Origin of the sequence: Geopseudomonas aromaticivorans, assembly GCF_019097855.1 — a bacterium.
GTDB lineage: Bacteria > Pseudomonadota > Gammaproteobacteria > Pseudomonadales > Pseudomonadaceae > Geopseudomonas > Geopseudomonas aromaticivorans.
The window spans coordinates 54,308-109,448 of sequence record NZ_JAHRGL010000040.1 but is presented as its reverse complement, the minus strand read 5'-3'; the positions used below and the strand labels follow the sequence as shown (position 1 = coordinate 109,448).

Below are 55,141 nucleotides of genomic sequence, written 5' to 3'. Positions count from 1 at the left end.
GGCAACGGCGTCGGGCTTGATGATGGAGAAGGTGCGTTGCAGGGCCATGGAATAACTCCGGGAGGCAGTGTGGGAAGTGAAACTCCTGCACGCCGCCTTCGACCAGCGAGGGCAGCGCGCAGGAATTCCGATAAATTAAACCCGCGGATTATACGCGGGTTCGGGTGAAATGCGTACCGGCGCGCCGGGCGGTCAGGCCGCCTGAAAGCCGTAGGGTGGAAAACGACCGCAGGTCTTTTCTACCGTCTGCGCAGGAGCCCTGGTGGAAAATCGCTGCGCGAGTCTTCCACCCTACCCGAGGGGGCGCTCGACGCTCAGTCAGCCTCTTCCATCCAGGCCAGCTGGATGGCTTCCAGCACCTTCTCGCCGCCGCGCTGCTGATCGTCGGCAAACTCCGGCAGGCTCACCACCCAGTTGTGCAGATCGACGAAGTTGACGTAGCGCGGATCCACTTCCGGATGGCGCTCGGCCAGCTGAATGGCGATTTCCAACACGTCGGTCCAGTGCAGACTCATGAGTGCAGCCTCCTCGGCCGATGGCTATCAGTGTTTTTCCGACACCTGGTTGATGGTGTAGCGCGGAATCTCCACCACCAGATCCTGGTCGGCAACCCGGGCCTGGCAGGACAGCCGCGACTCCGGCTCCAGACCCCAGGCCTTGTCGAGCATGTCGTCCTCCAGTTCGTCGGACGCCTCGAGGGAGTTGAAGCCCTCGCGCACGATCACGTGGCAGGTGGTGCAGGCGCAGGACATCTCGCAGGCATGCTCGATCTCGATGCCGTTGCGCAGCGCAGCCTCGATGATGGTTTCGCCGGCCTTGGCCTCGACGACCGCGCCCTCCGGGCAATGTTCCTCATTGGGCAGAAAGACAATCTGCGGCATGGCTTATTCCTCGATTTCGTTGAGCTGGCGACCGGCCAGGGCGGCCTTGACGCTGGCGTCCATGCGCCGCGCGGCGAAGGCGTCGGTGACCTGGCTGAGGCGACGGACCTGCTGCTCGATCGCCGCAGTGTCGCTGCCGGCAGCCTGCTCGCGCAGCACCTGCATCTCGTGATCGATGACCACGCGCTCGTCGGCATCCAGCAGGCGCTCGCCGTCGACCGCCAGCGCGGCCTGCACGGCCTCGAGCAGGCGCTGGGCCTCGACCTGCTGCTCGCGCAGGGCGCGGGCATACTTGTCGTCGCCGGCATGGGCGAAGGAGTCCTGCAGCATGCGCGCGATCTCCTCGTCGCTCAGGCCGTAGGACGGCTTGACCTGGATGCTCGCCTCGACGCCCGAGCCCAGCTCGCGGGCGGCGACGCTGAGCAGGCCGTCGGCGTCGACCTGGAAGGTCACGCGGATCTTCGCCGCACCGGCGACCATCGGCGGAATGCCACGCAGTTCGAAGCGCGCCAGCGAACGGCAGTCGCTGACCAGCTCGCGCTCGCCCTGCAGCACGTGGATCATCATGGCCGTCTGGCCGTCTTTGTAGGTGGTGAACTCCTGGCCGCGCGCTACCGGGATGGTGGTGTTGCGCGCAATGACCTTCTCCATCAGGCCGCCCATGGTTTCGAGACCGAGCGACAGCGGAATCACGTCGAGCAGCAGCAGCTCCTCGCCCTGCTTGTTGCCGGCCAGGGTGTCGGCCTGGATGGCGGCGCCGATGGCCACCACCTCGTCCGGATCGATGTCGGTCAGCGGAGTACGACCGAACAGCTCGCCGACCGCCGCGCGCACGCGCGGCACGCGAGTCGAACCGCCGACCATGACCACCGCCTCGACCTCGTCCAGCTCTATGCCGGCGTCACGTACGGCGCGGCGGCAGGCTTTCAGGCTGCGCGCCAGCAGTGGCTCGATCAGCGCATCGAACTGGGCACGGGAAAGCTCGCCGGACCAGTCAGCGTGGCTGATGGTCACGTGTTCGGCATCGGTCAGCGCTTCCTTGGCGGCGCAGGCGGTCTGCAGCAGCTGGCGCTGCGCGCCCGGATCGAGGTCGGCAGACATGCCGGCCTGCTCGATGATCCAGCCGGCGACGGCATGGTCGAAGTCGTCGCCGCCCAGCGCGCTGTCGCCGCCGGTGGCCATCACCTCGAACACCCCGCGCGACAGGCGCAGGATGGAAATGTCGAAGGTGCCGCCGCCCAGGTCGTAGATGGCGATCACGCCCTCGGCGCCCTTGTCCAGACCGTAGGCCACCGCCGCGGCGGTCGGCTCGTTGAGCAGGCGCAGCACGTTGAGGCCGGCCAGGCGCGCGGCGTCCTTGGTGGCCTGGCGCTGGGCGTCGTCGAAGTAGGCCGGCACGGTGATCACCGCACCGACCAGCTCGCCACCCAGGGTGGCTTCGGCGCGCTCGCGCAGGGTCCGCAGGATGTCGGCGGAAACTTCCACCGGGCTCTTCGCCCCCTGCACGGTCTCGATGAACGGCATCTGCGAGTCGCCGGCAGCGAAGCGGTAGGGCAGCTGCTGACCGAGCTGCTTGACGTCGGCCAGGCCGCGCCCCATCAGGCGCTTGACCGAGATGATGCTGTTCAGCGGATCGCTGGCCGCGGCGGCCACGGCGGAATGGCCGACTTCGATACCGTCGGCCAAGTAACGCACTGCGGAAGGCAGGATGACCCGCCCCTGCGCATCCGGCAGCGGCCCGGTGCGACCGCTGCGCACGGCAGCGACCAGGGAATTGGTGGTGCCGAGGTCGATCCCCACCGCCAGACGACGCTGGTGTGGCTGGGGGCTCTGCCCCGGTTCGGCAATCTGCAGTAGGGCCATGATCTTCGCGGTCCAGGGCGCCGCCTCGCGGGAAGGAGGAGGCAGCGCAGGTTAATCGTCGAGGCGCTCTTCCAGTTCGCGCACCTCAAGGGCCAGCTTGTCGAGGAACTGCATGCGGCGCATCAGGCGCTCGGCCTGCTCGCGTTCCGCAGACCGGTCCCAGCAGCCGGCAAAGCCCTGCTCCAGTTCGCCCTGCGCCGCCTTCAGGCGCCGCTTGAACGCCGCAACGCCGGCCAGGTCGGCGCTGTCCTGCAATTCTTCCAGCTCCTCGCGCAGCTCCATCTGCTGCAAGAGGAACTCGGGATCCTGCACCGTGGCTTCCAGCGGCAGACTTTCGCCACGCAGGCCGAGCAGGTACAGCGCCCTCCGGCTCGGGCTCTTCAGCGTCCGGTAGGCGTCGTTGAGCTGCGCGGCACGCTCCAGCGCCTGGCGCTGTTCACGCGCCGGCGCATCGGCGAAGCGGTCCGGATGGGTCTCGCGGGCCAGCTCGCGGTAGCGCGCGGCGAGCTGCTCGAGATCGAGATCGAAGGCCGGCTGCAGGTCGAACAGGGCGAAATGGCAGGTGCTCACGGCAGTCCTCAGACGTTGAAGCTTTCGCCGCAGCCGCACTCGCCACGCACGTTGGGGTTGTTGAACTTGAAGCCTTCGTTCAGCCCCTCGCGGGTGAAGTCCAGTTCGGTGCCGTCCAGATAGGTCAGGCTCTTCGGATCGATGATCACCTTGACCCCGAAGCTCTCGAACACCAGATCCTCGGGCGCCAGTTCGTCGACGAACTCCAGCACGTAAGCCAGACCGGAGCAGCCGGTGGTGCGTACGCCCAGTCGGATCCCCTCGCCCTTGCCCCGCCCTTCCAGCGAACGCCGTACGTGCTGCGCGGCAGCTTCGGTCATGCTGATGGCCATTGCCGACTCCTCAGATACTCAGAGCAAACCTTTCTTCTGCTTGTAGTCGCGCACGGCCGCCTTGATGGCGTCCTCGGCGAGCACCGAGCAGTGGATCTTCACCGGCGGCAGCGCCAGTTCCTCGGCCAGCTGGGTGTTCTTGATGGTCTCGGCCTCGTCCAGGGTCTTGCCCTTCATCCACTCGGTGGCGAGGGAGCTGGAGGCGATTGCCGAACCGCAGCCGTAGGTCTTGAACTTGGCGTCTTCGATCACGCCGGCCTCATTGACCTTGATCTGCAGGCGCATCACGTCGCCGCAGGCCGGCGCGCCGACCATGCCGGTGCCGACGTCCGGATCCTCGGCATCCATCTTGCCGACGTTGCGCGGGTTTTCGTAGTGGTCGATGACCTTGTCACTGTATGCCATGACGGTATTCCTCGCTGAATCGGTAGGGCGTCAGTGCGCCTGCCACTCGACCTTGGACAGGTCGACGCCTTCTTTGAACATGTCCCACAGCGGCGACAGTTCACGCAGTTTGGTTACGGCCTCGCGCACCTTGGCGGCGGCGTAGTCGACCTCCTCCTCGGTGGTGAAGCGACCGAAGGTGAAGCGGATCGAACTGTGCGCCAGCTCATCGTTGCGACCCAGGGCGCGCAGCACGTAGGACGGCTCCAGGGAGGCCGAGGTGCAGGCCGAGCCGGAGGAGACGGCGAGGTCCTTGAGCGCCATGATCAGCGACTCGCCCTCGACGTAGTTGAAACTGAGGTTGAGGTTGTGCGGCACGCGCGCGGTGGCGCTGCCGTTGAGGTACACCTCTTCCATGCCTTCCAGGCCCGCCTGGAAGCGATCGGCCAGCGCCTTGATGCGCACATTGTCGGCCGCCATCTCTTCCTTGGCGATGCGGAACGCCTCACCCATGCCGACGATCTGGTGGGTGGCCAGCGTACCGGAGCGCATGCCGCGCTCGTGACCGCCGCCATGCATCTGCGCCTCGATGCGCACGCGCGGCTTGCGCTGCACGTAGAGGGCGCCGATGCCCTTGGGGCCATAGGTCTTGTGCGCGGAGAAGGACATCAGGTCGACCTTCATCGCCTCGAGGTCGATCACCACCTTGCCGGTGGACTGCGCCGCGTCGACATGGAACAGGATGCCGCGGGCGCGGGTCACTTCGCCGATGGCGGCGATATCGTTGATGGTGCCGACTTCGTTGTTCACGTGCATGACCGAGACCAGGATGGTGTCGTCGCGCAGCGCCGCCTCGACCATCGCCGGGGTGATGATGCCGTCTTCACCGGGCTCGAGGTAGGTGACCTCGAAGCCTTCGCGCTCGAGCTGGCGGGTGGTGTCCAGCACCGCCTTGTGCTCGATCTTCGAGGTGATCAGGTGCTTGCCCTTGCCGCTATAGAAGTGCGCCGCACCCTTGATCGCCAGGTTGTTGGACTCGGTGGCACCGGAGGTCCAGACGATCTCGCGCGGGTCGGCGTTGACCAGCTCGGCTACCTGGCGGCGGGCGTTCTCCACCGCCTCCTCGGCCTTCCAGCCGAACAGGTGCGAGCGCGAAGCCGGATTGCCGAAGTTGCCGTCCATGGTCAGGCACTCGCACAGCTTCTGCGCCACGCGCGGGTCGGCCGGCGTAGTCGCGGAATAATCCAGGTAGATCGGCAATTTCATCAGGTCTCTCCTGTCAGACTGCGCCACGCTGCATCAATCGATGGCGGACGCTTGAATCTTTTCGAGCGGGCTGGGCGATACGCTCTGGCCGTTGTGGCGGCGCAGGTCCTGGCGCAGCGCCACGTCCTGCACGTCCTGGCGCCGGACCAGATCGGCCAGACTGATACCGCTGAGGAACTCGTGAATCCGGTCACTGAGGCCGCACCACAGATGGTGGGTCAGGCAGACGTCGCCTTCATGGCAGCCGCCAAGCCCCTGACAGCGGGTGGCATCGACCGATTCGTTGACCGCATCGATGACCTGCGCCACGTCGATCCCGGCCATGTCGCGCGACAGCTGGTAGCCCCCGCCCGGACCGCGCACGCTGGTCACCAGGCTGCCGCGACGGAGCTTGGCGAACAGCTGCTCGAGATAGGACAGGGAGATTCCCTGCCGCTCGGAAATGTCGGCGAGGGACACCGGCCCATTCTGCGCATGCAGCGCCAGATCGAGCATGGCGGTCACGGCGTAACGGCCTTTGGTGGTCAGTCGCATGGGCTTGCACCAGGTGATTCGGGAAGTGCCGGCAGTATGCTATTTCCGAGCGTGATGGTCAACTATAAGTCCGACCATTTCACTCGGAATAGCCTGACCCTGGCCTGGCGGGCGATCTTAGCAGATCCCCCTGCCCGGCACACTTCACTCGCCCGCACGCGGCGCTTCGACCCCGCCTTCCGGCTTGACGTCGGCGAAGTCCTCGTCGCGCAGCACCGGCAGGTCCTTGCCGCAGTAGTCGCTGCCCAGCGCGGTCAGCGCCTTGCACATGCCCTCGAGGCGGCCATCGACCGCCTGCAGGTGGTCGAGCAGCTGGCCGATGGCGCGCGCCACCGGGTCGGGCATGTCCTCGCTGACGCCATAGGCGTCGAAGCCGATCTTCTCAGCCATCGCCTTGCGTCGCGCCTCCTGCTCATCGTCGGGCTTGGCGATGATCCGCCCCGGGATACCCACCGCCGTGGCACCGGCCGGCACCGCCCGGGTGACCACCGCATTGGAGCCGATCTTGGCCCCGGCACCGACGGTGAACGGACCGAGGATCTTCGCCCCGGCGCCGACGATCACGCCATCCTCCAGGGTCGGGTGACGCTTGCCCTTGTTCCAGCTGGTGCCGCCCAGGGTCACGCCGTGATAGAGGGTGACGTCGTTGCCGATCTCGGCGGTCTCGCCGATGACGATCCCCATGCCATGGTCGATGAAGAAGCGCCGGCCAATCCTCGCCCCCGGATGGATCTCGATGCCGGTCAGCCAGCGACTGGCATGCGACACCACGCGCGCCAGCAGCTTCCAGTCGGCACCCCACAGCCAGTGGGCAAGGCGGTGCAGCCATACGGCGTGCAGGCCCGGGTAGCAGATCAGCACCTCGAGGGTATTGCGCGCTGCCGGATCGCGATGGAACACGCTCTGGATATCTTCCCGCATGCGCTCGAACATCAATCGTCTCTCCGCTTGTGCGACTCGCCGCGAGCCGCCTTCTGGGTTTCGGTGAGGATACCGCGCAGGATGTTCATTTCCAGCTTGCTGATGCCGCTACGCCCGTACAGGCGGCGCAGACGACTCATCAGGTGGCGCGGCTTCTCCGGATCGAGGAACCCGATGTCGATCAGGGTCTGCTCGAGATGGCCGTAGTACAGCTCGAGATCGTCGCTGGTGACCGGCACCGAATCGAGCATGGCGGTGGTTTCCAGCTTGGCCATCTTGGTCGGCCGCCCCTGCTGCGCCAGCCAGGCCATGCGCACCTCGTAGCTCAGCACCTGCACCGCGGTGGCCAGGTTCAGCGAGCTGAACTCGGGATCGGAGGGAATGTGCACGTGGAACTGGCAGCGCTGCAGCTCCTCGTTGGTCAGCCCGGCGTATTCGCGGCCGAACACCAGCGCCACCTCGCCGCCCAGCTCGACATGTTCGAGGCTGTGTTGGGCGCACTCGCGCGGATCGAGCAACGGCCAGGGGATGCGCCGGTCGCGGGCACTGGTGCCGAGCACCAGGCTGCAACCGACCAGCGCCTCTTCGAGGGTCTCGACCACCTGCGCGGCTTCGAGAATGTCGGTGGCGCCGGAGGCGCGCGCATTGGCTTCGCCGCTGGGAAACTCTTCCGGCTGGACCAGCACCAGACGCGACAGCCCCATGTTCTTCATGGCCCGCGCCGCGCCACCGATATTGCCCGGGTGACTGGTATTGACCAGCACCACGCGAATCCTGTCGAGCACGTGTGCTCTCCCGCCTGAGGAAAAGAGTCGAATCTTACCCAAGCGTCGGCGCCGACGTCACGCACGCCTTCATGGCGTGGACTTTTCTGTTAGAATTGCCGGCTTTCTTTAACAGCCCAGGTGACTCCTCCATGCAGCCCATGCTGAATATCGCGCTGCGCGCGGCCCGCAGCGCCGGTGAACTGATCTTCCGCTCGATCGAACGCCTGGATGCAATCTCGGTCAACGAGAAGGACGCCAAGGACTACGTCACCGAGGTGGACCGCGCCGCCGAACAGACCATCATCAACGTCCTGCGCAAGGCCTACCCCAACCACGGCATCCTCGCCGAGGAAAGCGGCCTGAGCGAAGGCAGCGGCGACGGCGCCGACTACCTGTGGATCATCGACCCGCTGGACGGCACTACCAACTTCATCCACGGCCTGCCGCACTTCGCCGTCAGCATCGCCTGCAAGTACCGCGGTCGCCTCGAGCACGCCGTGGTCCTCGATCCGGTCCGCCAGGAAGAGTTCACCGCCAGCCGCGGCCGCGGCGCTGCGGTCAACGGCAAGCGTATCCGCGTCAGCAACCGCAAGAGCCTGGAAGGCGCCCTGCTCGGCACCGGCTTCCCGTTCCGCGACAGCCAGCTCGACCATCTGGACAGCTACCTGGGCATGTTCCGCAGCCTGGTCGGCCAGACCGCCGGCATCCGCCGCGCCGGCGCCGCCAGCCTGGATCTGGCCTACGTCGCCGCCGGCCGCTTCGACGCCTTCTGGGAGTTCGGCCTGTCCGAGTGGGACATGGCGGCGGGCGCCCTGCTGGTCCAGGAAGCCGGCGGCCTGGCCAGCGACTTCGGCGGCGGTCACGAATTCCTCGAGAAGGGCCACATCGTCGCCGGCAACACCAAGTGCTTCAAGGCCGTGCTGACCGCCATCCAGCCGCACCTGCCGCCGGCGCTCAAGCGCTGATCGGCTGACTGCAGCACAAGAAACCCGGCAGCGATGCCGGGTTTTTTTATGCCTGACCAACAGCCAGGCATGAAAAAAGCGCCCGCAGGCGCTTTGTTCGTTCAGGCAAGCAACCTTACGGCCGCTCGTCCGCCGCATCCTCGACCACCGGCGGGATCAGGTCCTCACGGTCCAGCTTCAGCCAGATCAGCAGAATGCTGGCGATGTACACCGACGAATAGGTACCCGCACCGACACCGATGAACAGCGCCAGCGAGAAGCCCCACAGGCTTTCGCCAGCGAACAGCATCAGCGCCCAGATGGCCAGCAGCGTGGACAGCGAGGTGGCCATGGTGCGCAGCAGCGTCTGGGTGGTGGAGATGTTGATGTTGTCGATCAGCTCGGTCTTGCGCAGCAGGCGGAAGTTCTCGCGGATGCGGTCGAACACCACGATGGTGTCGTTCAGCGAGTAGCCGATGATCGCCAGCACCGCCGCCAGCACGGTCAGATCGAAGGGGATCTCGAAGAAGCTGAACACGCCGAGGGTGACGATCACGTCGTGGATCAGCGAGACGATCGCCCCCACACCGAACTTCCACTGGAAGCGGAAGGCCACGTACACCATGATGCCGCCGAGCGCCAGCAGCATGCCCAGACCGCCCTGGTCGCGCAGCTCCTCACCCACCTGCGGGCCGACGAACTCGACGCGCTTGAGGGTGAACGGGGTGTCGGCGCCGACCTTGCGCAGGCCTTCCGCCAGCTGGTTGCCCAGCTGCGGATCCTCGCCCTGCAGGCGCACCAGCACGTCGGTGCTGGCGCCGAAGCTCTGCACCACCGCCTCCGGATAGCCGGCCTGCTCCAACCGGGCACGTACCTTGTCGAGCTGCGCCGGCTGCTCGTAGGACAGCTCGATCAGTGTGCCGCCGGTAAAGTCGAGGCCGAAGTTCAGCCCCTTGATCGCCAGGCTTGCGAGCGAGGCAAGGGTCAGCAGCAGCGTCAGCGCGAAGGCGACGTGCCGGATACCCATGAAGTTGATCACGCGTTTCATTGTGCGCAGTCCTCAGATCCACAACTTTTTGACGTTGCGGCCGCCATAAATCAGGTTGACCATGCCGCGGGTCACGTAGATCGCGGTGAACATGGAGGTGGCGATACCCAACGACATGGTCACGGCGAAGCCCTTGATCGGGCCGGTGCCCATGGCGAACAGGATGGCGCCGACCAGCAGGGTGGTCAGGTTGCCGTCGAGGATCGCCGAGAAGGCACGGTCGAAACCTTCGTGGATGGCGCGCTGGATGGCCATGCCGTTGGCGATTTCCTCACGGATCCGCGAGAAGATCAGCACGTTGGCGTCCACCGCCATGCCCATGGTCAGCACGATGCCGGCGATGCCCGGCAGGGTCAGGGTGGCGCCGAGCAGCGACATCACCGCCACCAGCAACACCATGTTGAGGCCCAACGCGATGATCGCCAGGATGCCGAAGAACTTGTAGATCGCCAGAATGAACAGGCCGACGAACAGGAAGCCCCACAGCGAAGCCTGGATGCCCAGGTCGATGTTCTCGGCACCCAGGCTCGGACCGATGGTGCGCTCCTCGGCGAAATACATCGGCGCCGCCAGACCGCCGGCGCGCAGCAGCAGGGCCAGTTCGGAAGACTCGCCCGGACCGTCGAGGCCAGTGATGCGGAAGCTGTTGCCCAGCGGCGACTGGATGGTCGCCAGGCTGATCACGCGCTTCTCTTCCTTGAAGGCGGAAACCGCGACTTCCTTCTCCACGCCGTCGACCATCTGCTTGGTGTAGCGGGTTACCGGCTTCTGCTCGATGAACACCACCGCCATGCTGCGGCCGACGTTGTTGCGGGTAGCGCGGTTCATCAGCTCGCCGCCGTGGCCGTCGAGACGGATGTTGACCTGCGGCCGGGCGTTCTCGTCGAAGCTGGCCTGGGCGTCGGTCACCTGGTCGCCGGTGATGATCACCCCACGCTCCAGCGCCACCGGCGGACGGCCTTCCTCGCGGAACTCGAAGGATTCGGTGGTGGCGCGCGAGGCATCCGCCTCGGCGGCCAGGCGGAACTCGAGGTTGGCGGTCTTGCCGAGGATGCGTTTGGCTTCGGCGGTGTCCTGCACGCCCGGCAGCTCGACCACGATGCGGTTGGCACCCTGGCGCTGCACCAGCGGCTCGGCGACGCCCAGCTCGTTGACCCGGTTCCGCACGGTGGTCAGGTTCTGCTTGATCGAGTACTCGCGGATTTCCGCCAGCTTGGCCGGGGTCAGCGCCAGACGCAGCACCTGCAGGCCGTTACGCTCGCTGCGCTCCTGGGCGAAATCGGGGAAGTCCTTGCGGATCAGGCCCGCAACCTTGTCCAGCGACTCGGCGTCGCTGAAGCCGAGCTGGATGGCGCCGTCCTGCTGCGGCAGCGAGCGATAACGCAGGCGCTCCTTGCGCAGCAGACTCTTCACTTCGCCCTCGTAGACCTTCATGCGCGCACCGACGGCCTTGTCCATGTCCACTTCGAGGAGGAAGTGCACCCCCCCGGAGAGGTCCAGACCCAGTTTCATCGGGCTGGCGCCCAGGCTGCGCAGCCAGTCGGGCGTGGTCGGCGCCAGGTTCAGCGCCACCACGTAGTCGTCGCCGAGGGCGCGGCGTACCACGTCCTTGGCCGGCAGCTGATCTTCCTGACGGGTCAGGCGCAGCAGCGCGCTCTTCTCGCCGAGGCTCGCTCCCTTGACCGCGATGCCGGCATCCTTGAGCGCCTGACTGACGCGCTCGACATCGGCCTGCTCGACCTTCAGCGCGGTACTGGCACCGCTGAGCTGGATGGCCGGATCGTCGGGATAGAGGTTGGGCGCGGAATAGATGAAGCCGATCCCGAGTACCACGAGGATCAGCAGATATTTCCACAGGGGATATTTGTTGAGCATGATGCAGCCCGTTCAGAAATCAGGGCGCATTGCGCGCCCTGACGGTAGAGAAGTATGGGAACTCAGATCGCTTTCAGCGTGCCCTTGGGCAGCACGGCGGCGATGGCCATCTTCTGGATCTTCAGCTCGACGGTGTCGGACGCCTCGATCACCACGAAATCGTCGGTCACCTTGACCACCTTGCCGGCGATGCCGCCGGAGGTCACCACTTCGTCGCCCTTCTGCAGGCTGCCGAGCAGGTTCTTGTGCTCCTTGGCGCGCTTGGCCTGCGGACGCCAGATCATCAGATAGAACACGACCACGAAGCCGACGAGCATCAGAATGCTCATGATGTCGTTACCCGGAGCGGCAGCCGGGCCAGCGGCGTGGGCGGCGGGAATCAGAAAACTCATGTACTACTCCTGTTACAAGATCCTGGAAGAAGACCGGACTCAGTCCAGCGGCGGCACCGGCAGACCGCGCCGTGCGTAGAAGTCGGCGACAAAGGCGGGCAATGTACCCTGCCCGATGGCATCGCGTAAACCGGCCATCAGGCGCTGATAATGTCGCAAGTTGTGAATGGTATTGAGCATGCTGCCCAGCATTTCGCCGCACTTGTCCAGATGGTGCAGATAGGCGCGCGAGAAATTGCGACAGGTGTAGCAGTCGCAGGCCGGATCGAGCGGCGAATCGTCCTGCTTGTGCACCGCGTTGCGGATCTTGATCACCCCGCTGTCGGTGAACAGGTGGCCGTTGCGCGCATTGCGCGTCGGCATCACGCAGTCGAACATGTCGATGCCGCGGCGCACGCCCTCGACCAGGTCCTCCGGCTTGCCGACGCCCATCAGGTAGCGCGGCTTGTCCGCCGGCAGGTGCGGCGGCAGGAAGTCGAGGATGCGGATCATGTCCTCCTTGGGCTCGCCCACCGACAGGCCGCCGATGGCCAAACCATCGAAGCCGATCTCCAGCAGGCCTTCCAGCGAACGCAGGCGCAGCTCCTCGTGCATGCCGCCCTGGACGATGCCGAACAGCGCCGAGGGATTGCCTTCATGGGCGATCTTCGAGCGTTTGGCCCAGCGCTGCGACAGCTCCATCGAACGCCTGGCGGTGTCGAAGTCGGCCGGATACGGGGTGCACTCGTCGAAGATCATCACGATGTCCGAGCCGAGGTCGCGCTGCACCTGCATCGACTCCTCGGGGCCCATGAACACCTTGGCGCCGTCCACCGGCGAGGCGAAGTACACGCCCTCCTCCTTGATCTTGCGCATGGCGCCGAGGCTGAACACCTGGAAGCCGCCGGAGTCGGTGAGGATCGGCCCCTGCCACTGCATGAAGTCGTGCAGGTCGCCGTGCTTCTTGATCACCTCGGTACCCGGGCGCAGCCACAGGTGGAAGGTGTTGCCGAGGATGATCTGCGCACCGATGGCCTCGATGTCGCGCGGCAGCATGCCCTTGACCGTGCCGTAGGTGCCCACCGGCATGAACGCCGGGGTCTCGACCACACCGCGGGGGAAGGTCAGGCGGCCGCGACGGGCCTTGCCGTCGGTGGCCAGCAGCTCGAAGGACATGTGACTCATGGGGTTTCCTCGGGGCCGCGCGGGGCGGGATTGCGGGTGATGAACATGGCGTCGCCGTAGCTGAAGAAGCGATAGCTCTCGGCCACCGCGACGCGGTAGGCCGCCATCGTCTCCGGATAGCCGGCAAAGGCGGCGACCAGCATCAGCAGGGTGGACTCGGACAGGTGGAAGTTGGTGACCAGGGCATCGACCACGTGGAACGGCCGCCCCGGATAGAGAAAAATGTCGGTGTCGCCGGAAAAGGCCTTGAGCACGCCATCGCGCGCTGCGCTCTCCAGCGAGCGCACGCTGGTGGTGCCGACCGCGATCACCCGGCCGCCCGCCGCCTTGCAGGCCGCCACCGCATCGACCACGTCCTGGCCGACCTCCAGCCACTCGCTGTGCATGTGGTGGTCTTCGAGACGCTCGACGCGCACCGGCTGGAAGGTGCCGGCACCGACGTGCAGGGTGACGAAGGCGGTGTCCACGCCCTTGGCGCGAATCGCCGCCAGCAGCGCGTCGTCGAAGTGCAACCCGGCGGTGGGCGCCGCCACCGCGCCGGCCTTGTCGCGGTCGGAGTAGACGGTCTGGTAGCGCTCGCGGTCGGCGGCCTCGTCGGGGCGGTCGATGTACGGCGGCAGCGGCATGTGGCCGACGCGCTCAAGCAACGCCAGCACCGGTTCGCTGAAGCGCAGCTCGAACAGCGCGTCGTGGCGCGCCAGCATCTCGGCCGTACCGCCGCCGTCGATGAGGATCTGCGTACCCGGCTTGGGCGACTTGCTGGCGCGCACATGGGCCAGCACGCGCCGCTCGTCGAGCACCCGCTCGACGAGGATCTCCAGCTTGCCGCCGGAGGCCTTGTGGCCGAACAGCCGCGCCGGGATCACCCGGGTGTTGTTGAACACCATCAGGTCGCCGGGGCGCAGGTATTCCAGCAGGTCGGGGAACTGGCGATGGCTCAGTGCGCCCGTCGGACCGTCCAGCACCAGCAGGCGACTGGCACGCCGCGCGGCCAGGGGATGGCGGGCGATCAGCTGATCGGGAAGCTCGAATTGGAAGTCTGCAACACGCATGAACAGGGCTCTCGAAGGGCCGCACAGCTTACCGGAAAGCCGGCGCAGTCGCCACGCGGCGGCTCCCGGCGCGCCACAAGACCCTGCACTATCGAGGGCCTTGATTCGACTAAAGAAGAACGGCGTCCCCTCCATCCCGCGTGTCAGGATAGGTCCATCCCTGATTAGTCCATGTTCCACAAGAACGCCGGGCGCCACGACCACAAAAATTCATTTGAGGTGGCCATCGTGCGAGGTGGTCATTCTCGACGACAAGATTTCAGGAGCCCCAATGTCCGCCCGCAACATTCTGGTGATCAACTGCGGTAGCTCGTCCATCAAGTTCGCCCTGGTGAACGAAGCGCAGAGCAGCTTCCCCCTGCAAGGCCTGGCCGAGCGCCTCGGCAGCCCGGAAGCCGTCATCCACTTCGAGACCGCCTCCGGCAAGGAAAGCGTGCACGTTGCGGATGCCGACCACCAGGCGGCCCTCGCCCAGATCCTGCCGCGCGTCGAGGACGCCGCCGGCGGCCACCTGGACGGCATCGGCCACCGCGTGGTGCATGGCGGCGAGAACTTCTTCGCTTCCTCCCTGCTCAACGAAGAAACCCTGGCTGGCATCGAGGCCAACATCCAGCTCGCCCCGCTGCACAACCCGGCCAACCTGAGCGGCATCCACGCCGCGATGTCCCTGTTCCCGACCCTGCCGCAGGTCGGCGTCTTCGACACCGCCTTCCACCAGAGCATGCCGGATCGCGCCTACCGCTACGCCGTGCCGGACTTCCTGTACAAGGAACACGGCGTGCGCCGCTACGGCTTCCACGGCACCAGCCACCGCTATGTCAGCAAGCGCGCGGCCGAGATGGCCGGCGTGCCGGTCGAGAACAGCAGCTGGCTGGTCGCCCACCTGGGCAACGGCTGCTCCACCTGCGCCGTGGTCAACGGCGAAAGCCGCGACACCAGCATGGGCCTGACTCCGCTGGAAGGTCTGGTGATGGGCACCCGCAGCGGCGACGTCGACCCCAGCCTGCACAACTTCCTGCACAACAGCCTGGGCTGGGATCTGGCCAAGATCGACGCCATGCTCAACAAGGAAAGCGGCCTGAAGGGCCTGTCCGGCCTGTCCAACGACATGCGCACCCTGTCCGAAGCCCGCCTGGCCGGCCATCCGGGCGCCGTGCTGGCCTTCGAGGTGTTCTGCTACCGCCTGGCCAAGTCGCTGGCCGGCATGGCCTGCGCCCTCGAGCAACTTGACGGCCTGGTGTTCACCGGCGGCATCGGCGAGAACTCCGCCGCCGTGCGCGAGCGCACCCTGGACCACCTGAAGCTGTTCGGCTTCAAGCTCGACGGCGAAGCCAACGCCCGCTGCACCCGCGGCGTGGCCGGCGAAATCCAGAGCGCGGGCAGCCCGCGCGTGATGGTGGTACCGACCAACGAGGAGCGCCAGATCGCTCTGGACGTCCTCGCCCTGCTCGACGCCTGACCGAAACCCGCGCCGGCGGGGAGCGTCTGCGTACCGAAACCCGACCGCCTTGCCGGCGTCGGGTTTCGCCTTGTTCGCCCCCGACCTGCGGCCCACGCTTACTGCTGTCTGAGCCCCCCGCTCCTGAAGGAGACCTCATGCATACTCTGTTCCTCGCCCCCACCGGTTTCGGCGTCGGCCTCAACTCCGTCAGCCTCGGCCTGATTCGCGCCCTCGAGCAGGCTGGCCTGAAGGTCGGCTTCTTCAAGCCGATCGCCCAACCCTTCCCGGTCGATCAGGGCCGCGAGCGCTCCTGCCTGCTCGCCGAACGCGCCCTGGGCCAGCACACGCCCGAGCCGCTGTCGCTGCAGCAGGTGGAACGCCAGCTGGCCGACGGCGAAGTCGACCTGATGCTGGAAGACGTGGTCAGCCGCTACCAGCAGGCCGCCGCCGGCAAGGACGTGGTGATCGTCGAGGGCATGGTGCCGACCCGCGAGTCGGATTATGCCGCGCGCATCAACCCCCTGCTGTGCAAGAGCCTGGACGCCGAGATCATCCTGATCGCCGCCCAGGGCAGCGACAGCCTCAAGCAGATGGCCGAGCGCATCGAGATCCAGGCCCAGCTGTTCGGCGGCGCCAAGGACCCCAAAGTACTCGGCGCGGTCATCAACAAGATCAACAGCGAGGACGGCGCGCCGGCCTTCATCGAGCGCCTCAAGGCGCAGCTGCCGGTGCTGGGCAGCAGCGACTTCCAGCTGCTCGGCGCGATTCCCTTCGCCGCCGAACTCAACGCCCTGCGCACCCGCGACATCACCGAGCTGCTCGGCGCTCAGGTGATCAACGCCGGCGAAGCCGATCAGCGCCGGGTGAACAAGATCGTCCTCTGCGCCCGCACCGTGCCCAACACCGTGCAACTGCTGCAGCCAGGCGTGCTGGTGGTGACCCCGGGCGATCGCGACGACGTCATCCTCGCCGCCTGCCTGGCTTCGCTCAACGGCATCAAGCTGGCCGGCGTGCTGCTGACCGGCGAATTCGGTCCGGACCCGCGCATCATGGAACTGTGCAAGGCAGCCCTCGATGGCGGCCTGCCGGTGATGAGCGTGACCACCGGCTCCTACGACACCGCCACCAGCCTGTTCGGCCTGAACCGGGAAACCCCGGCGGACGACATCGAGCGTGCCAGCCGCGTCACCGACTTCATCGCCCAGCACCTGCACCCGGAATACCTGCACACCCGCTGCAGCGTACCGCGCGAGCTGCGCCTGTCGCCGCCGGCCTTCCGCTACCAGCTGGTCAAGCGCGCCCAGGAAGCCAACAAGCGCATCGTCCTGCCGGAAGGCAACGAACCGCGCACCATCCGCGCCGCCGCCATCTGCCAGGAGCGCGGCATTGCCCGCTGCGTGCTGCTGGCGCGACCTGACGAAGTGGCCGCCATCGCCAGCGAGCAGGGCATCACGCTGCCGGCCGGCCTGGAGATCCTCGATCCGGACAGCATCCGCGCGCAGTACGTCGGCCCGATGGTCGAGATGCGCAAGAGCAAGGGTCTCACCCCCGAGATGGCCGACGAGCAGCTCAAGGACACCGTGGTGCTCGGCACCATGATGCTGGCGCTCGACGAGGTCGACGGCCTGGTTTCCGGCGCCGTGCACACCACCGCCAACACCATCCGCCCGGCCCTGCAGCTGATCAAGACCGCACCGGGCTACAACCTGGTGTCCTCGGTGTTCTTCATGCTGCTGCCGGACCAGGTGCTGGTCTACGGCGACTGCGCGGTGAACCCCAACCCGAACGCCACCGAACTGGCCGAGATCGCCCTGCAGAGCGCCGAGTCCGCCGTGGCCCTCGGCGTGCACCCGCGCGTGGCGATGATCAGCTACTCCACCGGCGACTCCGGCAGTGGCGCGGAAGTGGACAAGGTGCGCGAGGCCACCCGCATCGCCCGCGAGCGCAGCCCGGGCCTGCCGATCGACGGCCCGCTGCAGTACGACGCGGCGTCCGTGCTCAGCGTCGGCAAGCAGAAGGCCCCGAACAGCCTCGTCGCCGGCCAGGCCACCGTGTTCGTGTTCCCCGACCTCAACACCGGCAACACCACCTACAAGGCGGTGCAGCGCAGCGCCTCGGTGATCAGCGTCGGCCCGATGCTGCAGGGCCTGGCCAAGCCGGTGAACGACCTGTCGCGCGGCGCCCTGGTGGACGACATCGTTTTCACCATCGCCCTCACCGCGCTGCAGGCCGCCAGCATGGCCGAGCAGAAGAAGAAGGAGCAGGGCCTGCTGATCGAGGCCTGATCCCCATTCGGCCGCCGTCGGCACAAAGTGACGGCGGCCGAAAGATGGCGCAACGGCCGATTGACCGCACCCGGCGCCATCCCTATACTCCGCGACCATTGCCTCGATGGCGGAATCGGTAGACGCAGCGGATTCAAAATCCGCCGCTGGTAACAGCGTAAGAGTTCGAGTCTCTTTCGAGGCACCAAGCAAGTGAACAAACCCGCTCAGGCGGGTTTTTTCATGCCTGTCACTTTTGCATCCGCACGAGCGAGCCCGCCATGTCCCAACACCAGCTGCGCCCGCAGGGCGACTTCCCCCCCGCCGGGCTGGTTCGCCGCCTGGCGGCGATGTTCTACGACTTCCTGCTGTGCATGGCGCTGATGATGGTAATCGCCCTGCTCTACCAGCAGGTCCTGCTGCGCCTGATCCATGGTGCCGAGCAGCTCAAGGCGCTGGCCGACGCCGGCGCCCTGGACCACGACCCGGTCCTCGCCAGCCTGCTGCTGATCGGCGTGTTCGCCTTCTTCGCCAAGTTCTGGACCCACAGCGGCCAGACGCTGGGCATGCAGGTGTGGGGGGTGCGCATCCAGAACCGGGATGGCAGCGCCATCGACCTGTGGCAGGCCCTGCTGCGCTTCTTCATCGCCATTGGCTCCTGGCTGTGCCTCGGCCTCGGCTTCCTGTGGATGCTGTGGGACAAGGACCAGCGCACCTGGCACGACCGCTACTCGGACAGCGTGGTGGTGCAGCTGCCCAAGAAGAGCAAGGGCTGAACCGCGCGGCTAGACTGCAAGCACAGGCGCCAAAGCGCCTGACATGACAACACCCGCTCATGCAGCCGAAGGCAGGCTGCCAGTCAGTCGAGAGGCGCCCGCATGCGCGCTCGCCGTCGAGGGAAGGTCCGCCCGCTGCTGGCCATGCTGGGGCTCGGCGCGCTGACCGCCTGCGCCCTGCGTGCACCGCCGCCGGCCTTCGATTGCACGACGTCGTTTGCCGCCTTCCACGCCGCCACGGCCACCACCCGCGACGCCCAATACCACCGCCTCGACGCCTTTCCCGGCCTGCGCAGCGATCGCCTGCTGGCGGCACTCGGCCCGCAGGCCACCTCGGCCACCGCGCGCCGGCTGTGGTTGCAGGAGCTGGCGGCACGCGACCGCGAAGCCAGCGCCATCGAGCGCGGCAACCTGCCCGCGGCGCGGCGCCGCGGGCTGCCCAGCGCCGAGCAGCTGGAAAGCTGCCGGCAGCAACAGGTCGAACGCCTGGCGCGGGATCCGCAGGCCCGGCGCCAGGCCATTGCCGCCGCCCGGGTGCCCTCGGACTACCGCCGCTGGGCGCGCCTGTTCGGGCTGTATCCGCTGGCCAGGCCCGCCTACCGGCGGGCCATCGCCGCCTGGCAACGCGAAGCCGCCGCGCAGCAGGCCCCCGCGGACAGCGCCCGCTGGCTGAGCTACCGCCCTCCCGTCAGCCACCACGCGCCCATCGCGCCGCTGCCGCATGACCCGCTCGGCCTGCCGCAGCCCGGACCGGCGCAGCTGGTCGCGCTGTTCGAGCACCACGCCCCCTGGCTACAGATTGCCCCGGACAGTGCGGCCGACCGCCTCGGCACGCCGTTCTTCGACCCCGCCGGCCAGCGCCGCTTCGACGACCGGAACGCCACGCTCTATCGCCAGCACGGCTGGAGCCGACTGGGACAGCGCTGGTACCTGCAGCTGATCTATCAGTTCTGGTTTCGCGAGCGCCCCAGCAGCCATGCCCTGGATCTCTACAGTGGCGACCTGGACGGCCTGCTCTGGCGGGTGACCCTCGACGATGGCGGCAACGCCCTGCTGTTCGATGCCATCCATCCGTGCGGTTGCTGGCACGCCTTCTTCCTGCCCGCCGACTCGCCCCTGCGCTTCCGCCAGCCGGACGGCGAGGAACAGCGCCTGGCCCGCCGTCTGGCCCTGCGCGGCGACCAGGCGGCGACCCTGTGGCTGCGCGGCGGCGACCACGCCCTGCTGTGGGTGGACGCGCGCCGCCCGTCCAGCCCGGCCGGCGGCTACCGCATGGCCGCGCTGGACGAGCTGCGCCAGCTGCCCCACCCCCAGGGCCGGCACAGCCTGTACGATCGCCGCGGACTGGTGCCGGGCACCCAGCGCCTGGAGCGCTGGCTGCTGTGGCCCTCGGGGGTGATCTCGCCCGGCGCCATGCGCCAGTGGGGGCGGCACGCCAGCGCCTTCGTCGGCCAGGCGCATTTCGACGACCCGGACCTGCTGGGGCGCTATTTCTCCCGGCCGCCGGTGCCGGAATGAACAAGGCCGGCGCATGGCCGGCCTTGATCCTGGTCTTGCCGTCGTCAGCCGGCCCGGCGTAGCAGCCAGACGCCGACCAGGCCGCAGATGCCCGCCGGCACCAGCACCGCCAGCAGCGGCGGGAAGCCGAACACCTGGCTGGAAGGGCCGAGCATGTCCTGGGCAATGCGGAAGACGAAGCCCACCAGCACCCCGGTGAACAACCGCTGACCGAGGGTCACCGAGCGCAACGGGCCGAAGATGAAGGAAATCGCCAGCAGCACCAGGGTCGCAGTCACCAGCGGCTGCAGGGCCTTGGTCCAGAACGCCAGCCAGTAGCGGCTGTTGTTCAGGCCCTGCTCGCCCAGATAATGGATGTAGCGCCACAGCCCGGTCATCGACAGCGCCTCCGGCTCGACCACCACGGTGCCGAGCAGTTGCGGCGTGAGCTCGACATCCCAGCGCTCGCTGGGCGCCGTCACCACTTCACTGTGTTCGGCATGCAGCAGCGTGGTGGCGACGTTCTCCAGCTGCCAGTACTCGCCCTGATACTGCGCGCGGCGGGCAAAGCTGGCGCTGAGCAGGCGCCGTTCGTCGTCGAAGCGATAGCGGGTCACCCCGAGCAGCACGCCGTTGGGCTGCACCGAGTTGATATGGATGAACTCCTCGCCCTGGCGATGCCACAGGCCGCGCTTGGTGGTCTGCGCCTCACCGCCGCCCTGGGCCAGCGAACGCCCGCTCTGCGCCTCGCTTTGCGTCCAGGGCACCAGGTACTCGCCGATCAGCAGGCCGACCAGCAGCAGCACCAGCAGCGGCTTCATCACCGCGCCGACGATGCGCCCCAGCGACACCCCGGCAGCCCGCATGACCGTCAGCTCGCTGCTGCTGGCCAGCGAGCCGAGGCCGACCAGGCAGCCGATCAGCGCCGCCATCGGCAGCAGCTCGTAGATCCGCGCCGGGATGGTGAAGGCGATGTAGCGTGCAGCTTCGGCCACGCCGTAACCGGCGTCGAGATCCCCCAGCTCATCGATGAAGGCAAACAGCAGCGCCAGACCGACGATGATCCCCAGCACCCCGAGGATGCTGAAGAACACGCTGGTGCCTATATAACGATCAAGCCTGACCACGAGCGGCCTCCTTCGCGACGCGGCGCGCCATCCACTTCAGCCACAGCGACTCGCGGTACATCAGCAACAGGCCGATGCCGAGGAACAGCGCGTGCACCCACCACAGGCCGAGCGCCGCCGACAGCTTGCCCTCGTCCAACTGGCCACGCATGGCGATCAGCAGCGCCAGGTAGATCATGTACAACAGGATCGCCGGCAGCAGCTTGAGGAAGCGCCCCTGGCGCGGGTTGGCGCGGGCCAGCGCCACGGCCAGCACGGTGACCACGAACACCAGCAGCGGCAGCGACAGGCGCCACTGCAACTCGGCCTGATGACGCAGGTTCTGGCTGCCGAGCAGCTGGGCGGTCGGCACCCCTTCGCGCTCGTTCAACTCGCCGGCCACTTCCGGCTTGGGCAGCAGCACCCCGTAGCGGTCGTACTGGATCGCCCGGTAGTCGGCCTGACCGGGCTTGCCGTCGTAGCGATAGCCGTTCTCCAGGATCAGGTAGCGGCTGCCGTCGGGACGGATCTCCTGGCGACCCTTTTCCGCCACCAACACGCTGATGCCGCGCTCCTTGTTGCCGCTGCGCGACAGGCGCAGCTCGGAGATGAACACCCCGCCCAGTTCGCGGCCGTCCTCGGACAGGCTCTCGGTATAGGTCACCCGCGAGCCGGTCTTCAGCTCCTGGAAACGCCCCGGTACCAAGGTGTCGAACTCGGTCAGGGCATCCTGGCTGTAGAGAATGCGCTCGACCTGGGTCACCCCCTGCGGCGCCAGCGACAGGCTCAGCCAGGCCACCAGCAGCGCCACCAGCACCGCCGGCGCCAGGGTGTAGGCCAGCAGGCGCTGGCGGCTCATGCCGGCGGCGGCCAGCACGGTCATTTCCGACTCGAGATAGAGGCGCCCGTAGGCCAGCAGGATGCCGAGGAACAGGCCCAGCGGCAGGATCAGCTGGAGGAAGCCGGGCAGGCGAAAGCCCATGATCATGAACAGCACGCCCGGATCGAGCAGTCCTTGGGCCGCCTGCGCCAGATACTTGATGAAACGCCCGCTCATGATGATCACCAGCAGCACGGCGCTCACCGCACTGAAGGTGACCAGCACTTCGCGAGCCAGATAACGAAAGATGATCAAACCAGGACTACTCCAGGGTTGTCAGGCTCGGGCCGCAACGCTCACACTAGCCGTTGACCACGCCGGCTGGCGCAGCATCGCTGCCCGCAGAATGAAAATAGGCCGGCATTATCCTGCAAAGCCGACCGTTTGTCTTGGGGACCCCCGTCCATGCAATTTCTCGTCAAGAGCGCCCGTCCGGATGCCCTGAAAACCGCCACCCTGGTGCTCGCCGTAGGCGAGGGCCGCAAGCTCGGCGCCGCCGCTCGCGCCGTCGATACGGCCAGCGAGGGCGCCCTGAGCGCGCTGCTCAAGCGCGGCGACCTGGCCGGCAAGCCGGGCCAGACCCTGCTGCTGCACAACCTGCCGGGGGTCAAGGCCGAACGCGTGCTGCTGGTCGGTTGCGGCAAGGAGCGCGAACTCTCCGACCGCAACTACCGCAAGGTAGTTTCCGCCGTCCTCGCCGTACTCAAGAATCTGGGCGGCAGCGACGCCGCGCTCACCCTGGGCGAGCTGATGGTGCAGGGCCGCGACCTGTATGCACGCACCCGCCTGCTGGTGGAAGTGCTGGCCGACGGCCGCTACCTGTTCGACCGCTTCAAGAGCGAGAAGGCCGAGGCGCCGGCGCTGAAGAAGATCACCCTGCTGGTCGAGGAGACCGAGGTCGCCGAAACCGAGCGCGGCGCCGCCCACGGCCAGGCCATCGCCAACGGCATGGCGCTGACCCGCAACCTCGGCAACCTGCCGCCGAACCTGTGCCACCCGAGCTTCCTCGCCGAGGAGGCCAAGGCGCTGGCCAAGCAGTCGAAGAACCTCAAGGTCGAGGTGCTCGACGAGAAGAAGCTCAAGGAACTGGGCATGGGCGCCTTCCTGGCCGTGGCCCAGGGCAGCGACCAGCCGCCGCGGCTGATCGTGCTCAACTACCAGGGCGGCAAGAAGGACGAGCAACCCTTTGCCCTGGTCGGCAAGGGCATCACCTTCGACACCGGCGGCATCAGCCTCAAGCCGGGTGCCGGCATGGACGAGATGAAGTACGACATGTGCGGCGCCGCCAGCGTGCTCGGCACCTTCCGCGCCCTGGTCGAGTTGCAGTTGCCGATCAACGTGGTGGGCCTGCTGGCCTGCGCCGAGAACATGCCCAGCGGCGGCGCCACCCGTCCGGGCGACATCGTCACCACCATGAGCGGGCAGACCGTGGAGATCCTCAACACCGACGCCGAAGGCCGTCTGGTGCTGTGCGACACCCTGACCTACGCCGAACGCTTCAAGCCGCAGGCGGTGATCGACATCGCCACCCTCACCGGCGCCTGCATCGTCGCCCTCGGCAGCCACACTTCCGGCCTGCTCGGCAACCACGACGCGCTGATCAAGCAGATCCTCAAGGCTGGCGAGGCGGCCTCCGACCGCGCCTGGCAGCTGCCGCTGTTCGACGAGTACCAGGAGCAGCTGGACAGCCCGTTCGCCGACATCGCCAACATCGGCGGGCCGAAGGCCGGCACCATCACCGCCGCCTGTTTCCTGTCGCGCTTCGCCAAGAAGCTGCACTGGGCGCACCTGGACATTGCCGGCACCGCCTGGATCAGCGGCGGCAAGGACAAGGGCGCCACCGGTCGCCCGGTGCCGCTGCTGACCCAGTACCTGCTCGACCGCTGCAAGTGAGCCGCTTCCGGCCGGCGCTCGCGCCGGCCGGAGCCCAGCGATGAAGCGCATCGACTTCTACATCCTCCCCGATAGCGACGCAGCCACGCGGCTGACCTACGCCTGCCGCCTGGCCGCCAAGGCCTGGCGCGAGGGGCACCGCATCTACCTGCACTGCCAGGACCAGGCGCAGGCCGAGGCGCTCGATGCCCGACTGTGGAGCTTCAGCGCCGCCAGCTTCGTGCCGCACCAGCTGGCCGATGCCGGCAACGACGCCCCGCTGCTGCTGGCCTGGGGGCCGGACGCCGGCGGCGAGCAGAGCCTGCTGATCAACCTGGCCAGCAGCGTGCCGGCGTTCTTCGAGCGCTTCGCGCGCATCGCCGAAGTGGTCAACCAGGACCCGCAGACCCGCGACGCCCTGCGCACCAGTTACCGCTTCTACCGCGAACGCGGCTATGCTCCCCAACACCTGCATCTGTAACGCGCGAGCCGCCGATGGACACTCCCCCGCTTCCACCGCACCCCGCCCACCTGCCCGACTGGGCCAATGACGAACTGCCGCTGCTGACCGAGACGGTCGGCGAGCCGGGCATTCCGCTGTTGTCCGAGGTCGTGCCGACGACGCCGCGCCCTAGCGCACCGGCCAGTCCGCCAGCGCAGGCCATGGCTACGCCGCCAGCAGCCAGCCTGGCGTCCCCTCCCGCCGCCGAGCCTCTGGCGCAGATCGAGCGCGAACTGCACGCCGCCGCCCAGCTGATCATGCAGGAAGTGATCGACGACTACATGCTGCAGATCGAAGCCGAGCTGCACCGCCGTCTCGAAGAACACCTGGCCAAGGTACTCCGCGCCGGCCGGCGCTGACGACGGCATCCTGTAGGGGAGCAAACGACCGCAGGTCTTTTCCACCATCGCGGCTCGGAGGGTTGTGGAAAATCGCTGCGCGAGTTTTCCACGGAGCGGCCATTCACCCTACGCGCCCGCCGTCACCCACCCTACGCCCTGCGCCCGATCCCCGTTATACTTCGCGGTTTTCCGATCAGCTGCCGCAAGGGTCCCGCCGCGCATGGACAAGACCTACCAACCCCACGAAATCGAATCCCGCTGGTACGCCGAGTGGGAGGCGAAGAACTACTTCGCACCGCAAGGTTCCGGCGAGTCCTACACCATCGCCCTGCCGCCGCCCAACGTCACCGGCAGCCTGCACATGGGTCACGGCTTCAACAACGCGATCATGGACGCGCTGATCCGCTTCCGTCGCATGCAGGGCCGCAACACCCTGTGGCAGCCGGGCACCGACCACGCCGGCATCGCCACCCAGATGGTGGTGGAGCGTCAGCTGGCGGCGCAGAACCTGTCGCGCCACGACCTCGGCCGCGACAAGTTCCTGGAGAAGGTCTGGGAGTGGAAGGAAGAGTCCGGCGGCACCATCACCCGGCAGATCCGTCGCCTCGGCTCCTCGGTGGACTGGTCGCGCGAGCGCTTCACCATGGACGAGGGCCTCTCCGAGGCGGTCAAGGAAGCCTTCGTGCGCCTGCACGAGGACGGCCTGATCTACCGCGGCAAGCGCCTGGTCAACTGGGACACCAAGCTGCACACGGCGATTTCCGACCTCGAAGTGGAGAACCACGACGAGAAGGGCTCGCTGTGGAACCTGCGCTATCCGCTGGCCGACGGCGAGAAGACCGCCGAGGGTCTCGACTACCTGATCGTCGCCACCACCCGTCCGGAAACCATGCTCGGCGACAGCGCCGTGGCGGTGAACCCCAACGACGAGCGCTACCAGGCGCTGATCGGCAAGTTCGTCGAGCTGCCGCTGGTCGGCCGGCGCATCCCGATCATCGGCGACGACTACTGCGATCCCGAGTTCGGCACCGGCTGCGTGAAGATCACCCCGGCCCACGACTTCAACGACTACGAAGTCGGCAAGCGCCACAACCTGCCGCTGATCAACATCCTCGACAAGGACGCGGCGATCCTCGCCAGCGCCCAGGTGTTCAACCTCGACGGCAGCGTCAACGCCACGTTCGATGGCCGTCTGCCGGCGCAGTTCGCCGGCCTCGACCGCTTCGAGGCGCGCAAGCAGATCGTCGCCGCCTTCGACGCTGCCGGCCTTCTGGAGAAGATCGACGACCACGCCCTCAAGGTGCCCAAGGGCGACCGCTCCGGCACCATCATCGAGCCGTGGCTGACCGACCAGTGGTACGTCTCCACCAAGCCGCTGGCCGAGAAGGCCATTGCCGCCGTGGAAGACGGCTCCATCCAGTTCGTGCCCAAGCAGTACGAGAACATGTACTTCAGCTGGATGCGCGACATCCAGGACTGGTGCATCAGCCGCCAGCTGTGGTGGGGCCACCGCATCCCGGCCTGGTACGACGAGGCCGGCAACGTCTATGTCGGCCGCGACGAGGCGGAAGTGCGCGCCAAGCACAACCTCGGCGACACCGTCCTGCGCCAGGACGACGACGTGCTGGACACCTGGTTCAGCTCCGGCCTGTGGACCTTCTCGACCCTCGGCTGGCCGCAGCAGACCGAGTTCCTGAAGACCTTCCACCCCACCGACGTGCTGGTCACCGGCTTCGACATCATCTTCTTCTGGGTCGCCCGGATGATCATGATGAGCCTGCACCTGACCGGGCAGATCCCGTTCAAGACCGTCTACGTGCATGGCCTGGTGCGCGACGGCCAGGGGCAGAAGATGTCCAAGTCCAAGGGCAACGTGCTCGACCCGCTGGACATCGTCGACGGCATCGACCTGGAAACCCTGGTGGCCAAGCGCACCAGCGGCATGATGCAGCCCAAGCTCGCCGAGAAGATCGCCAAGCAGACCCGTGCCGAGTTCCCCGAGGGCATCGCCAGCTACGGCACCGACGCCCTGCGCTTCACCTTCTGCTCGCTGGCCTCCACCGGCCGCGACATCAAGTTCGACATGGGCCGCGTCGAGGGCTACCGCAACTTCTGCAACAAGCTGTGGAACGCCACCAACTTCGTGCTGGAGAACACCGACGGCAAGGACTGCGGCGCGGGCGACGAGCCCGTCGAGCTGTCGCCGGTGGACCGCTGGATCATCTCCGCCCTGCAGCGCTGCGAGCAGGACGTCACCCGCCACCTCGACCAGTTCCGCTTCGACCTGGCCGCCCAGTCGCTGTACGAGTTCGTCTGGGACGAGTACTGCGCCTGGTACCTGGAGCTGGTCAAGCCGGTGCTGTGGGACGAAACCGCTTCCGTCGAGCGCCAGCGCGGCACCCGCCGCACCCTGGTGCGCGTGCTGGAGGTCATCCTGCGCCTGGCCCACCCGTTCATGCCGTTCATCACCGAGGAAATCTGGCAGCGCATCAAGGCGCTGGCCGGCAAGTCCGGTGACACCCTGATGCTGCAGCCGTGGCCGGTGGCGGTTGACGCCAAGATCGACGCGAGCGCCGAAGGCGACATCGAGTGGGTCAAGCAGTTGATGCTCGGCGTGCGGCAGATCCGCGGCGAGATGAAGATCTCCATGGCCAAGCGCATCGACGTGGTGCTGGCCAACGCCAATGCCGACGACCAGCGCCGCCTGACCGACTTCGAGCCGCTGCTGGCCAAGCTGGCCAAGTTCGAATCGGTGCGCGTGCTGGCCACCGGCGAGGAAGCGCCACTGGCCGCCACCGCGCTGGTCGGCGACATGCAGGTGCTGGTGCCGATGGCCGGGCTGATCGACAAGGACGCCGAACTGGCGCGCCTGGACAAGGAACTGCAGCGCCTGCAAGGCGAAGTGCAGCGCGTCGGCGGCAAGCTGGCCAACGAAGGCTTCGTCGCCAAGGCGCCGGAAGCGGTGCTGGAGAAGGAACGCGCCAAGCTGGCCGAGGCCGAGCAGGCGCTGGCCAAGCTGGCCGAGCAGCGCGCCAAGATCGCCGCGCTGTAAACCGCCGCTGTCCGGCAAAAGGCCCGCTACCGCAAGGTCGCGGGCCTTTTTTTGCCCCGTCAACCGGCCGGCGCTTTTCAGCGGCGCACACCATCAGGCATGCTCCTGCGCCTGATCAAAACGACACCCTGCCTACTGACCCACCGGAAGCCCGCCCATGTACGCCTGGATGGCCCTGATCTTCGTTGTCGGCTACCTCTGCATCGCCCTCGAACATCCCCTGAAAATCGACAAGGCCGCCTCGGCCATCCTCACCGCCGTGCTGTGCTGGACCGCGCTGGTGCTGGGGGCCGACAGCATCCTGCCGGCGCTGGACAGTGCCGCGAGCACCGACGGCGACCACGGCGTGGTCGGCGAACTGCGGCACCACCTCGGCGAGATTTCCGAGATCCTGTTCTTCCTGCTCGGCGCCATGACCATCGTCGAGCTGGTCGACGCCCACGAGGGCTTTCGGGTGATCACCGACCGCATCCGCACCCGCAAACGCGTGCAGCTGCTGTGGATCATCGGCTTCATCACCTTCTTCCTCTCGGCGGTGCTGGACAACCTGACCACCACCATCGTGATGATCTCGCTGCTGCGCAAGCTGGTCGGCGACGCCCGCGAGCGCTGGTTCTACGCCGGCATCGTGGTGATCGCCGCCAACGCCGGCGGCGCCTGGTCGCCGATCGGCGACGTGACCACCACCATGCTGTGGATCGGCAACCAGATCACCACCGGCGGCATCGTTGCCGGCCTGTTCCTGCCCAGCCTGGTGTGCCTGCTGGTACCGCTGCTGACGCTGAGCTTCTTCCTGCGCGGCGAAACCGAGCGCCAGCAGGCGGTCATCACCCCCGAGGAAGGCCGCCGCGATCCCACCACCGCCTTCGAGCGTCAACTGGTGCTGGCGCTGGGCCTCGGCTCGCTGCTGTTCGTGCCGGTGTTCAAGACCGTCACCCACCTGCCGCCGTACATGGGCATCCTGCTCGGCCTCGGCGTGCTGTGGGTGGCCACCGAGGTGATCCACCGCGGCAAGAACGACGAGGACAAGCACCCGCTATCGGTGGTCGGCGTGCTGCGCAAGATCGACACCCCGAGCATCCTGTTCTTCCTCGGCATCCTGCTGGCGGTGTCCAGTCTGGCCACCGCCGGCCACCTGACCCAGGTTGCCGGTGCGCTGAAGGACAACCTCGGCAACGTCTACGCCATCAACATCGCCATCGGCCTGCTCTCCGCCGTGGTCGACAACGTGCCGCTGGTGGCTGGCGCAATGAAGATGTACCCGCTGGCCAGCGCGGCGGCGGTGACCGGCAACGAGGCCGGCTGGCTGCAGCATTTCGTCACCGACGGCACCTTCTGGGAAATGCTCGCCTACTGCGCCGGCACCGGCGGCAGCTGCCTGATCATCGGCTCGGCCGCCGGCGTCGCCGCCATGGGCATGGAGCGGATCAACTTCCTCTGGTACCTCAAGTACATCAGCGGCCTGGCCCTGCTCGGCTACCTCGGCGGCGCCGCCACCTACATCGCCCTGCGCACCCTGACCTGACGGAGCCCCGTACATGGACGTGAGCAAGACCCGCACCAGCTTCTACCGCCGCCTGTACGTGGCCTGGCTGATCGACAGCGCCAGCGCCACCAGCGTGCCGGCGCTGATGGCCGCCACCGGCATGCCGCGGCGCACCGCCCAGGACACCCTGGCGGCGCTGGCCGAGCTGGACATCGACTGCCAGTTCCAGCAGGACGACGGCGAGCGGCACAACGCCGGCCACTACGTCATCCGCGACTGGGGCGCCATCGACAAGCACTGGGTCGGCGCGCATCTGGCGCAGATCAAGGCCGTGCTCGGCTATCCCTGAGCGCCTGCAGACCTCGCTGACCCGCACAGCGGTTCGGCGATATCCTTGCCCCAGCCCGCTCCGGCAACGGAGCGGGAATATTCGCTGCAAATGGAGGAGGCGCGATGACTATCGAGTGGTGGTACTGGGCAATCGGCGGCATCCTGCTGATCCTGCTGGAGCTGGCGATCCCGGCGTTCTTCGTGATCTGGTTCGGCCTCGGCGCCCTGCTGGTGGCCGGCGTCATGCTGCTGGCCGGCGAGCTGTCGCTGACCGCGCAACTGCTGCTGTGGATCCTCGCCTCGCTGGCGATGGTCGGCCTGTGGCTGCGCGTGTTCCGCCCGAGTCGGCACCGCACCCTGGTCGGCACCGCCGACGGCGAGGTGATCGGCGAGGTCGGCCTGCTGGTCGGCGCCGTCGCGCCCTACCAGCGCGGCAAGGTGCGCTTCCAGCGGCCGATCCTCGGCTCCGAGGAGTGGGCCTGCATGGCCGAGTCGAACATCACCGCCGGCGAGCGGGTTCGCGTGGTATCCATCGAAGGCAGCTACCTGAAGGTAGCCCGTGCCTGATCAACCCGGTTTCAAGGACTGATTTCAAGGAGCAATACATGAGTGCAGGACTAGCCATCACCATCACCCTGCTGGTGTTCGTCGTCATCACCATCGCCAAGGGCGTGCGCCTGGTCTCCCAGGGCGAGGAGTGGATCGTCGAGCGGCTCGGCAAGTACCACAGCACCCTGCGTCCGGGCCTGAACATCCTGATTCCCTACCTGGACAACGTCGCCTACAAGCTGGTGACCAAGGACATCATCCTCGACGTCAAGGAGCAGGAAGTGATCACCCGCGACAATGCGGTGATCCTCGCCAACGCCATCGCCTTCGTGAAGGTCACCGACCCGGTCAAGGCGGTGTACGGCGTCACCGATTTCTCCGAGGCGATCCGCAACCTGATCATGACCACCCTGCGCTCGATCGTCGGCGAGATGGAGCTGGACGCGGCGCTGTCCTCGCGCGACACCATCAAGGCGCGCCTGCGCGAAAGCATCGCCGACGAGGCGGTGGACTGGGGCCTGACGGTGAAGTCGGTGGAGATCCAGGACATCAAGCCGTCGGAATCCATGCAGCGCGCCATGGAGCTGCAGGCCGCGGCCGAGCGCGAGCGCAAGGCAGCGGTGACCAAGGCCGAAGGCGCCAAGCAGGCGGCGATCCTCGAAGCCGAGGCGCGCCTGGAGTCGGCCAAGCGCGACGCCAACGCCCAGGTGATGCTGGCCGAAGCCTCGGCCGAAGCGATCCGCCGGGTGACCAGCGCGGTCGGCAACGAGCCCGGACCGATGATGTACCTGCTCGGCGAGAAGTACATCGCCTCGCTGGAAAAGCTCGCGGCGAGCGACAACGCCAAGGTGGTGGTGATGCCCGCCGACCTGCAGGAAACCCTGCGCGGCGTGCTCGGCAAGCTGGGCGGGCGCTGATCCCGTTCCCGTAGGGCGGGTTAGGCCGCAGGCCGTAACCCGCCGACCGGCCGCAAGGCCGGCAAGGGCAAGGGGATGCCTTTCGGCATCCTTGGCGGGTTACGCCGTTGCACGGCTAACCCGCCCTACCAGACCACAAAGCCACCCACCCGCCGCACCGCTGTGGGAAAATGCCCGACTTTCCGCCCGATCCCCCATCCCGCCATGTCCCAGCCGCCGAAACGCCCTGCCCGTCCCCGTCCCAAAGCAGCCCCCGTCGCCAAGCCGCGCGCAGCGGCCAGCAAGGGCGAGCTGCACCCGCGCAACCGCCACCAGGGTCGCTACGACTTCCCCGCGCTGATCGCCGGCAGTCCGGAGCTGGCGCGCTTCGTGATCGTCAATCCGTACGGCAAGGAAAGCATCGACTTCGCCAATCCAGAGGCGGTCAAGGTGTTCAACCGCGCGCTGCTCAAGCAGTTCTACGGCATCGAGCACTGGGACATTCCGCCGGGCTACCTGTGCCCACCGATTCCCGGCCGCGCCGACTACGTCCACGCCCTGGCCGACCTGCTCGCCGCGGATGGCGGCGGCGAGATTCCGCGCGGTGCGCAGGTGCGCGTGCTGGACATCGGCAGCGGCGCCAACTGCATCTACCCGCTGCTCGGCCAGCGCGAGTACGGCTGGCGCTTCCTCGGCGCGGAGATCGACGCCACCGCGCTGGCTGCGGCGCACACCATCGTCCGGGCCAACGGCCTCGAGCGTACCATCGAGCTGCGCCAGCAGATGGACGCAAACCACATCTTCCACGGCCTGCTGCAGGCCGGCGAACGCTTCGACCTGAGCCTGTGCAACCCGCCGTTCCACAGCTCGGCGGAGGAAGCCACCCAGGGCAGCCAGCGCAAGTGGAAGAACCTCGGCAAGCTCGATCCCAAGCGCAAGCTGCCGCTGCTCAACTTCGGCGGCCAGTCCAGCGAACTGTGGTGCGAAGGCGGCGAGATCGCCTTCATCCGCCGGATGATCAGCGAGAGTCGCGAGGTGGCGCAGCAGGTGCTGTGGTTCACCAGCCTGGTGTCCAAGGGCGGCAATCTGGAGCAGATCGAGCGCGCGCTGCACAAGAGCGGCGCCGCCGAGGTACGCACGGTGAGCATGAGCCAGGGCCAGAAGCAGAGCCGCTTCGTCGCCTGGAGCTTCCATGACGCCGCGGCGCGCGCCGCCTGGCACCAGCGTAGCGGCAGCACGCAGGGCTAGGGCCATGGCCTTCACCCTGGCAGCGCCCGGCGAGTACCGCGAGGAGATCCGCAAGAGCCGCTTCATCGCCCTCGCCGCGCCGGTGGACAGCCCCGCCGCGGCGCAGGCATTCATCGAGGCGCACAGCGACCGCGCCGCCTCGCACAACTGCTGGGCATGGAAGTGCGGCGCGCAGTACCGCTTCAACGACGACGGCGAGCCAGGCGGCACCGCCGGACGGCCGATCCTCGCCGCCATCGAGGGCCAGGACTGCGACCAGGTGGCGGTACTGGTGATCCGCTGGTACGGCGGCATCCAGCTCGGCACCGGCGGCCTGGCGCGCGCCTACGGCGGCAGCGCGGCCAAGTGCCTGCAGGGCGGCGAACGCGTCGAGCTGGTCGCCCGCATCCCGGCGCGCTGCCATGTGCCCTTCGCCGATCTGGCGCGGGTCAAGGCGCGCCTGGCCGAGTGGCAGGTCGTCGTCGAGCAGGAAGACTTCGACGCCGGCGGCGCCGCACTGCTGCTCAGCCTGCCGGCCGAGCGCCTGGACGCGGTGGCGCGCCAGTTGGCCGACCTCGGCCGCGGGCAGATCCTGCTCCAGCCACTCGACTAACCCCCTCCGCCACGCCACCACGGGAAACTTCATGGGTCGTCTGAACAAGGAACTGGGCCTGCTGCAGGGCGTCGCTCTGCTCAGCACCTCGCTGCTCGGCACCGGCATCTTCGCCGTGCCGGCGCTGGCCGCCACCGCGGCCGGGCCCGCCTCGCTGTGGGCCTGGCTGATCCTCATCGTCCTGGTGCTGCCGGTGGCCTTCACCTTCGCCCAGCTCGGCAGGAACTTCCCGCATGCCGGCGGCGCGCCGCACCTGATCGGCCGCGCCTTCGGCGCGCGCCTGGAGCGGCTCGGCGCCTGGCTGTTCCTCGCCGTGCTGCCGGTCGGCCTGCCGGCGGCGCTGCAGATCGCCAGCGGCTTCTGGCAGGCGCTGTTCGCGCTCGGTCGCGGCGAGATCCTCGCCATCCAACTGGCCACCCTGGCCGCCATGCTGGCGCTCGGCCAGCGCCCGGCGCGCGCTTCGAGCCTGGTGCAGGGACTGATCGCCCTGGCCATCCTCGCCACCGTCGGGCTGATCTGGTGGGCCGGCGACCTGCCGCTGGCCCACCAGCCGCTGCTGCCGCCGCTCGGCGAGCACTGGCGGCAGATTCCCACCGCGCTGGCGGTGATGTTCTGGTGCTTCGTCGGCATCGAGGCCTTCACTCACCTGGGCGAGGAATTCCGCCGGCCGCGGCGCGACTTCCCGCTGGCCCTGCTGCTCGGCGTACTGCTCGCCGGGCTGGTGTACTGGGCCTGCTCGGTGGCGGTGCTGAGCTTCCATGCCTACGGCGACGCGCAACGCAACGCCACCTCGCTGCCCTGGCTGCTGGAGAGCCTGCTCGGCCCGCAGGCCAAGGTGCTGGTGGCGGTGGTCGGCTACCTGGCCTGCTTCGCCTCGATGAACGTCTACGTGCAGGGCTTCGCCCGGCTGATCTGGAGCCTGGCCGACGAGGGCAAGCTGCCGGCAGCGCTGGCCCGGCGCAATCGCCAGGGCGTGCCCGGCCGCGCCCTGCTGCTGGTGGTACTGGCCTGCGCGCTGTGCGCGGTGCTGGCCGCCGTGCTGCAGCTGTCCACCGACGCACTGATCCGCTACGCCAACGGCAACTTCGTGCTGGTCTACCTGCTCAGCATGGCCGCCGGCGTGGTGCTGCTGCGCGGCGTCTGGCGCTGGGTCGCCGGCCTCAGCAGCCTGCTGTGCGCCGGGGTGCTGGTCATGCTCGGCGGCGACGCCCTGTACGCCCTCGGCCTGCTCGCCGTGCTAGCCGTGGTCGATGGCCGCCGCCGCGCGTCACCGTAGAACTGAGCCCCGCTGACAACTGCGCCAGCTAGCGCCGGGCCAGGCGAAATCGGCCGAGGCGGCGAAGCTTGCGCGTGGCCTCCGAGCAGGACGCCCTGCTGCGGGGCTGCCCTGCCCGGCGCTCGGTGGCCAGCCACGCCCCGGAACCGTTTGCCCGACGCGCAGCGGATCGTGGGCCGGCCCGCAACCGCCGCGCTTGGCTATGCTACAGCCAGAGCCACGAAGGGACGCCCGATGCGCCGGATACTTCAGGACCTGTCCATCATGCTGCGCGCCAACCTGTGGCTGGTGCCGGTGCTGGCCGCGCTGGTAACGGCGCTGTTCTACTTCGTCGCCCCGCCGCCGCCGATGCACGCCAGCATGGCCAGTGGCGCGGCCGGCGGCGGCTACGCCGGCTTCGCCGAGAAGCTCAAGGCCGAGCTGGCCAAGCAGGGTTTCGAACTGACCCTGGTGCCCAGCAGCGGCGCGCGGGAGAACCTGCGCCTGCTCCTCGACACCAACCAGGATGTACAGATCGGCCTGATGCAGAGCGGCCTGGAGCAGGAACTGAGCGAGGCCGAGCGCAGCCAGCTGCGCGCCCTGGGCGCGGCCTACCAGGAACCCCTGTGGCTGTTCCAGCGGCGCCCGCTGAAGGTGCGCAGCATGCGCGACCTGCTGCCGCTGCGCCTGGGCCTGGGCGCCGTGGGCAGCGGCACCGCGGCGGTCAGCCGCGCCATCCTCGACGCCAACGGCATCGACGCCAGCCAGTACCCCGAGCGCTGGCAGGCCGTCGGCGGCAGCAAGGCCGCCAGCGCCCTGCTCGCTGGCGAGCTGGACGCCGCGTTCTTCGTCGGCACCGCGGAAAGTGCGCTGGTCCGCCGCCTGGCCGCCGCGCCGGAGCTGGGCCTGGTCAACTTCCGCCGCGCCGCGGCCTACCAGGCGCGCCTGCCGTTCATCCGCCCCCTGGTGGTGGGCGAAGGGCTGCTCGACCTGGCCAACGACAGCCCGCAGCGCGACATCGTCACCCTCGCCCCAGCCACCACCCTGGTGGTCAACGACAGCTTCCACCCGGCCCTGGCTCCGCTGTTCCTCGCCGCGACCCGCGCGGTGATGAAGAACGGCAGTCTGCTGGATGCGCCGGGCGCCTACCCGCGGGCCGAGCCCGAAACCCTGCCGCTGCTGGACGAGGCCCGCTATTTCCACGCCAACGGCCCGCCGCTGCTGCAACGCCACCTGCCGTTTCGCATCGCCTCGCTGGCCGACCGCTACATCATCCTGGTGATCCCGCTGCTGGTGGTGCTGATCCCGCTGTTCAAGGCGGTCGGCCCGCTGTACCGCTGGCGCATCCGCGCGCGCATCTACCGCTGGTACAAGCACCTGCGCGAGATCGACCGCCAGCTCGACGCCGGCACCCTGCCAACGCGGCTGGATGAGGAAATCGCCCACCTGGAGCAACTGGAGGACCGCCTGGCCAAGATCGAGGTGCCGCTGTCCTACTCCAGCGAGCTGTACCAGCTGCACCTGCACCTGCGCTACGTGATCCAGCGCCTGCAGGCGCTGCAGCAGCGCCAGAGCGACCAGCCGGCCGACTCAGTGCCGTAAGTCAGCGAACGCCCCGTCCTCAGCACACGCCCATGCCCTGCATCAGCAGCGCCAGCCCGCCGCGCTGCCAGCCCCACCAGGCCAGCGCCAGCAGTGCGCCAAGCAGCAGCGCGCCGCCCAGCCAGGCCAGCGCGCGGCGCATCAGGCCGTCTCCGCCTGCAGGCGCGCCACCGGCTGCTCGCGCACCGGCCAGTTGAGCAGCGCCGCCATCACGCTGAGACCGATGCAGATCTGCCAGACCAGGTCATAGCTGCCGGTGCGGTCGTACAGCCAGCCGCCCAGCCAGCCGCCGAGGAACGAGCCGAGCTGGTGCAACAGGAAGACGATGCCGCCGAGCATCGACAGGTTGCGCACGCCGAACAGGGTCGCCACCGTGCCGTTGGTCAGCGGCACGGTGGACAGCCAGAGGAAGCCCATGGCCATGCCGAAGGCGTAGGCGCTCCACTCGCTGAGCGGCGCGAAGAAGAACAGCGCGATCACCACGCCGCGGATCAGGTACAGCGCGGTCAGCAGCTTGGGCTTCGAGTAGCAGCTGCCCAGCCAGCCGGCGGTGTAGGTGCCGAACACGTTGAACAGGCCGACCAGCGCCAGCACCGTGGTACCGACCTGGGCCGGCAGGTGCTGGTCAACCAGATAGGCCGGCAGGTGCACGCCGATGAACACCACCTGGAAGCCGCAGACGAAGAAGCCCAGCGCCAGCAGCCAGAAACCGGAATGCCCGGCCGCCTCGCGCAGCGCCTCGCCAAGGGTCTGCTGGTGGCCCGCCGCGTGCTGCGCCTGTGCCGGGCTGCGCAGCATAGCCGCCAGCGGCAGGATCAGGGCGATCAGCACGGCCAGCGCCAGCAGCGCTGCCGACCAGCCGAGTCCGGCGATCAGCGCCAGGCTGCCGGGCAGCATGACGAACTGGCCGAACGAGCCGGCCGCCGCGGCGACGCCCATCGCCATGCTGCGCTTTTCCGCCGGCGCCGCCTGGCCCACCGCGCCCAGCAGCACGGAGAACGAGGTGCCGGACAGGCCGAGGCCGATCAGCACCCCGGCGCTCAGCGCCAGCGAGGCGGGCGAGTCGCTGTAGGCCATCAGCGCCAGACCGGCGACGTACAGCACGCCGCCGATCAGCACCGTGCGCTTGACCCCGAAGCGGTCGGCGAAGGCCCCGGTGAACGGCTGGATCAGCCCCCAGACCAGGTTCTGCAGGGCGATGGCGAAGGCGAACACCTCGCGGCCCCAGCCGAACTCGGCGCTCATCGGTGGCAGGAACAGGCCGAAGGCATGGCGCACGCCCAGCGAGACGGCGAGGATCAGCGAGCTGCCCAGCAGCATCCAGCCGCAGTGGCGCCAAAGCGAGGTCATGACGGTCTCCATCGGGCAAAAGGCGAGGATATCACTCGGATATGCCGTTGCGGACCGTCTGCCGCTCTCGCCCATGCATGGGCGAGCGCGCGATCCGCTGCCCGCCAAGACATCGCGCGATCGCCCTGCCGACCATCGGTTACACTGGCATATCCCCGTATTCCGCCACGAGACCGCCATGCCGATCCGCCATGCCATCGTCCACCTGATCGACAAGAAGCCCGACGGCAGCCCCGCCGTGCTGCACGCCCGCGACAGCGAGCTGGCCGAGTCGCAGGCCATCGACAACCTGCTGGCCGACCTCAACGACAGCTACAACGCCAAGCCGAACAAGGTCTGGGGCTTCTTCCACCCCGAGTCCGGCGCCCACCCGTTCAGCGGCTGGCTGGGCCAATACCTCGACGGCGGCCTGGGCTTCGTTGCCTTCAGCCGCCAGGCGGTGGAGCACCTGCAGAAGCTGATGGAGGAGTCCAACCTGTCCACCGGCGGCCACGTGCTGATCGCCCACTACCAGCAGGGCATGACCGACTACCTGGCCATCGCCCTGCTGCACCACAGCGAAGGCGTGACGGTCACCGACAGCCTCGACGTCGCGCCGGCCAAGCACCTCGACCTCGGCCAGCTGCACCTGGCGGCGCGCATCAACCTTTCCGAATGGCGCAACAACCAGACCTCCAGGCAGTACATCTCGCTGATCAAGGGCAAGGGCGGCAAGAAGGTTTCCGAGTACTTCCGCGACTTCCTCGGCTGCCAGGAGGGCGTCGATGCGCCGAGCGAGACGCGCACCCTGCTCAAGGCGTTCAGCGACTTCGTCGAGAGCGAGGACCTGGCCGAGGAACAGGCACGCGAAAAGACCGAGGTGCTGGTCGACTACGCCAGCAGCCAGGCCCGCCGCGGCGAGCCGATGGCCCTCGCGGAGCTGTCCGAGCTGATGGACGAGGAGCACCCGCGCGCCTTCTTCGAACACATCCGCAACCAGGACTACGGCCTGGCCCCGGAGATCCCGGCGGACAAGCGCACCCTCAACCAGTTCCGCCGCTTCACCGGCCGCGCCGAGGGCCTGTCGATTAGCTTCGAATCGCATCTGCTCGGCTCGAAGATCGAGTACGACGAGGAGCACGACACCCTGATCATCCGCCAGCTGCCGACCCAGCTGAAGGACCAGCTCAAGCGGCGCAAGGACTGATCCGCGGCTATCGTCGACAGAGGCGCAGGGCGGACAACGGCGCAGCCTTGTCCACCGTTGCGGGCGGATGGCCGCCCCGCGGGAATTCGCTGCGCGAGTTTCCCTCCTACGCAGGACCACCTGTCCGGAGACACCGCCATGCCCCGCCTGTCCGACACCCTGCTCGCCGCCTGCCTGGGCGATCCGCGCACGTCGCTCTGCGCCGATGCCGAGCGACTGTGCGGCCTCGACCACGACGGTGCCCGCACCCAGCTGGCGGCGCTCAAGCCGTGGCTGCTCGAGCAGCAGCACCTGCTCTGGGCGCGCAAACAGGAAGCCCTGCTGATCTGGCTGCAGGGGCCGGACTGCGCCGGCAAGGACGGCGCCATCCGCCAGGTGTTCAGCGGCCTCAGCCCCATCGGTCTGAGCGTGCACAACTTCCGCCAGCCGAGCGTCGCGGAGCGCGCCGAGGGCTTTCTCGAGCGCTACCGGCGCTGCCTGCCGGCGCCGGGCGAGATCGCCCTGTTCAACCGCACGCCCTACGAGGGCGCGGCCTGCGACCTGTTCGACGGCTTCTGCGCGGTCGCCGAGATCCCCGCGCGCCTGGCGCAACTGGCCGCCTTCGAGGACGAACTGGCCGGGCGCGGCATCCGCCTGCTCAAGGTCTACCTGCAGATTTCCCGCACGGAACAGAAGGCGCGCCTGCGCAAGCGCCTGCTCGACCCGCGCAAGCACTGGAAACTGTGCGCCGCCGACCTCGACGCCCACCGCCAGTTCCAGGCCCGCGAGGCGCACTGGGCCGGCATCCTCGCGGCCAGCCAGCGCCCGCAGGCGCCCTGGCAGCTGATCCCGGCCAACCACAAGTGGCTGCGCGACCTGCTGCTGGCCAGCCTGCTGGCCCGCGAGTTCGAACGTCTCGACCAGCACTGGCCGAGCCCGCCGCTGCCGTTCAGCCTAGCGGAACTGGAGCGGGCCTGAGTCCTCCCAAGGTGCGCGCGATGCCCCCTACGTTGTGCCGACCGCGGGTAGGGTGCGCCGTGCGCACCATCATCCGCCGCAGCCCTGGCCTTCCGACCACTCCGCCACCAGGCGCTCCTTGGCCGGCTTGCCCAGGCGCTTGACCGCCCGCTCGCGCGACAGCGCCGCGCCCTTGTCGGCGCAGGCCTCGACATACACCAGCGCCTGCGCCGGGCTGGTATGGAAGAAACGCGCGCCCTTGCCGTTCTGGTGCACGGCAAAGCGCCGCTGCGGGTCGTCGCTGACGCCGCAGTACAGCGCACCGTTCTCGGCACGCACCAGATAGACGAACCAGGGCTTGGCGGCGACCGGCATAGCGCCACTCCGACAGGAAAGGGACGGCATTATAGAGGGCAGCGCGCCCGCCTTTTGCCGAGCACGGCAAGCGGCGATAATCGCCCCACTCTCGCAGCAGCCCTCAGCGGACGGTCGATCATGCACATCCAGCTCTTCACCACCGGCGGCACCTTCGACAAGTTCTACTTCGACGCCCTCTCCGAGTTCAGGATCGGCGAGCCGATGGCCCCGGAGATCCTCCGCGAGGCGGGGGTGACCTTCGAGTTCAGCGTGGAAAGCCTGCTGAAGAAGGACAGCCTGGAGCTGAGCGACGAGGACCGTGCGCTGATCCGCGCCCGGGTGCTGGCCTGTCCGCACCGCCACATCCTGATCACCCACGGCACCGACACCATGACCCGCACCGCCGAAGTGCTGCAGGACATCGCCGGCAAGGTGGTGGTGCTCACCGGCGCCATGCAGCCGGCGCGAATGCGCGCCAGCGATGCGCCGTTCAACCTCGGCGTGGCAGTCGGTGCCCTGCAGTGCCTGGCGGACGGCGTGTACATCGCCATGAGCGGCCAGCTGTTCGCGGCCGGCCAGGTGCAGAAGAATCGCGCCGCCGGGCGCTTCGAGGCGCGCTGAGCGCCGCCCCCATCCTTTCGACGGAATTCCCATGCAAGAAACCCTGATCCTCGAACCTGCGCAGCCGGCCAGCGCCTGCGTGATCTGGCTGCACGGCCTCGGCGCCGACCGCTTCGACTTCCAGCCGGTGGCCGAGGCGCTGCAGGGCGTGCTGCCCGGCGTGCGCTTCGTCCTGCCGCAGGCACCGACCCGCCCGGTCACCCTCAACGGTGGCTGGAGCATGCCGTCGTGGTACGACATCCTCGCCATCCAGCCCGAGCGCGCCCTCGACCTGGACCAGTTGGAGGAGTCCGCCGGCAGCGTGCTGGCGCTGATCGAGAACCAGCGCGCCAGCAGCATCGCCGCCGAGCGCATCTTCCTCGCCGGCTTCTCCCAGGGCGGCGCGGTGGTCCTGCACGCCGCCTTCCGCCGCTGGGCCGGCGAGCTGGGCGGGGTGCTGGCGCTGTCCACCTACGCCCCGACCTTCGATGAGACCCGCCAGCTCGGCGCCATCCAGCAGCGCCATCCGGTGCTGTGCCTGCATGGCGCGCACGACGAGGTGGTACCGAGCGCGCTCGGCCGCCGCGCCCACGACTGGCTGGCCGCGCGCGGCGTCGCGGTGACCTGGCGCAGTTACCCGATGGGCCACGAGGTGGTCAACGAGGAGATCCGCGACATCGCCCGGTGGCTGGCCGAGCGGCTGGCGGGCTGAAACGGCGAAATTTCCGGCCAACTGCCGGCGAGGCTGCAGAACCCCTGCTGCGGCTTCGCCATACTCCCATCTTGCTTTACACTGCAACCTGTATCTTCAAACCAGATCGAGATGACCGTGCTCAAGGCACTCAAGAAAATCTTCAGCAAGGACCCGGCCGCCACTTTGGCGCAGCCCGTCACCCCGCCGGCCCCCCAGGCCGACAACGAGGCGCAGCGCAGCGCCCCGACCGCCGCCGCCGCGGCGCCGGTCAGCGACAACCCCGGCAGCGAACGCAGTCACAGCGAGCGCCCGCGCAAGCCGCGCAACAACAAGCCGCGCGGCGAGAAGAGCGCCGAAGGCAAACCGCGCAACGAGCCCAGCGACAATAACGAGCCGGCCGCCAGCGTGCAGGCTCCCGCCGAGCAGCCGAAAGCCGCCAAGCCGCGCCGCGAGCGCGCGCCGCGCAAGCCGGTGGTGGACACCTGGAAGCTGGAGGACTTCGTGGTCGAGCCGGCCGAAGGCAAGACCCGCTTCCACGACTTCAAGCTCGCGCCCTCGCTGATGCACGCCATCCACGACCTCGGCTTCCCCTACTGCACGCCGATCCAGGCGCAGGTGCTCGGCTACACCCTCAAGGGCCGCGATGCCATCGGCCGCGCGCAGACCGGCACCGGCAAGACCGCCGCGTTCCTGATCTCCACCATCACCCAGCTGCTGCAGACCCCGCCGCCGAAAGAGCGCTACATGGGCGAGCCGCGCGCGCTGATCATCGCGCCGACCCGCGAACTGGTGGTGCAGATCGCCAACGACGCCCTCGAGCTGACCAAGTACACCGGCCTCAACGTGATGAGCTTCGTCGGCGGCATGGAGTTCGACAAGCAGCTCAAGCAGCTGGAAGCGCGCTACTGCGACATCCTGGTCGCCACCCCCGGCCGCCTGCTGGACTTCAACCAGCGCGGCGAGGTGCACCTGGACATGGTCGAGGTGATGGTGCTGGACGAGGCCGACCGCATGCTCGACATGGGCTTCATCCCGCAGGTACGGCAGATCATCCGCCAGACCCCGCCGAAGAGCGAACGCCAGACCCTGCTGTTCTCCGCCACCTTCACCGAAGACGTGATGAACCTGGCCAAGCAGTGGACCACCGAGCCGGCCATCGTCGAGATCGAGCCGGAGCACGTCGCCAGCGACACCGTCGAACAGCACGTCTACGCCGTGGCCGGCAGCGACAAGTACAAGCTGCTGTACAACCTGATCGCGCAGAACGACTGGATCCGCGTGATGGTGTTCGCCAACCGCAAGGACGAGGTGCGACGCATCGAGGAACGCCTGACCCGCGACGGCATCAGCGCCGCGCAGATGTCCGGCGACGTGCCGCAGGTCAAGCGCATCAAGGTGCTGGAAGGCTTCCGCGAGGGCAAGATCCGCGTGCTGGTCGCCACCGACGTGGCCGGCCGCGGCATCCACGTCGACGCCATCAGCCACGTGATCAACTTCACCCTGCCGGAAGATCCGGACGACTACGTGCACCGTATCGGCCGCACCGGCCGCGCCGGCGCCAGCGGCACCTCGATCAGCTTCGCCGGCGAGGACGATGCCTACGCCCTGCCGGCCATCGAGACGCTGATCGGCCGCAAGATCCAGTGCGAGATGCCGCCGGACGAGCTGCTCAAGCCGGTGCCGCGCAAGCACTGAGCCGCGCAGGCCTAGCGCAGCAAGTAAAAGGCGAAGCCTCCGAGCTTCGCCTTTTTTGTGCCTGCGCAGCGGTCAGTAGAGGTCGCGCCGGTAGCGGCCGCTGTCCTGCAACTCGGCCAGCGCCGCCGCACCAAGCAGCTCGCGCAGCACGGCATCGACGCCCTCGCCCATGCCCTGCCGGCTGCCGCACAGGTAGATGGCCGCGCCGTCCGCCAGCCAGGCGCGCAGCTCGTCCGCCGCCGCGCCCAGGCGGTCCTGCACATAGACCTTCTCCGCCTGATCGCGGGAGAACGCCAGATCGAGACGCGCCAGGTGACCGCCGGCCTGCCAGGCCAGCAGCTCGTCGCGGCAGAGGAAGTCGTGCTCCGCCGTGCGCTCGCCGAAGATCAGCCAGTTGCGCGCCTGGCCGCGCCTGGCGCGTTCGCGCAGCAGGCTGCGCAGGCCGGCCAGGCCGGTGCCGTTGCCGATCAGCAGCAGCGGCCGGTCGTCCTTCGCCAGCTGGAAGCCGCTGTTGCGGCGCAGGCGCAGCGGCGCCGTAGCGCCCTCGGCTAGTTGCCCGCACAGCCAGCCGGAACACAGTCCCGGCGAGCCATCGGCAGCAATGTGCAGGCGTACCAGCAGCTCCAGCCCGCCATCCTCGGCCAGCGAGGCGATCGAGTAGCTGCGCGGCCGGGCAGCGGCCTGCGGCGGCAGGATCTCGACCAGATCGCCGGCCTGCCAGCGCTGCCCGGCCGGCACCTGGAACACCAGCCGCCAGACCGGCGCGGCGGCGCTGCCGGGGTTGAGCCGCTGGCGCTCGCGCAGCGTCCATGCGGCGAAGCCGGGCTCGGCCGGGGCCTCTGGCGGCGTGCTGCCAGTCAGCTCGCCGAGCTGCGCGCGCCAGTGCTGCAGCGCCGAGTGGTCGCCACCGTCCACCTCCACCGGGGCGAACAGCGTGCGCGCGCCCTGTCCCTGCAGCCAGCCGTGCAGCTGGCGGGCGAAGCCGCAGAAACGCTGGTACTGGCGATCGCCGAGACCGAGCAGGGCGTATTCGAGATGGCCGAGGTCGAACTCGCCGCCGAGCACCCGGCGCACGAAGCCGCGCGCGCTGTCCGGCGCTTCGCCGTCGCCGAAGGTGCTGACCACGAACAGCGCGCGCTCGGCCCCGCGCAGCGCCTGTTCGTCGAGCTGGGCCAGCGAGCGCACCTGCACGGTGGCGCCGGCCGCCTGCAGCTGGCCGGCGGTCTGCCAGGCCAGCTGTTCGGCGAAACCGTTCTGGCTGGCGAAGCCGATCAGCCACGGCTGGCCGTTGCCGCTCGCCCCGCCCACGGCCTGGCGCCCGACGCGGGCGGCGCGGCGCTGGCGACGACGGCCGAGGTAGAGCTGCCAGCCGGTGACGAAGAACAGCGGCATGGCCAGGCTGGCCAGCAGCATGAGGATGCGCCCGGGTTGGCCGAAGTAGTCGCCGGTGTGCAGCGGGTAGACGCTGGCCAGCAGCTGCTGCGCGTCGCTCTTGTCGCTGTAGCGCTGGTGCTGCAGCAACTTGCCGCTGGCGTCCAGACTCAGGCGGTTGAAGGCGCGACCGTGCGCGGCCGCCTCCGGCAGGTACATCACCTGCAGCGGCTGGCCGGCGCGCTCGGGCAGGCGCAGGTTGGCCAGCTGGTAGTCGTCCCGCACCTCGCGGCGGAAGCTCTGCCACAGCGGATCGAGACTGAGCGCCGGACGCGGCGCCGCCTGGGCTTGGGCCTGGCCCTGCGGCGGCGGACCACGCCTTCCACCCGGTCCGCCGTGCTGCGCCGCCGGCTCGCCGGCCAGCGCATGCACGCCGTTGCGGTACCACTCGTAGGACCAGTACAGCCCGGTCAGCGACGCCAGCAGGTAGGCCAGCAGCACCCAGGTGCCGGCCACCGCGTGCAGATCCCAGAGGAAGCCGCGGCCGCTGCGCCGCCAGTCGAGGGTCAGCCAGGCGCGCCAGTTGCCGGCCTGGCGCGGCCAGCGCAGGTACAGCCCGGACAGGCAGAGGAACACCAGCGCCAGGGTCGCCGCGCCGGTGATCGGCTTGCCGGCGTCGCCGATAGCCAGCCAGCGGTGCAGCTGCATCATGAACTGGAAGAAGCCGGCGCCGCGCGCCGCGCCGAGCACGTCACCACGGTAGGGGTCGACGTACAGCGTCTCGCCGCGCGGACCGCCGCCGCTGACGTTGACCTTGACCGCCGCCAGCGCATCGGCGGAGAAGGTCAGGCCGAGCACCGCACGCTGCGGCAACTGCTCGCCGAGGCGGCCGAGCAGCTCGTCCGGGCTCAGCGGCCGCGCGCCGACCGCCGGCTCGACGTTCATCACGTCGGGATTGAGCAGGCGCAGCAATTCGTCCTGGTAGGACATGCTGGCGCCGGTCACACCCATCAGCGCCAGCACCAGGCCGGCGCTGATGCCCAGCAGCCAGTGCAGCTGGAAGAGGATTTTCTTGACCACCGGGGATCACCTGATCGCTAGGCCGCGGCTGCGGCGAGGTTGGAATCGGACACGGCGAAGGGCCGCACAGCACCGCCAATCGCATCGGTGCGAAACGATTCTATTCGAGAATTAGTTGCAACAAATTGGCTTTACCCAACCTTTACCCGCGCCTGCCGCGGGCCGGGCGCAGACAGACAAAGGCCGCCCGCAGGCGGCCCTTGTCGGCTTCACTTCGCTCAGAAGTGGAAGTTGGTGCTGAGCAGCGCGGTGCGCCCCGGTGCCACATGGGCCATGTGGTTGGAGTAGACCTGATCGAAGTAGCGCTCGTCGGTCAGGTTCTGCACGTTGAGCTGCAGGTCGAGGTTCTTGCTGACCTTGTAGTTGGCCATCGCGTCGTAGCGCCAGTAGGACGGCACCTCGATGCTGTTGGTGACATCGCCGAAGCGCGAATCGACATAGTTGGCGCCGCCGCCGATGGTCAGGTTCTGGGTCACGTCGTAGGTGGTCCACAGGCTGAAGCTGTTCTGCGGGGTGCTGGGGATGTCGTTGCCGTCGGCGCCGCCGACGACGTTGTTGACGTTGCCGGTGCCCGGGCGCGCATCGACATCCACCCGACCGCTTTCGACCAGCTCGCCGTCGAGGTAGGTATAGCTGGCGAAGGCGTTCCACTTCGGCGTGATCTGGCCGCTGACGCCCAGCTCGAAGCCGTCGACGCGGGTTTCGCCGACGTTGCTGGTGGTGCCGTCAGCCTCGAGCACCCGCGCGTTGCTCTTCTCGGTACGGAAGATGGCGGCGTTCAGCCCCAGGCGCGCGTCGAAGAAGTCCCACTTGGTGCCGATCTCGTAGTTGCGGTTGCGCTCCGGCTCCAGGTCCGCGGTGGCCACGGCCACGTTGCTGGCGCCTTCGCCGGCGGTTTCGCCGACCGGGTTGCTCGAGGTCGACCAGGCCGCATAGATGCTGCCGTTGGGCAACGGGTTGAACACCAGGCCCAGCTGGTAGTTCCAGAAGTGGCTCTTGCTCTCCAGATCGGTCACGCCGTTGACGTTGTTGGTGCCGCTGGCGACGGTCTGCCCGCTGGCCGCGGTTTCGAAGTCGTCGTAGCGCAGCCCCATGTTCAGCGACCACTGCTCGTTGAACTTGAGGGTGTCGAAGACGTAGGCAGCCAGGGTGTCGGTATCGGTATCGGTGAAGGCGTTGCTGTCGGCAACCGTGCCGGTCCAGCCGTCCTTGTAGCTCGGGCTGCTCAGGCTGGTGCAATCGCCCGAGGCCACATGCGCCGGGGTGCAGGTATTGCCCTTGGTACCCGGAGTGATGAAGTAGTTGCGGTTGTGCACCCCTTCGCGGCTGATCTCCACGCCGGTGACCAGGCTGTGCTCGATGCTGCCTGTGTTGAACAGCGCCTTCAGGTCGGTCTGGTTGACCCAGCCTTCGGAGGTGGAGTTGCGGCTCTTCGGCGAACGGGACACCAGCCCCTGCGACAGGTTGCCGGTGCGCGAGTCGTTCGGCGTGGTGACGATGTAGTCGAGGGTGGTGCGCACCACGCGGGTGGTGTTGGACAGGGTCAGGCTGTCGTTGAGGTCGTGCTCGAGCCTGAAGGTGCCGGCGTCGGTGGTGCTCTCGCGGTAGTCGCGGCCGGTCAGGCCGTAGAAGTTGTCGCGGTCGACGCTCACCGGCTTGCGCACCGAGTTGGCCGAAGTGGCGTCGGTCAGCGGCAGGCCGTAGTCCGGCGTGTCGTCGGTTTCCAGGTGGTAGTAGGACAACGTGGCGCGGGTCGGCGTGTCGAAGCCGAAGGTGATGCTCGGCGCCACGCCCCAGCGGCTGACATCGACGCCGTCGCGGCCGGCGACGTTGGCGTCGTGCTTCATCAGGTTCAGGCGGCCGGCGACGTTGTCGCTAAACACGTAGTTGCCGTCCAGGGTGGTGCGCTTGGTCTGGTCGCTGCCGAAGGTCTGGCTGATGTCGAGGAAGTCGTCGCGCTTGGCGGTCTTGCTGATCAGGTTGAGGCTGCCGCCGGTGGAGCCGGCGCCGGTGTAGGCCGAGCCCGGGCCCTTGCTCACTTCCACCTGCTCGATGTTGAACATCTCGCGGGTCTGCGAGGCGACGTCGCGCAGGCCGTCGATGAAGGTGTCGCTCTCGGCGTTGAAGCCGCGGATGATCGGCCGGTCGCCGGCCGGGTTGCCACCCTCGCCGGCCCCGAAGGTGATGCCCGAGGTGGTGCGCAGGGCATCGGTGAGGGTCAGCGCGCCGGTGTCCTTGATCACCTGCTGCGGGATAACGGTCACCGACTTGGGGGTCTCGCGCAGCGGCGCGGTGTACTTCTGCGACGCGGACTCGGCCTTGTAGCTCTCCTCCTCCTGCGCGTCGACCACGCTGACCGCGTCGAGCTTCAGCGCCTCGCCATCCTCGGCATGCGCCCAGTTCACTGCGGAAAACGCCGTCACGGCGCCGATTGCCGAAGCCAGTACACGCGGCGCAGAGGCCGGCCGTTCGATGGTACGCGTCATCACTTCCCCCTACAGAAGGTCGGTTGGTTCTGTTGTGTGGCGCACTCTAAACGAGAAATATTCTTGATATCAAGCTTAATGACACTTAATATCATTTACGAACTGTTCACCATCAGCCACGGAGGCCGGCATGCTGTTACATGTACCGGGAGTCTTTTCCCGCGATGAGGTCAAGCGCATCCGCCAGGCGCTGGAGCAGGCCGACTGGCTGGACGGCAAGCTGACCGCCGGCTACCAGTCGGCCAAGGCCAAGCACAACCTGCAGCTGGCCGAAGACGACCCGCTGGCCCGCGAGATCAGCGCGGCGATGCTCGAGCGCCTGTGGCAACACCCGCTGTTCATGTCCGCCGCGCTGCCCAACAAGGTGTTCCCACCGCTGTTCAACTGCTACACGGCCGGCGGCCACTTCGGCTACCACGTCGACAACGCGGTACGCCAGGTGCGCAACAGCGCCGAACGGGTGCGCACCGACCTGTCGTCCACGCTGTTCTTCAGCGACCCGGACGAGTACGACGGCGGCGAGCTGGTGATCCAGGACACCTACGGCAGCCAGCGGGTCAAGCTGCCGGCCGGCGATCTGGTGCTCTACCCCTCCACCAGCATCCACAAGGTCGAGCCGGTGACCCGCGGCGCACGCATCGCCTCGTTCTTCTGGACGCAGAGCCTGGTGCGCGAGGACGCCCAACGCGCCCTGCTGTTCGACATGGACCAGGCGATCCAGAGCCTGACCCGCGACGTGCCCGAGCACCCGGCGCTGGTCCAGCTGACCGGCAACTACCACAACCTGCTGCGCCGCTGGGTCGAGGTCTGAGCCCGGGATGAGCCATGTCCTGCAGCGCCGCGAGACAGTCACGCCCGAGCAGCTCGCCGCAGACCCGCGCCAGGCCGCGCGCTGGATTCTCGCCGCGGCCGAGGCCGGCGAACCGGAAGCGCAGGCCCTGCTCGGCCAGATCCTCCTCGACGGCCGCGGCATCGCCCGCGACCCGGCGCTGGCCCGCGCCTGGTTCGCCATAGCCGCCGGTCGCGGCCACGCCATGGCCGGCAACATGCTCGGCCGCTGCTGCGAACACGGCTGGGGCGGCCCGGCCGACTTGCCGGCGGCCGCCCGCCATTACCGTGCAGCGGCAGAACGCGGCCTCGACTGGGGGATGTACAACTACGCCAACCTGCTGGCCACCGGTCGCGGCACGGAGCGCGACGAGCCCCGGGCGCTGGCCTGGTACCGGCGCGCCGCCGAGCTGGGCCACGCCAAGTCGATGAATCTGCTCGGCCGTTACTACGAGGAAGGCCGCGTGGTCGCCGCCGATGCGCAGACCGCGCTCGCCTGGTATCGACGCTCGGCCGAGGCGGGCGACTTCCGCGGCCAGTTCAGCTACGCCACGGCACTCACCAGTCAGGACCGCTGGGATGAGGCGCGCCACTGGCTGCTCGCGGCGCTCGAGCTCGGCCACCTGAAGTTCCTGCGCAAGGCCCGCGACGAGTTGCAGCGCGCCGCCTGGCCGCAGCTCGCCGAAATCACCGCCGCCTACGCCCGGCGCTGCAGCGAGCTGGAGGCGGCGGAGTCGTAACCAACCGCCGCAGGCGCCAGATCAGGACGGGAGACGCCGAGCGCACCAACGAAAACGCCGCGAACAAGTCGCGGCGTTTGGCGTTACGGCACCGGCCTTACAGGTAGAAGGCCTTCAGCGGCGGGAAGCCGTTGAATTCCACCGCGCTGTAGCTGGTGGTGTAGGCGCCGGTGGACAGCCAGTACAGGCGGTCGCCGATGGCCAGGTTCAGCGGCAGGCCGTACTTGTAGTTCTCGTACATGATGTCGGCGCTGTCGCAGGTCGGGCCGGCGATGATGACTTCTTCCATCTCGCCCTTCTTCTCGGTCCAGATCGGGAACTTGATGGATTCGTCCATGGTTTCGATCAGGCCGGAGAACTTGCCCACGTCGGTGTATACCCAGCGCTCGACGGCGGTACGCGACTTGCGCGCCACCAGCACCACTTCGCTGACCAGGATGCCGGCATTGGCGATCAGCGAGCGGCCCGGCTCGAGGATGATTTCCGGCAGCTCGTCGCCGAAGTCTTCCTTGAGGAAGCGGGTGATTTCCTCGGCGTAGGTCTCCAGGTCGTTGGTCTTGGCGATGTAGTTGGCCGGGAAGCCGCCGCCCATGTTGATCATCTGCAGGGTGATGTCGTCTTCTTCCTTGAGACGCTCGAAGATCACCTTGACCTTGGCGATGGCGGCGTCCCACACGTCGATGTCGCGCTGCTGCGAGCCGACGTGGAAGGAAATGCCGTAGGGCACCAGGCCCAGCTGCTTGGCGAGAATCAGCAGGTCGAGAGCCATGTCCGGGTTGCAGCCGAACTTGCGCGACAGCGGCCAGTCGGCCGAGTTGGAGCCTTCGGTGAGGATCCGCACATAGATCTTCGAGCCCGGCGCGGCCTTGGCGATGTTGCGCAGGTCGGCTTCCGAGTCGGTGGCGTACATGCGCACGCCCTTCTCGTAGAAGTAGCGCACGTCGCGGGCTTTCTTGATGGTGTTGCCGTAGCTGATGCGCTCCGGGCCGACGCCCTGGCCCATCACCTTGTCCAGCTCGTAGATCGAGGCGATGTCGAAATTGGAGCCCTTGTCCTTCAGTACGTCGATGATCTCCACCGCCGGGTTGGCCTTGACCGCGTAGTAGACCTTGGCGAACGGGAAGCAGTTGCCGAGCTGATCATAGGCACGGGAGATGGTCTGGGTGTCGATCACCACGAAGGGGGTTTCTTTCTGGTCGGCGAACGCCTTCATCTTCTTGAAGGTGTCGCGATCGAAATAGTCTTCAACCTTGATGGACATGCATGGGCTCCATTGGGCAAAACAAACAACAAGTGAATGTGTGGTGGAGTGGTCTTGGTAAAGACCGCGAACGCCTGATCAGTTTCCCCACTTTGGTTCGCCTACTTCCCAAGGCATGTCGCCGAAAGCAAAAAGGTCAACCGCATCGCGTGAGCGAGGGCGGGTTGACCTTGCTGTCTCGTCGTCAGTACTTGAGCCGGATGGATCGTTTCCAGCATGAGCGTTCGGGCGCGAACTTTAGGACCAAGGGGGGGCAAGATCAACCAGAAATTTCCCCAATTGCCCCCTTTCATCACCAGCGGGTCAGCCGGGGGGCGCATCCGCTATAATCGCCGCCTTTTCTGACAGACCGACTACTCGTCGACGGGTTCCCTTTCCGATGACCACTCAGGCCGCCGAAGTCGCGAAGCGCCGTACCTTCGCCATTATTTCCCACCCCGATGCGGGCAAGACCACCATCACCGAGAAGCTGCTGCTGATGGGCAAGGCGATTGCCGTCGCCGGCACGGTGAAGTCGCGCAAGTCCGACCGCCACGCCACCTCCGACTGGATGGAGATGGAGAAGCAGCGCGGCATCTCGATCACCACCTCGGTGATGCAGTTCCCCTACCGCGAGCACATGATCAACCTGCTCGACACCCCCGGCCACGAAGACTTCTCCGAAGACACCTACCGCACCCTGACCGCGGTGGACTCGGCGCTGATGGTTCTCGACGGTGGCAAGGGCGTCGAGCCGCGCACCATCGCGCTGATGGACGTCTGCCGCCTGCGCGACACGCCCATCGTCAGCTTCATCAACAAGCTCGACCGCGACATCCGCGACCCGATCGAACTGCTCGACGAGATCGAGGCGGTGCTGAAGATCAAGGCCGCGCCGATCACCTGGCCGATCGGCTGCTACCGCGACTTCAAGGGCGTCTACCACCTCGCCGACGACTACATCATCGTCTACACCCCGGGCCACGGCCACGAGCGCACCGAGGTGAAGATCATCCAGCACCTCGACTCCGACGAAGCCCGCGCCCACCTCGGCGACGAGTACGAGCGTTTCATCGAGCAGCTGGAACTGGTGCAGGGCGCCTGCCATGAGTTCGACCAGGACGCCTTCCTCAAGGGCCAGATGACCCCGGTGTTCTTCGGTACCGCGCTGGGCAACTTCGGCGTCGACCACGTGCTCGACGCGGTGGTCGACTGGGCGCCGCAGCCGCTGTCGCGCGCCGCCCACGAGCGGGTGGTGGAACCGGTCGAGGAGAAGTTCAGCGGCTTCGTGTTCAAGATCCAGGCGAACATGGACCCCAAGCACCGCGACCGCATCGCCTTCATGCGCATCTGCTCGGGCAAGTACGAGAAGGGCATGAAGATGCGCCACGTGCGGATCAAGAAGGACCTGAGGATCGCCGACGCGCTGACCTTCTTCTCCAGCGAGCGCGAGATGCTCGAAGAGGCCTACGCCGGCGACATCATCGGCCTGCACAACCACGGCACCATCCAGATCGGCGACACCTTCACCGAAGGCGAGGCGCTGGGCTTCACCGGCATCCCGCACTTCGCCCCGGAGCTGTTCCGCCGCGTGCGCCTGAAGGACCCGCTGAAGTCCAAGCAGCTGCGCCAGGGCCTGCAGGAACTGGCCGAGGAAGGCGCCACCCAGGTGTTCTTCCCCGAGCGCAACAACGACATCATCCTCGGCGCGGTCGGCGTGCTGCAGTTCGACGTGGTCGCCAGCCGCCTCAAGGAGGAATACAAGGTCGAGTGCGCCTACGAGGCGATCAACGTCTGGTCGGCACGCTGGATCGAGTGCGCCGACAAGAAGAAGCTCGAGGACTTCAAGGTCAAGGCCTACGAGAACCTCGCGGTCGACGGCGGCGGCCACCTCACCTACCTGGCGCCGACCCGGGTCAACCTCAGCCTGATGGAAGAGCGCTGGCCGGACGTCAAGTTCCGCGCCACCCGCGAGCATCACTGACCCCCGAGCGGGGCGCTGCAACGGCGCCCCGCTACACTTCCGGCATGGCCCGGAGGCAGTTTCCATGCAGCTGATCGACACCCACACCCACCTCGACTTCCCCGACTTCGACGCCGACCGCGCTGCCGTGCTGGCGCGCTGCCGCGCCTTGGGCGTGGAGAAGCTGGTGGTGCTCGGCGTGTACCAGGCCAACTGGCAGAGGCTGTGGGATCTGGTCGAAGGCGAAGACGGCCTGTACGCCGCCTTCGGCCTGCATCCGATCTATCTCGAGCAGCACCGCCCCGAGCATCTGCTCGAGCTGCGCGGCTGGCTGGAGCGGCTGGCCGGCCACCGCAAGCTGTGCGCCCTCGGCGAATTCGGTCTCGACTGGTATGTGCCCGAACTGGATCACGAGCGCCAGCAGGCGCTGTTCGAGGCGCAGCTGCAGCTCGCCGCGGAATTCGAGCTGCCGGCGCTGCTGCACGTGCGCCGCGCGCATGCGGCGACCATCGCCACCTTGAAGCGTTACCGGCTCAAGCGTGCCGGCATCGTCCACGCCTTTTCCGGCAGCCTTGAGGAAGCCAAGGAATACCTGAAGCTCGGTTTCAAGCTCGGCCTCGGCGGCGCGGCCACCTGGCCGCAGGCCAACCGCCTGCGCAAGGTCGTCAGCCAGCTGCCGTTGGAGAGCATCGTACTGGAAACCGACGCCCCGGACATGGCGCCGAGCATGCACGCCAACAGCCGCAACAGTCCGGAGTACCTGCCGCAGATCTGCGCGGCGCTGGCCGAGCTGCGCGGCGTCACGCCCGAGGAGCTGGCGGCCGCCAGCAGCCGCACCGCCGGCGAGCTGTTCGGCTGGCGCTGAACCGCCGGTCAGAGCGGCAGCAGCACCCACAGCGCGATGGCGCAGTACCAGATCAGCGTGGCGCGCTGCAGCAGGCTCCACAGCTCGTCCAGGGTTTCCACCCCGGCATTGCCCACCGGCGTCTCCGCCGCGGCCCGCCCGGCATCGGCCACCAGCTGCACGGCACTCGCCCGCCGTTCGAGCAAGCGCGGGCGCAGCACCCGATAGGCACTGACGAAGTTGCCCGCCAACGCCAGGCTCAGGGCCAGCAGGCGCGCGGGCAGCCAGTCGAGCGCCGCCTGCAGTTCCTGCGCCTGGCGCCGCAGTCCAGCATCGCCAGCATGTTCCGCCAACAGGGCGAGCAGACGATAGGCCAGGGCCGGCAGCGGCCCGAGTAGCGCGTACCAGAAGATCACTGCGAAGAACCCCTGATGGACCCGCCAGAGCAGAAAGCCCTGCGCCTGCGTCAGCAGCGTCGCGTCATCCTCGGCCTGCACGCCGAGATCGCGCTGCGCGTCGAGATACGCCGCCTCGAGATCGCCGCGCTGCCAGCTGGCACGAAACGGCTCGAGCATTTGCCGCGTGTCGCCGCGGCCGAGACTCCACAGCACCAGCAGCAGATGCACCGGCAGCAGCAGCCAGCCGTAGGCCAGCGGTGCCAGGCTCCACAGCAGCAGGCTAAGCGGCAGCAACGGCACGCCCAACACCAGCAGCAGCTGCAACCGCGGCTGCCCGGCCAGCGCCGGCGCCGCCTCGACGCGGCTCAGCCTGCGCAGCAACAGCTCGTCACGCTGCACGCCGCTGCGCCAGCGCGTGTGCCTCTCCAACAGCAGCACCAGCAGCAGGACCAGAAAACTCATGCCTGCACCCCCGTGTTCAGCGAGCCCAGGTAACGCGCCCAGTCGAACGCCGGCCCCGGGTCGGTCTTGCGTCCCGGGGCGATGTCGCTATGCCCGCAGATGCGCTCTGCGGTGATGTCCGGGTAGACGCGCAGCAGCTCGCGGGTCAGCGCGCCCAGGACGGCGTACTGCGCCTCGCTGTAGGGCAGCTCGTCGGTGCCCTCCAGCTCGATGCCGAGGGAAAAGTCGTTGCACTGCTCGCGCCCGGCGAAGCACGACACCCCGGCATGCCAGGCGCGCTGGTTGCACGATACGAACTGGATCAGGCTGCCGTCGCGTTCGATGAGAAAATGCGCCGACACCTGCAGGTGGGCGATGCCGGCGAAATACGGATGGGCCTGCGGGTCCAGCGCGTTGCCAAACAGCGCCCTCACCTGCCCGGTGCCGAACTGCCCCGGAGGCAGGCTGATGTTGTGGATCACCAGCAGCGACACCTCGCCGGCCGGTCGGGCATTGAAGTTCGGCGAGGGACAGTGCTGCGCACCGGCGCACCAACCACTCTGCGGATCGATCTGCATCTCAACTCCTGACAGGGACTGCCGCGCCGCGACAGCCCGCATTCTTCATTCAGCCTCCACTCTAGAGCAGCCACGCACCCAGACCAAGCGCGCCGGCCGCACTCGTTGCGCAGCCGCGGGACAGCCGCACGCCCGGCACCGGCAAACCGGCCTATAATCCGCCGAAAACGCACAGGGAGCCCGTCATGCCCAATCTTCGCCTTGCCGATCTAGGCGCCGAAATCACCGCCAACGTGCGCGCCGCGCTTGCCGAGGACATCGGCAGTGGCGACATCACCGCCCAGCTGATCCCCGCCGAGCGCCTGGCCCGGGCGAAGATCATCACCCGCGAAGCCGCCACCATCTGCGGCACCGCCTGGGTCGACGAGGTGTTCCGCCAGCTCGACCCGCGCGTGCAGGTCACCTGGCACGTCGCCGACGGCGAGCGGGCCATGCAGGACCAGACCCTGTTCAGCCTCGAAGGCCCGGCGCGCGCCCTGCTCAGCGGCGAGCGCAGCGCGCTGAACTTCCTGCAGCTGCTCTCCGGCGTCGCCAGCCGCTGCCGCGAATACGCCGATCTGGTCGAAGGCACCGCCGTGCAGCTCCTCGACACCCGCAAGACCCTGCCCGGCCTTCGCCTGGCGCAGAAGTACGCGGTCACCTGCGGCGGCTGCCACAACCACCGCATCGGCC

General features: G+C 67.9%; 53 protein-coding genes and 1 tRNA gene (2 of these 54 cut by a window edge). 28 read left to right on the top strand and 26 right to left on the bottom strand.

Annotation, left to right across the window (positions count from 1 at the left end; translation table 11 throughout):
* From ndk to trmJ, 11 genes are all read right to left on the bottom strand, one after another.
* Nucleotides 1–48: the beginning of a nucleoside-diphosphate kinase gene (ndk, locus tag KRX52_RS13795; RefSeq protein ID WP_217682293.1), read on the bottom strand. 384 nt of this gene lie to the left of the window's left edge; only the first 48 of its 432 coding nucleotides appear in the window; its start codon is at nt 46–48; the stop codon falls past the left edge of the window.
* Nucleotides 49–314: 266 nt separating this feature from the next.
* On the bottom strand, nt 315–515 hold the full coding sequence (iscX, locus tag KRX52_RS13790) for a Fe-S cluster assembly protein IscX (protein ID WP_217682292.1): 201 nt from the start codon (nt 513–515) through the stop codon (nt 315–317).
* A gap of 27 nt (nt 516–542) precedes the next feature.
* Complete coding sequence (gene fdx, locus KRX52_RS13785; protein ID WP_217682291.1) at nt 543–881, bottom strand: ISC system 2Fe-2S type ferredoxin; 339 nt, start codon at nt 879–881, stop codon at nt 543–545.
* Nucleotides 882–884: 3 nt separating this feature from the next.
* Nucleotides 885–2,744, bottom strand: coding sequence for a Fe-S protein assembly chaperone HscA (gene hscA / locus KRX52_RS13780; RefSeq protein WP_217682290.1), 1,860 nt, complete (start codon nt 2,742–2,744; stop codon nt 885–887).
* A gap of 51 nt (nt 2,745–2,795) precedes the next feature.
* Nucleotides 2,796–3,314: a co-chaperone HscB gene (gene hscB, locus KRX52_RS13775; RefSeq protein ID WP_217682289.1), complete on the bottom strand. Its 519-nt coding sequence runs from the start codon at nt 3,312–3,314 to the stop codon at nt 2,796–2,798.
* A gap of 8 nt (nt 3,315–3,322) precedes the next feature.
* The gene (gene iscA / locus KRX52_RS13770; RefSeq protein ID WP_090305612.1) at nt 3,323–3,646 is read right to left on the bottom strand and encodes an iron-sulfur cluster assembly protein IscA; all 324 of its coding nucleotides are present in this window, start codon (nt 3,644–3,646) and stop codon (nt 3,323–3,325) included.
* Between the two features lie 18 nt (nt 3,647–3,664).
* Entirely contained in the window at nt 3,665–4,051 is a 387-nt protein-coding gene (gene iscU / locus KRX52_RS13765; RefSeq protein ID WP_217682288.1) for a Fe-S cluster assembly scaffold IscU, read from the bottom strand.
* A 30-nt stretch (nt 4,052–4,081) separates the two neighbouring features.
* The gene (locus KRX52_RS13760; RefSeq protein ID WP_217682287.1) at nt 4,082–5,296 is read right to left on the bottom strand and encodes an IscS subfamily cysteine desulfurase; all 1,215 of its coding nucleotides are present in this window, start codon (nt 5,294–5,296) and stop codon (nt 4,082–4,084) included.
* A gap of 33 nt (nt 5,297–5,329) precedes the next feature.
* Complete coding sequence (gene iscR / locus KRX52_RS13755; protein WP_217682286.1) at nt 5,330–5,830, bottom strand: Fe-S cluster assembly transcriptional regulator IscR; 501 nt, start codon at nt 5,828–5,830, stop codon at nt 5,330–5,332.
* A 144-nt stretch (nt 5,831–5,974) separates the two neighbouring features.
* The gene (gene cysE, locus KRX52_RS13750) at nt 5,975–6,763 is read right to left on the bottom strand and encodes a serine O-acetyltransferase (protein ID WP_217682285.1); all 789 of its coding nucleotides are present in this window, start codon (nt 6,761–6,763) and stop codon (nt 5,975–5,977) included.
* On the bottom strand, nt 6,763–7,536 hold the full coding sequence (trmJ, locus tag KRX52_RS13745) for a tRNA (cytosine(32)/uridine(32)-2'-O)-methyltransferase TrmJ (protein WP_217682284.1): 774 nt from the start codon (nt 7,534–7,536) through the stop codon (nt 6,763–6,765). Before trmJ ends, cysE begins: the two co-directional genes overlap by 1 nt.
* 131 nt (nt 7,537–7,667) lie before the next feature.
* On the opposite strand from trmJ, the gene suhB reads away from it, so the two are divergent.
* Entirely contained in the window at nt 7,668–8,483 is an 816-nt protein-coding gene (gene suhB / locus KRX52_RS13740) for a type III secretion system regulator SuhB (protein WP_217682283.1), read from the top strand.
* A 115-nt stretch (nt 8,484–8,598) separates the two neighbouring features.
* Here the strand turns inward: suhB and secF are convergent, their stop codons facing one another.
* From secF to queA, 5 genes are all read right to left on the bottom strand, one after another.
* On the bottom strand, nt 8,599–9,510 hold the full coding sequence (gene secF, locus KRX52_RS13735; protein WP_217682282.1) for a protein translocase subunit SecF: 912 nt from the start codon (nt 9,508–9,510) through the stop codon (nt 8,599–8,601).
* 12 nt (nt 9,511–9,522) lie between these two features.
* Nucleotides 9,523–11,385, bottom strand: coding sequence for a protein translocase subunit SecD (gene secD, locus KRX52_RS13730; RefSeq protein WP_217682281.1), 1,863 nt, complete (start codon nt 11,383–11,385; stop codon nt 9,523–9,525).
* A gap of 62 nt (nt 11,386–11,447) precedes the next feature.
* Nucleotides 11,448–11,777: a preprotein translocase subunit YajC gene (gene yajC, locus KRX52_RS13725; protein ID WP_217682280.1), complete on the bottom strand. Its 330-nt coding sequence runs from the start codon at nt 11,775–11,777 to the stop codon at nt 11,448–11,450.
* 39 nt (nt 11,778–11,816) lie between these two features.
* On the bottom strand, nt 11,817–12,932 hold the full coding sequence (gene tgt, locus KRX52_RS13720) for a tRNA guanosine(34) transglycosylase Tgt (protein ID WP_217682431.1): 1,116 nt from the start codon (nt 12,930–12,932) through the stop codon (nt 11,817–11,819).
* Between the two features lie 5 nt (nt 12,933–12,937).
* Entirely contained in the window at nt 12,938–13,993 is a 1,056-nt protein-coding gene (queA, locus tag KRX52_RS13715) for a tRNA preQ1(34) S-adenosylmethionine ribosyltransferase-isomerase QueA (protein WP_217682279.1), read from the bottom strand.
* A gap of 271 nt (nt 13,994–14,264) precedes the next feature.
* Between queA and KRX52_RS13710 the strand changes: the two genes are divergently transcribed.
* The 5 genes from KRX52_RS13710 to KRX52_RS13690 all read left to right on the top strand — a co-directional run bounded on the left by KRX52_RS13710 (nt 14,265) and on the right by KRX52_RS13690 (nt 19,992).
* A complete protein-coding gene (locus tag KRX52_RS13710) occupies nt 14,265–15,452 on the top strand; it encodes an acetate kinase (protein ID WP_217682278.1) in 1,188 nt (395 codons plus the stop codon).
* A 137-nt stretch (nt 15,453–15,589) separates the two neighbouring features.
* A complete protein-coding gene (gene pta, locus KRX52_RS13705; RefSeq protein WP_217682277.1) occupies nt 15,590–17,719 on the top strand; it encodes a phosphate acetyltransferase in 2,130 nt (709 codons plus the stop codon).
* A gap of 100 nt (nt 17,720–17,819) precedes the next feature.
* Nucleotides 17,820–17,906, top strand: a tRNA-Leu gene (locus tag KRX52_RS13700).
* Nucleotides 17,907–17,979: 73 nt separating this feature from the next.
* Entirely contained in the window at nt 17,980–18,474 is a 495-nt protein-coding gene (locus KRX52_RS13695) for an RDD family protein (protein WP_217682276.1), read from the top strand.
* 102 nt (nt 18,475–18,576) lie between these two features.
* The gene (locus KRX52_RS13690) at nt 18,577–19,992 is read left to right on the top strand and encodes a hypothetical protein (RefSeq protein ID WP_217682275.1); all 1,416 of its coding nucleotides are present in this window, start codon (nt 18,577–18,579) and stop codon (nt 19,990–19,992) included.
* Nucleotides 19,993–20,036: 44 nt separating this feature from the next.
* Here the strand turns inward: KRX52_RS13690 and lptG are convergent, their stop codons facing one another.
* Together lptG and lptF are read right to left on the bottom strand one after the other, a co-directional pair.
* Nucleotides 20,037–21,098, bottom strand: a complete 1,062-nt coding sequence (gene lptG, locus KRX52_RS13685) for an LPS export ABC transporter permease LptG (protein ID WP_217682274.1) — start codon at nt 21,096–21,098, stop codon at nt 20,037–20,039.
* A complete protein-coding gene (gene lptF, locus KRX52_RS13680; RefSeq protein WP_217682273.1) occupies nt 21,085–22,212 on the bottom strand; it encodes an LPS export ABC transporter permease LptF in 1,128 nt (375 codons plus the stop codon). Before lptF ends, lptG begins: the two co-directional genes overlap by 14 nt.
* A gap of 150 nt (nt 22,213–22,362) precedes the next feature.
* On the opposite strand from lptF, the gene KRX52_RS13675 reads away from it, so the two are divergent.
* The 12 genes from KRX52_RS13675 to KRX52_RS13620 all read left to right on the top strand — a co-directional run bounded on the left by KRX52_RS13675 (nt 22,363) and on the right by KRX52_RS13620 (nt 35,682).
* On the top strand, nt 22,363–23,850 hold the full coding sequence (locus KRX52_RS13675) for a leucyl aminopeptidase (protein WP_217682272.1): 1,488 nt from the start codon (nt 22,363–22,365) through the stop codon (nt 23,848–23,850).
* 40 nt (nt 23,851–23,890) lie between these two features.
* Nucleotides 23,891–24,310 (top strand): DNA polymerase III subunit chi, encoded by a 420-nt coding sequence (locus KRX52_RS13670; protein ID WP_217682271.1) that lies wholly within the window; start codon nt 23,891–23,893, stop codon nt 24,308–24,310.
* 14 nt (nt 24,311–24,324) lie between these two features.
* Nucleotides 24,325–24,690, top strand: a complete 366-nt coding sequence (locus KRX52_RS13665; protein WP_217682270.1) for a DNA polymerase III subunit chi — start codon at nt 24,325–24,327, stop codon at nt 24,688–24,690.
* 202 nt (nt 24,691–24,892) lie between these two features.
* Nucleotides 24,893–27,724 (top strand): valine--tRNA ligase, encoded by a 2,832-nt coding sequence (locus KRX52_RS13660; RefSeq protein ID WP_217682269.1) that lies wholly within the window; start codon nt 24,893–24,895, stop codon nt 27,722–27,724.
* Between the two features lie 157 nt (nt 27,725–27,881).
* Entirely contained in the window at nt 27,882–29,249 is a 1,368-nt protein-coding gene (gene nhaD / locus KRX52_RS13655; protein ID WP_217682268.1) for a sodium:proton antiporter NhaD, read from the top strand.
* Between the two features lie 13 nt (nt 29,250–29,262).
* Complete coding sequence (locus KRX52_RS13650) at nt 29,263–29,559, top strand: winged helix-turn-helix domain-containing protein (RefSeq protein WP_217682267.1); 297 nt, start codon at nt 29,263–29,265, stop codon at nt 29,557–29,559.
* 104 nt (nt 29,560–29,663) lie between these two features.
* Nucleotides 29,664–30,107 carry an NfeD family protein gene (locus tag KRX52_RS13645; RefSeq protein WP_217682266.1) on the top strand — a complete coding sequence of 148 codons (444 nt, stop codon included), beginning with the start codon at nt 29,664–29,666 and terminating at the stop codon, nt 30,105–30,107.
* Between the two features lie 38 nt (nt 30,108–30,145).
* Nucleotides 30,146–31,006 carry an SPFH domain-containing protein gene (locus tag KRX52_RS13640; RefSeq protein ID WP_217682265.1) on the top strand — a complete coding sequence of 287 codons (861 nt, stop codon included), beginning with the start codon at nt 30,146–30,148 and terminating at the stop codon, nt 31,004–31,006.
* Nucleotides 31,007–31,210: 204 nt separating this feature from the next.
* Nucleotides 31,211–32,233 (top strand): 23S rRNA (adenine(1618)-N(6))-methyltransferase RlmF, encoded by a 1,023-nt coding sequence (gene rlmF / locus KRX52_RS13635; RefSeq protein ID WP_217682264.1) that lies wholly within the window; start codon nt 31,211–31,213, stop codon nt 32,231–32,233.
* 4 nt (nt 32,234–32,237) lie between these two features.
* The gene (locus tag KRX52_RS13630; protein WP_217682263.1) at nt 32,238–32,825 is read left to right on the top strand and encodes an IMPACT family protein; all 588 of its coding nucleotides are present in this window, start codon (nt 32,238–32,240) and stop codon (nt 32,823–32,825) included.
* Between the two features lie 31 nt (nt 32,826–32,856).
* Nucleotides 32,857–34,101 carry an L-methionine/branched-chain amino acid transporter gene (gene yjeH, locus KRX52_RS13625; protein ID WP_217682262.1) on the top strand — a complete coding sequence of 415 codons (1,245 nt, stop codon included), beginning with the start codon at nt 32,857–32,859 and terminating at the stop codon, nt 34,099–34,101.
* Nucleotides 34,102–34,335: 234 nt separating this feature from the next.
* Nucleotides 34,336–35,682, top strand: coding sequence for a TAXI family TRAP transporter solute-binding subunit (locus KRX52_RS13620; RefSeq protein WP_217682261.1), 1,347 nt, complete (start codon nt 34,336–34,338; stop codon nt 35,680–35,682).
* A 19-nt stretch (nt 35,683–35,701) separates the two neighbouring features.
* Here the strand turns inward: KRX52_RS13620 and KRX52_RS21005 are convergent, their stop codons facing one another.
* Both KRX52_RS21005 and KRX52_RS13615 read right to left on the bottom strand, forming a co-directional pair.
* On the bottom strand, nt 35,702–35,824 hold the full coding sequence (locus KRX52_RS21005; protein ID WP_302850382.1) for a hypothetical protein: 123 nt from the start codon (nt 35,822–35,824) through the stop codon (nt 35,702–35,704).
* The gene (locus KRX52_RS13615) at nt 35,824–37,032 is read right to left on the bottom strand and encodes an MFS transporter (protein ID WP_217682260.1); all 1,209 of its coding nucleotides are present in this window, start codon (nt 37,030–37,032) and stop codon (nt 35,824–35,826) included. Before KRX52_RS13615 ends, KRX52_RS21005 begins: the two co-directional genes overlap by 1 nt.
* A 178-nt stretch (nt 37,033–37,210) precedes the next feature.
* Between KRX52_RS13615 and yejK the strand changes: the two genes are divergently transcribed.
* Both yejK and KRX52_RS13605 read left to right on the top strand, forming a co-directional pair.
* Nucleotides 37,211–38,218 (top strand): nucleoid-associated protein YejK, encoded by a 1,008-nt coding sequence (gene yejK / locus KRX52_RS13610; protein ID WP_217682259.1) that lies wholly within the window; start codon nt 37,211–37,213, stop codon nt 38,216–38,218.
* A gap of 138 nt (nt 38,219–38,356) precedes the next feature.
* Nucleotides 38,357–39,175: a polyphosphate kinase 2 family protein gene (locus KRX52_RS13605; RefSeq protein ID WP_217682258.1), complete on the top strand. Its 819-nt coding sequence runs from the start codon at nt 38,357–38,359 to the stop codon at nt 39,173–39,175.
* A 69-nt stretch (nt 39,176–39,244) separates the two neighbouring features.
* Here the strand turns inward: KRX52_RS13605 and KRX52_RS13600 are convergent, their stop codons facing one another.
* Entirely contained in the window at nt 39,245–39,529 is a 285-nt protein-coding gene (locus KRX52_RS13600) for a GIY-YIG nuclease family protein (protein ID WP_217682257.1), read from the bottom strand.
* A gap of 120 nt (nt 39,530–39,649) precedes the next feature.
* Here KRX52_RS13600 and KRX52_RS13595 point away from each other — a divergent pair, with 120 nt between their 5' ends.
* The 3 genes from KRX52_RS13595 (at nt 39,650) to rhlB (ending at nt 42,500) form a co-directional block, all read left to right on the top strand.
* Nucleotides 39,650–40,132: an asparaginase domain-containing protein gene (locus KRX52_RS13595; protein WP_217682256.1), complete on the top strand. Its 483-nt coding sequence runs from the start codon at nt 39,650–39,652 to the stop codon at nt 40,130–40,132.
* Between the two features lie 31 nt (nt 40,133–40,163).
* Entirely contained in the window at nt 40,164–40,823 is a 660-nt protein-coding gene (locus KRX52_RS13590) for an alpha/beta hydrolase (protein WP_217682255.1), read from the top strand.
* A 117-nt stretch (nt 40,824–40,940) separates the two neighbouring features.
* The gene (gene rhlB, locus KRX52_RS13585) at nt 40,941–42,500 is read left to right on the top strand and encodes an ATP-dependent RNA helicase RhlB (RefSeq protein ID WP_367890550.1); all 1,560 of its coding nucleotides are present in this window, start codon (nt 40,941–40,943) and stop codon (nt 42,498–42,500) included.
* A gap of 72 nt (nt 42,501–42,572) precedes the next feature.
* On the opposite strand, the gene KRX52_RS13580 is transcribed toward rhlB, so the two are convergent.
* Nucleotides 42,573–44,951 (bottom strand): PepSY domain-containing protein, encoded by a 2,379-nt coding sequence (locus tag KRX52_RS13580; RefSeq protein ID WP_217682254.1) that lies wholly within the window; start codon nt 44,949–44,951, stop codon nt 42,573–42,575.
* Between the two features lie 218 nt (nt 44,952–45,169).
* Nucleotides 45,170–47,437 (bottom strand): TonB-dependent receptor, encoded by a 2,268-nt coding sequence (locus KRX52_RS13575; RefSeq protein WP_217682253.1) that lies wholly within the window; start codon nt 47,435–47,437, stop codon nt 45,170–45,172.
* 130 nt (nt 47,438–47,567) lie between these two features.
* Here KRX52_RS13575 and KRX52_RS13570 point away from each other — a divergent pair, with 130 nt between their 5' ends.
* On the top strand, nt 47,568–48,248 hold the full coding sequence (locus KRX52_RS13570) for a Fe2+-dependent dioxygenase (RefSeq protein ID WP_217682252.1): 681 nt from the start codon (nt 47,568–47,570) through the stop codon (nt 48,246–48,248).
* 7 nt (nt 48,249–48,255) lie between these two features.
* A complete protein-coding gene (locus KRX52_RS13565) occupies nt 48,256–49,005 on the top strand; it encodes a tetratricopeptide repeat protein (RefSeq protein ID WP_217682251.1) in 750 nt (249 codons plus the stop codon).
* Between the two features lie 97 nt (nt 49,006–49,102).
* Here KRX52_RS13565 and KRX52_RS13560 read toward each other — a convergent pair whose 3' ends face one another.
* Nucleotides 49,103–50,266, bottom strand: a complete 1,164-nt coding sequence (locus KRX52_RS13560) for a type III PLP-dependent enzyme (RefSeq protein WP_217682250.1) — start codon at nt 50,264–50,266, stop codon at nt 49,103–49,105.
* 379 nt (nt 50,267–50,645) lie between these two features.
* Between KRX52_RS13560 and KRX52_RS13555 the strand changes: the two genes are divergently transcribed.
* Together KRX52_RS13555 and KRX52_RS13550 are read left to right on the top strand one after the other, a co-directional pair.
* Nucleotides 50,646–52,229: a peptide chain release factor 3 gene (locus KRX52_RS13555; RefSeq protein ID WP_217682249.1), complete on the top strand. Its 1,584-nt coding sequence runs from the start codon at nt 50,646–50,648 to the stop codon at nt 52,227–52,229.
* 64 nt (nt 52,230–52,293) lie between these two features.
* The gene (locus KRX52_RS13550; RefSeq protein WP_217682248.1) at nt 52,294–53,073 is read left to right on the top strand and encodes a TatD family hydrolase; all 780 of its coding nucleotides are present in this window, start codon (nt 52,294–52,296) and stop codon (nt 53,071–53,073) included.
* A gap of 8 nt (nt 53,074–53,081) precedes the next feature.
* Here KRX52_RS13550 and ampE read toward each other — a convergent pair whose 3' ends face one another.
* Entirely contained in the window at nt 53,082–53,912 is an 831-nt protein-coding gene (gene ampE / locus KRX52_RS13545) for a regulatory signaling modulator protein AmpE (RefSeq protein WP_217682247.1), read from the bottom strand.
* Entirely contained in the window at nt 53,909–54,469 is a 561-nt protein-coding gene (gene ampD / locus KRX52_RS13540; protein ID WP_217682246.1) for a 1,6-anhydro-N-acetylmuramyl-L-alanine amidase AmpD, read from the bottom strand. Before ampD ends, ampE begins: the two co-directional genes overlap by 4 nt.
* A 185-nt stretch (nt 54,470–54,654) precedes the next feature.
* Here ampD and nadC point away from each other — a divergent pair, with 185 nt between their 5' ends.
* Nucleotides 54,655–55,141 carry the 5' portion of a carboxylating nicotinate-nucleotide diphosphorylase gene (gene nadC, locus KRX52_RS13535; RefSeq protein WP_217682245.1) on the top strand. Its footprint extends 362 nt past the window's final position, so only the first 487 of its 849 coding nucleotides appear in the window; its start codon is at nt 54,655–54,657; its stop codon lies off the right edge, out of view.

What these genes read in the sequence shown, in the direction of transcription:
- iscX (WP_217682292.1), bottom strand. Translation starts at nt 515, where the DNA reads ATGAGTCTGCACTGGACCGACGTGTTGGAAATCGCCATTCAGCTGGCC.
- fdx (WP_217682291.1), bottom strand. Translation starts at nt 881, where the DNA reads ATGCCGCAGATTGTCTTTCTGCCCAATGAGGAACATTGCCCGGAGGGC.
- hscA (WP_217682290.1), bottom strand. Translation starts at nt 2,744, where the DNA reads ATGGCCCTACTGCAGATTGCCGAACCGGGGCAGAGCCCCCAGCCACAC.
- iscA (WP_090305612.1), bottom strand. Translation starts at nt 3,646, where the DNA reads ATGGCCATCAGCATGACCGAAGCTGCCGCGCAGCACGTACGGCGTTCG.
- iscU (WP_217682288.1), bottom strand. Translation starts at nt 4,051, where the DNA reads ATGGCATACAGTGACAAGGTCATCGACCACTACGAAAACCCGCGCAAC.
- KRX52_RS13760 (WP_217682287.1), bottom strand. Translation starts at nt 5,296, where the DNA reads ATGAAATTGCCGATCTACCTGGATTATTCCGCGACTACGCCGGCCGAC.
- iscR (WP_217682286.1), bottom strand. Translation starts at nt 5,830, where the DNA reads ATGCGACTGACCACCAAAGGCCGTTACGCCGTGACCGCCATGCTCGAT.
- cysE (WP_217682285.1), bottom strand. Translation starts at nt 6,763, where the DNA reads ATGTTCGAGCGCATGCGGGAAGATATCCAGAGCGTGTTCCATCGCGAT.
- suhB (WP_217682283.1), top strand. Translation starts at nt 7,668, where the DNA reads ATGCAGCCCATGCTGAATATCGCGCTGCGCGCGGCCCGCAGCGCCGGT.
- secF (WP_217682282.1), bottom strand. Translation starts at nt 9,510, where the DNA reads ATGAAACGCGTGATCAACTTCATGGGTATCCGGCACGTCGCCTTCGCG.
- secD (WP_217682281.1), bottom strand. Translation starts at nt 11,385, where the DNA reads ATGCTCAACAAATATCCCCTGTGGAAATATCTGCTGATCCTCGTGGTA.
- yajC (WP_217682280.1), bottom strand. Translation starts at nt 11,777, where the DNA reads ATGAGTTTTCTGATTCCCGCCGCCCACGCCGCTGGCCCGGCTGCCGCT.
- tgt (WP_217682431.1), bottom strand. Translation starts at nt 12,932, where the DNA reads ATGTCCTTCGAGCTGCTGGCCACCGACGGCAAGGCCCGTCGCGGCCGC.
- queA (WP_217682279.1), bottom strand. Translation starts at nt 13,993, where the DNA reads ATGCGTGTTGCAGACTTCCAATTCGAGCTTCCCGATCAGCTGATCGCC.
- KRX52_RS13710 (WP_217682278.1), top strand. Translation starts at nt 14,265, where the DNA reads ATGTCCGCCCGCAACATTCTGGTGATCAACTGCGGTAGCTCGTCCATC.
- pta (WP_217682277.1), top strand. Translation starts at nt 15,590, where the DNA reads ATGCATACTCTGTTCCTCGCCCCCACCGGTTTCGGCGTCGGCCTCAAC.
- KRX52_RS13695 (WP_217682276.1), top strand. Translation starts at nt 17,980, where the DNA reads ATGTCCCAACACCAGCTGCGCCCGCAGGGCGACTTCCCCCCCGCCGGG.
- KRX52_RS13690 (WP_217682275.1), top strand. Translation starts at nt 18,577, where the DNA reads ATGCGCGCTCGCCGTCGAGGGAAGGTCCGCCCGCTGCTGGCCATGCTG.
- KRX52_RS13675 (WP_217682272.1), top strand. Translation starts at nt 22,363, where the DNA reads ATGCAATTTCTCGTCAAGAGCGCCCGTCCGGATGCCCTGAAAACCGCC.
- KRX52_RS13670 (WP_217682271.1), top strand. Translation starts at nt 23,891, where the DNA reads ATGAAGCGCATCGACTTCTACATCCTCCCCGATAGCGACGCAGCCACG.
- KRX52_RS13665 (WP_217682270.1), top strand. Translation starts at nt 24,325, where the DNA reads ATGGACACTCCCCCGCTTCCACCGCACCCCGCCCACCTGCCCGACTGG.
- KRX52_RS13660 (WP_217682269.1), top strand. Translation starts at nt 24,893, where the DNA reads ATGGACAAGACCTACCAACCCCACGAAATCGAATCCCGCTGGTACGCC.
- nhaD (WP_217682268.1), top strand. Translation starts at nt 27,882, where the DNA reads ATGTACGCCTGGATGGCCCTGATCTTCGTTGTCGGCTACCTCTGCATC.
- KRX52_RS13650 (WP_217682267.1), top strand. Translation starts at nt 29,263, where the DNA reads ATGGACGTGAGCAAGACCCGCACCAGCTTCTACCGCCGCCTGTACGTG.
- KRX52_RS13645 (WP_217682266.1), top strand. Translation starts at nt 29,664, where the DNA reads ATGACTATCGAGTGGTGGTACTGGGCAATCGGCGGCATCCTGCTGATC.
- KRX52_RS13640 (WP_217682265.1), top strand. Translation starts at nt 30,146, where the DNA reads ATGAGTGCAGGACTAGCCATCACCATCACCCTGCTGGTGTTCGTCGTC.
- rlmF (WP_217682264.1), top strand. Translation starts at nt 31,211, where the DNA reads ATGTCCCAGCCGCCGAAACGCCCTGCCCGTCCCCGTCCCAAAGCAGCC.
- KRX52_RS13630 (WP_217682263.1), top strand. Translation starts at nt 32,238, where the DNA reads ATGGCCTTCACCCTGGCAGCGCCCGGCGAGTACCGCGAGGAGATCCGC.
- yjeH (WP_217682262.1), top strand. Translation starts at nt 32,857, where the DNA reads ATGGGTCGTCTGAACAAGGAACTGGGCCTGCTGCAGGGCGTCGCTCTG.
- KRX52_RS13620 (WP_217682261.1), top strand. Translation starts at nt 34,336, where the DNA reads ATGCGCCGGATACTTCAGGACCTGTCCATCATGCTGCGCGCCAACCTG.
- KRX52_RS21005 (WP_302850382.1), bottom strand. Translation starts at nt 35,824, where the DNA reads ATGCGCCGCGCGCTGGCCTGGCTGGGCGGCGCGCTGCTGCTTGGCGCA.
- KRX52_RS13615 (WP_217682260.1), bottom strand. Translation starts at nt 37,032, where the DNA reads ATGACCTCGCTTTGGCGCCACTGCGGCTGGATGCTGCTGGGCAGCTCG.
- yejK (WP_217682259.1), top strand. Translation starts at nt 37,211, where the DNA reads ATGCCGATCCGCCATGCCATCGTCCACCTGATCGACAAGAAGCCCGAC.
- KRX52_RS13605 (WP_217682258.1), top strand. Translation starts at nt 38,357, where the DNA reads ATGCCCCGCCTGTCCGACACCCTGCTCGCCGCCTGCCTGGGCGATCCG.
- KRX52_RS13600 (WP_217682257.1), bottom strand. Translation starts at nt 39,529, where the DNA reads ATGCCGGTCGCCGCCAAGCCCTGGTTCGTCTATCTGGTGCGTGCCGAG.
- KRX52_RS13595 (WP_217682256.1), top strand. Translation starts at nt 39,650, where the DNA reads ATGCACATCCAGCTCTTCACCACCGGCGGCACCTTCGACAAGTTCTAC.
- KRX52_RS13590 (WP_217682255.1), top strand. Translation starts at nt 40,164, where the DNA reads ATGCAAGAAACCCTGATCCTCGAACCTGCGCAGCCGGCCAGCGCCTGC.
- KRX52_RS13575 (WP_217682253.1), bottom strand. Translation starts at nt 47,437, where the DNA reads ATGACGCGTACCATCGAACGGCCGGCCTCTGCGCCGCGTGTACTGGCT.
- KRX52_RS13570 (WP_217682252.1), top strand. Translation starts at nt 47,568, where the DNA reads ATGCTGTTACATGTACCGGGAGTCTTTTCCCGCGATGAGGTCAAGCGC.
- KRX52_RS13565 (WP_217682251.1), top strand. Translation starts at nt 48,256, where the DNA reads ATGAGCCATGTCCTGCAGCGCCGCGAGACAGTCACGCCCGAGCAGCTC.
- KRX52_RS13560 (WP_217682250.1), bottom strand. Translation starts at nt 50,266, where the DNA reads ATGTCCATCAAGGTTGAAGACTATTTCGATCGCGACACCTTCAAGAAG.
- KRX52_RS13555 (WP_217682249.1), top strand. Translation starts at nt 50,646, where the DNA reads ATGACCACTCAGGCCGCCGAAGTCGCGAAGCGCCGTACCTTCGCCATT.
- KRX52_RS13550 (WP_217682248.1), top strand. Translation starts at nt 52,294, where the DNA reads ATGCAGCTGATCGACACCCACACCCACCTCGACTTCCCCGACTTCGAC.
- ampE (WP_217682247.1), bottom strand. Translation starts at nt 53,912, where the DNA reads ATGAGTTTTCTGGTCCTGCTGCTGGTGCTGCTGTTGGAGAGGCACACG.
- ampD (WP_217682246.1), bottom strand. Translation starts at nt 54,469, where the DNA reads ATGCAGATCGATCCGCAGAGTGGTTGGTGCGCCGGTGCGCAGCACTGT.